The 55252-nt window shown below is 68.7% G+C and carries 58 protein-coding genes (1 of these 58 cut by a window edge); 29 read left to right on the forward strand and 29 right to left on the reverse strand.

What is annotated here, in order from left to right:
* The 6 genes from FHD67_RS01125 to FHD67_RS01150 form a co-directional block, all read left to right on the forward strand.
* On the forward strand, window positions 1–117 hold a 117-nt coding region (locus FHD67_RS01125; protein WP_139597553.1), incomplete at its 5' end, for a DUF4212 domain-containing protein.
* A 10-nt stretch (window positions 118–127) separates the two neighbouring features.
* Window positions 128–2035 carry a sodium:solute symporter family protein gene (locus FHD67_RS01130; RefSeq protein ID WP_045999331.1) on the forward strand — a complete coding sequence of 636 codons (1908 nt, stop codon included), beginning with the start codon at window positions 128–130 and terminating at the stop codon, window positions 2033–2035.
* 60 nt (window positions 2036–2095) lie between these two features.
* Window positions 2096–3910, forward strand: coding sequence for a DUF294 nucleotidyltransferase-like domain-containing protein (locus tag FHD67_RS01135; RefSeq protein WP_139597554.1), 1815 nt, complete (start codon window positions 2096–2098; stop codon window positions 3908–3910).
* Window positions 3907–4410: a hypothetical protein gene (locus tag FHD67_RS01140; RefSeq protein WP_139597555.1), complete on the forward strand. Its 504-nt coding sequence runs from the start codon at window positions 3907–3909 to the stop codon at window positions 4408–4410. Before FHD67_RS01135 ends, FHD67_RS01140 begins: the two co-directional genes overlap by 4 nt.
* Complete coding sequence (locus FHD67_RS01145) at window positions 4403–4765, forward strand: response regulator transcription factor (protein WP_042244394.1); 363 nt, start codon at window positions 4403–4405, stop codon at window positions 4763–4765. The genes FHD67_RS01140 and FHD67_RS01145 overlap by 8 nt, the downstream gene beginning before the upstream one ends.
* Window positions 4765–6639 (forward strand): 3'-5' exonuclease, encoded by a 1875-nt coding sequence (locus FHD67_RS01150; protein ID WP_139597556.1) that lies wholly within the window; start codon window positions 4765–4767, stop codon window positions 6637–6639. The genes FHD67_RS01145 and FHD67_RS01150 overlap by 1 nt, the downstream gene beginning before the upstream one ends.
* Here the strand turns inward: FHD67_RS01150 and FHD67_RS01155 are convergent.
* From FHD67_RS01155 to trpA, 5 genes are all read right to left on the reverse strand, one after another.
* Complete coding sequence (locus FHD67_RS01155) at window positions 6636–7016, reverse strand: AAA+ family ATPase (protein WP_139597557.1); 381 nt, start codon at window positions 7014–7016, stop codon at window positions 6636–6638. The genes FHD67_RS01150 and FHD67_RS01155 overlap by 4 nt on opposite strands.
* Window positions 7017–7054: 38 nt before the next feature.
* A complete protein-coding gene (locus tag FHD67_RS01160; protein WP_045999326.1) occupies window positions 7055–7720 on the reverse strand; it encodes a molecular chaperone DjiA in 666 nt (221 codons plus the stop codon).
* 140 nt (window positions 7721–7860) lie between these two features.
* Window positions 7861–8355 carry a GNAT family N-acetyltransferase gene (locus FHD67_RS01165; protein WP_342775252.1) on the reverse strand — a complete coding sequence of 165 codons (495 nt, stop codon included), beginning with the start codon at window positions 8353–8355 and terminating at the stop codon, window positions 7861–7863.
* On the reverse strand, window positions 8352–8912 hold the full coding sequence (locus FHD67_RS01170; protein WP_139597558.1) for a VOC family protein: 561 nt from the start codon (window positions 8910–8912) through the stop codon (window positions 8352–8354). Before FHD67_RS01170 ends, FHD67_RS01165 begins: the two co-directional genes overlap by 4 nt.
* Window positions 8909–9706, reverse strand: a complete 798-nt coding sequence (gene trpA, locus FHD67_RS01175) for a tryptophan synthase subunit alpha (protein WP_045983790.1) — start codon at window positions 9704–9706, stop codon at window positions 8909–8911. Before trpA ends, FHD67_RS01170 begins: the two co-directional genes overlap by 4 nt.
* A 154-nt stretch (window positions 9707–9860) precedes the next feature.
* Between trpA and ychF the strand changes: the two genes are divergently transcribed.
* A complete protein-coding gene (gene ychF / locus FHD67_RS01180; RefSeq protein WP_045999324.1) occupies window positions 9861–10958 on the forward strand; it encodes a redox-regulated ATPase YchF in 1098 nt (365 codons plus the stop codon).
* Between the two features lie 36 nt (window positions 10959–10994).
* Here the strand turns inward: ychF and FHD67_RS01185 are convergent, their stop codons facing one another.
* From FHD67_RS01185 to FHD67_RS01200, 4 genes are all read right to left on the reverse strand, one after another.
* Window positions 10995–12005 (reverse strand): cytochrome d ubiquinol oxidase subunit II, encoded by a 1011-nt coding sequence (locus FHD67_RS01185; RefSeq protein WP_139597559.1) that lies wholly within the window; start codon window positions 12003–12005, stop codon window positions 10995–10997.
* A gap of 3 nt (window positions 12006–12008) precedes the next feature.
* The gene (locus FHD67_RS01190) at window positions 12009–13394 is read right to left on the reverse strand and encodes a cytochrome ubiquinol oxidase subunit I (RefSeq protein WP_139597560.1); all 1386 of its coding nucleotides are present in this window, start codon (window positions 13392–13394) and stop codon (window positions 12009–12011) included.
* A 4-nt stretch (window positions 13395–13398) separates the two neighbouring features.
* Window positions 13399–13965, reverse strand: coding sequence for a GbsR/MarR family transcriptional regulator (locus FHD67_RS01195; protein ID WP_139597561.1), 567 nt, complete (start codon window positions 13963–13965; stop codon window positions 13399–13401).
* Window positions 13966–14108: 143 nt separating this feature from the next.
* A complete protein-coding gene (locus tag FHD67_RS01200) occupies window positions 14109–15791 on the reverse strand; it encodes a D-alanyl-D-alanine carboxypeptidase family protein (RefSeq protein ID WP_246071182.1) in 1683 nt (560 codons plus the stop codon).
* A gap of 271 nt (window positions 15792–16062) precedes the next feature.
* Between FHD67_RS01200 and clpS the strand changes: the two genes are divergently transcribed.
* The 3 genes from clpS to FHD67_RS01215 are packed head-to-tail and all read left to right on the forward strand — an operon-like array spanning window position 16063 to window position 18201.
* Window positions 16063–16380: an ATP-dependent Clp protease adapter ClpS gene (gene clpS / locus FHD67_RS01205; RefSeq protein WP_045980873.1), complete on the forward strand. Its 318-nt coding sequence runs from the start codon at window positions 16063–16065 to the stop codon at window positions 16378–16380.
* Window positions 16381–16384: 4 nt separating this feature from the next.
* Complete coding sequence (locus FHD67_RS01210; protein ID WP_139597562.1) at window positions 16385–17398, forward strand: class I SAM-dependent methyltransferase; 1014 nt, start codon at window positions 16385–16387, stop codon at window positions 17396–17398.
* The gene (locus tag FHD67_RS01215; protein ID WP_045999319.1) at window positions 17395–18201 is read left to right on the forward strand and encodes an SDR family NAD(P)-dependent oxidoreductase; all 807 of its coding nucleotides are present in this window, start codon (window positions 17395–17397) and stop codon (window positions 18199–18201) included. Before FHD67_RS01210 ends, FHD67_RS01215 begins: the two co-directional genes overlap by 4 nt.
* Here FHD67_RS01215 and FHD67_RS01220 read toward each other — a convergent pair.
* Entirely contained in the window at window positions 18198–18614 is a 417-nt protein-coding gene (locus FHD67_RS01220; RefSeq protein WP_139597563.1) for a hypothetical protein, read from the reverse strand. The two genes, FHD67_RS01215 and FHD67_RS01220, sit on opposite strands and share 4 nt — an antisense overlap.
* 62 nt (window positions 18615–18676) lie before the next feature.
* On the opposite strand from FHD67_RS01220, the gene hemF reads away from it, so the two are divergent.
* Window positions 18677–19543, forward strand: a complete 867-nt coding sequence (hemF, locus tag FHD67_RS01225; RefSeq protein ID WP_139597564.1) for an oxygen-dependent coproporphyrinogen oxidase — start codon at window positions 18677–18679, stop codon at window positions 19541–19543.
* 10 nt (window positions 19544–19553) lie between these two features.
* Here hemF and FHD67_RS01230 read toward each other — a convergent pair whose 3' ends face one another.
* The 4 genes from FHD67_RS01230 to FHD67_RS01245 all read right to left on the reverse strand — a co-directional run bounded on the left by FHD67_RS01230 (window position 19554) and on the right by FHD67_RS01245 (window position 23620).
* On the reverse strand, window positions 19554–19880 hold the full coding sequence (locus FHD67_RS01230) for a YnfA family protein (protein ID WP_369799393.1): 327 nt from the start codon (window positions 19878–19880) through the stop codon (window positions 19554–19556).
* Window positions 19877–21838, reverse strand: a complete 1962-nt coding sequence (gene parE, locus FHD67_RS01235; protein WP_127898368.1) for a DNA topoisomerase IV subunit B — start codon at window positions 21836–21838, stop codon at window positions 19877–19879. Before parE ends, FHD67_RS01230 begins: the two co-directional genes overlap by 4 nt.
* 100 nt (window positions 21839–21938) lie before the next feature.
* On the reverse strand, window positions 21939–22598 hold the full coding sequence (locus FHD67_RS01240; RefSeq protein WP_139085723.1) for a glutathione S-transferase family protein: 660 nt from the start codon (window positions 22596–22598) through the stop codon (window positions 21939–21941).
* 62 nt (window positions 22599–22660) lie between these two features.
* Entirely contained in the window at window positions 22661–23620 is a 960-nt protein-coding gene (locus FHD67_RS01245; RefSeq protein WP_139597565.1) for an alpha/beta fold hydrolase, read from the reverse strand.
* A 154-nt stretch (window positions 23621–23774) separates the two neighbouring features.
* On the opposite strand from FHD67_RS01245, the gene FHD67_RS01250 reads away from it, so the two are divergent.
* Together FHD67_RS01250 and FHD67_RS01255 are read left to right on the forward strand one after the other, a co-directional pair.
* On the forward strand, window positions 23775–24440 hold the full coding sequence (locus tag FHD67_RS01250) for a DUF1007 family protein (RefSeq protein WP_246071185.1): 666 nt from the start codon (window positions 23775–23777) through the stop codon (window positions 24438–24440).
* The gene (locus FHD67_RS01255) at window positions 24437–25345 is read left to right on the forward strand and encodes a nickel/cobalt transporter (RefSeq protein ID WP_139597566.1); all 909 of its coding nucleotides are present in this window, start codon (window positions 24437–24439) and stop codon (window positions 25343–25345) included. Before FHD67_RS01250 ends, FHD67_RS01255 begins: the two co-directional genes overlap by 4 nt.
* A 16-nt stretch (window positions 25346–25361) precedes the next feature.
* Here the strand turns inward: FHD67_RS01255 and hisG are convergent, their stop codons facing one another.
* The 3 genes from hisG to hisS are packed head-to-tail and all read right to left on the reverse strand — an operon-like array spanning window position 25362 to window position 28593.
* Entirely contained in the window at window positions 25362–26057 is a 696-nt protein-coding gene (gene hisG / locus FHD67_RS01260) for an ATP phosphoribosyltransferase (RefSeq protein ID WP_139597567.1), read from the reverse strand.
* Window positions 26054–27115, reverse strand: a complete 1062-nt coding sequence (locus tag FHD67_RS01265) for an ATP phosphoribosyltransferase regulatory subunit (protein ID WP_425467235.1) — start codon at window positions 27113–27115, stop codon at window positions 26054–26056. Before FHD67_RS01265 ends, hisG begins: the two co-directional genes overlap by 4 nt.
* Window positions 27112–28593, reverse strand: coding sequence for a histidine--tRNA ligase (gene hisS, locus FHD67_RS01270; protein ID WP_139597568.1), 1482 nt, complete (start codon window positions 28591–28593; stop codon window positions 27112–27114). The genes FHD67_RS01265 and hisS overlap by 4 nt, the downstream gene beginning before the upstream one ends.
* A 58-nt stretch (window positions 28594–28651) precedes the next feature.
* Here hisS and FHD67_RS01275 point away from each other — a divergent pair, with 58 nt between their 5' ends.
* From FHD67_RS01275 to ispG, 5 genes are all read left to right on the forward strand, one after another.
* Window positions 28652–28867: a SlyX family protein gene (locus FHD67_RS01275; protein ID WP_045980808.1), complete on the forward strand. Its 216-nt coding sequence runs from the start codon at window positions 28652–28654 to the stop codon at window positions 28865–28867.
* A 165-nt stretch (window positions 28868–29032) separates the two neighbouring features.
* Window positions 29033–30325, forward strand: a complete 1293-nt coding sequence (locus FHD67_RS01280) for an adenylosuccinate synthase (RefSeq protein WP_139597569.1) — start codon at window positions 29033–29035, stop codon at window positions 30323–30325.
* Between the two features lie 87 nt (window positions 30326–30412).
* On the forward strand, window positions 30413–30622 hold the full coding sequence (locus tag FHD67_RS01285) for a DUF2842 domain-containing protein (protein WP_045980810.1): 210 nt from the start codon (window positions 30413–30415) through the stop codon (window positions 30620–30622).
* Window positions 30623–30630: 8 nt separating this feature from the next.
* Window positions 30631–31293 (forward strand): thiamine diphosphokinase, encoded by a 663-nt coding sequence (locus FHD67_RS01290; RefSeq protein ID WP_045980811.1) that lies wholly within the window; start codon window positions 30631–30633, stop codon window positions 31291–31293.
* Between the two features lie 62 nt (window positions 31294–31355).
* On the forward strand, window positions 31356–32489 hold the full coding sequence (gene ispG, locus FHD67_RS01295; RefSeq protein WP_045999309.1) for a flavodoxin-dependent (E)-4-hydroxy-3-methylbut-2-enyl-diphosphate synthase: 1134 nt from the start codon (window positions 31356–31358) through the stop codon (window positions 32487–32489).
* 62 nt (window positions 32490–32551) lie between these two features.
* On the opposite strand, the gene moaA is transcribed toward ispG, so the two are convergent.
* Entirely contained in the window at window positions 32552–33559 is a 1008-nt protein-coding gene (gene moaA, locus FHD67_RS01300) for a GTP 3',8-cyclase MoaA (RefSeq protein WP_045999308.1), read from the reverse strand.
* A 117-nt stretch (window positions 33560–33676) separates the two neighbouring features.
* Between moaA and FHD67_RS01305 the strand changes: the two genes are divergently transcribed.
* Complete coding sequence (locus FHD67_RS01305; RefSeq protein ID WP_139597570.1) at window positions 33677–34156, forward strand: hypothetical protein; 480 nt, start codon at window positions 33677–33679, stop codon at window positions 34154–34156.
* Here the strand turns inward: FHD67_RS01305 and FHD67_RS01310 are convergent.
* Window positions 34144–34857 carry a DNA alkylation repair protein gene (locus FHD67_RS01310; protein WP_139597571.1) on the reverse strand — a complete coding sequence of 238 codons (714 nt, stop codon included), beginning with the start codon at window positions 34855–34857 and terminating at the stop codon, window positions 34144–34146. The two genes, FHD67_RS01305 and FHD67_RS01310, sit on opposite strands and share 13 nt — an antisense overlap.
* 119 nt (window positions 34858–34976) lie before the next feature.
* Between FHD67_RS01310 and aroA the strand changes: the two genes are divergently transcribed.
* Complete coding sequence (aroA, locus tag FHD67_RS01315) at window positions 34977–36308, forward strand: 3-phosphoshikimate 1-carboxyvinyltransferase (protein WP_139597572.1); 1332 nt, start codon at window positions 34977–34979, stop codon at window positions 36306–36308.
* Here the strand turns inward: aroA and FHD67_RS01320 are convergent.
* Window positions 36305–38191 carry a propionyl-CoA synthetase gene (locus tag FHD67_RS01320; RefSeq protein ID WP_139597573.1) on the reverse strand — a complete coding sequence of 629 codons (1887 nt, stop codon included), beginning with the start codon at window positions 38189–38191 and terminating at the stop codon, window positions 36305–36307. The two genes, aroA and FHD67_RS01320, sit on opposite strands and share 4 nt — an antisense overlap.
* 174 nt (window positions 38192–38365) lie before the next feature.
* Window positions 38366–40645, reverse strand: coding sequence for an NADP-dependent malic enzyme (locus FHD67_RS01325; RefSeq protein WP_139597574.1), 2280 nt, complete (start codon window positions 40643–40645; stop codon window positions 38366–38368).
* A 142-nt stretch (window positions 40646–40787) separates the two neighbouring features.
* On the opposite strand from FHD67_RS01325, the gene FHD67_RS01330 reads away from it, so the two are divergent.
* The 6 genes from FHD67_RS01330 to FHD67_RS01355 all read left to right on the forward strand — a co-directional run bounded on the left by FHD67_RS01330 (window position 40788) and on the right by FHD67_RS01355 (window position 46276).
* Window positions 40788–41186 carry a cytidine deaminase gene (locus FHD67_RS01330; protein ID WP_139597575.1) on the forward strand — a complete coding sequence of 133 codons (399 nt, stop codon included), beginning with the start codon at window positions 40788–40790 and terminating at the stop codon, window positions 41184–41186.
* Entirely contained in the window at window positions 41183–42466 is a 1284-nt protein-coding gene (locus FHD67_RS01335) for a thymidine phosphorylase (RefSeq protein ID WP_139597576.1), read from the forward strand. The genes FHD67_RS01330 and FHD67_RS01335 overlap by 4 nt, the downstream gene beginning before the upstream one ends.
* Entirely contained in the window at window positions 42463–43641 is a 1179-nt protein-coding gene (locus tag FHD67_RS01340; protein WP_139597577.1) for a phosphopentomutase, read from the forward strand. The genes FHD67_RS01335 and FHD67_RS01340 overlap by 4 nt, the downstream gene beginning before the upstream one ends.
* A complete protein-coding gene (locus tag FHD67_RS01345) occupies window positions 43632–44597 on the forward strand; it encodes an adenosine deaminase (protein ID WP_232303271.1) in 966 nt (321 codons plus the stop codon). Before FHD67_RS01340 ends, FHD67_RS01345 begins: the two co-directional genes overlap by 10 nt.
* The gene (gene upp / locus FHD67_RS01350; RefSeq protein WP_176695016.1) at window positions 44597–45226 is read left to right on the forward strand and encodes a uracil phosphoribosyltransferase; all 630 of its coding nucleotides are present in this window, start codon (window positions 44597–44599) and stop codon (window positions 45224–45226) included. The genes FHD67_RS01345 and upp overlap by 1 nt, the downstream gene beginning before the upstream one ends.
* 69 nt (window positions 45227–45295) lie before the next feature.
* On the forward strand, window positions 45296–46276 hold the full coding sequence (locus FHD67_RS01355; protein WP_045999300.1) for an SPOR domain-containing protein: 981 nt from the start codon (window positions 45296–45298) through the stop codon (window positions 46274–46276).
* Here FHD67_RS01355 and hemE read toward each other — a convergent pair.
* On the reverse strand, window positions 46273–47301 hold the full coding sequence (hemE, locus tag FHD67_RS01360) for a uroporphyrinogen decarboxylase (protein WP_045999299.1): 1029 nt from the start codon (window positions 47299–47301) through the stop codon (window positions 46273–46275). The genes FHD67_RS01355 and hemE overlap by 4 nt on opposite strands.
* Window positions 47302–47384: 83 nt before the next feature.
* Here hemE and hemC point away from each other — a divergent pair, with 83 nt between their 5' ends.
* Window positions 47385–48314 (forward strand): hydroxymethylbilane synthase, encoded by a 930-nt coding sequence (gene hemC, locus FHD67_RS01365; protein ID WP_045999655.1) that lies wholly within the window; start codon window positions 47385–47387, stop codon window positions 48312–48314.
* Window positions 48315–48346: 32 nt separating this feature from the next.
* On the opposite strand, the gene lexA is transcribed toward hemC, so the two are convergent.
* The 7 genes from lexA to FHD67_RS01400 all read right to left on the reverse strand — a co-directional run bounded on the left by lexA (window position 48347) and on the right by FHD67_RS01400 (window position 53879).
* Window positions 48347–49063, reverse strand: coding sequence for a transcriptional repressor LexA (gene lexA / locus FHD67_RS01370; protein ID WP_139597579.1), 717 nt, complete (start codon window positions 49061–49063; stop codon window positions 48347–48349).
* Window positions 49064–49152: 89 nt separating this feature from the next.
* A complete protein-coding gene (locus FHD67_RS01375) occupies window positions 49153–50334 on the reverse strand; it encodes a molybdopterin molybdotransferase MoeA (RefSeq protein WP_139597580.1) in 1182 nt (393 codons plus the stop codon).
* Window positions 50331–50804 (reverse strand): cyclic pyranopterin monophosphate synthase MoaC, encoded by a 474-nt coding sequence (moaC, locus tag FHD67_RS01380; RefSeq protein ID WP_045980825.1) that lies wholly within the window; start codon window positions 50802–50804, stop codon window positions 50331–50333. The genes FHD67_RS01375 and moaC overlap by 4 nt, the downstream gene beginning before the upstream one ends.
* Entirely contained in the window at window positions 50801–51592 is a 792-nt protein-coding gene (gene trpC, locus FHD67_RS01385; protein WP_139597581.1) for an indole-3-glycerol phosphate synthase TrpC, read from the reverse strand. The genes moaC and trpC overlap by 4 nt, the downstream gene beginning before the upstream one ends.
* Before the next feature lie 48 nt (window positions 51593–51640).
* Entirely contained in the window at window positions 51641–52276 is a 636-nt protein-coding gene (locus tag FHD67_RS01390) for a uracil-DNA glycosylase (protein WP_139597582.1), read from the reverse strand.
* The gene (gene trpD / locus FHD67_RS01395; protein WP_127898391.1) at window positions 52273–53292 is read right to left on the reverse strand and encodes an anthranilate phosphoribosyltransferase; all 1020 of its coding nucleotides are present in this window, start codon (window positions 53290–53292) and stop codon (window positions 52273–52275) included. The genes FHD67_RS01390 and trpD overlap by 4 nt, the downstream gene beginning before the upstream one ends.
* Complete coding sequence (locus tag FHD67_RS01400; RefSeq protein WP_045980829.1) at window positions 53289–53879, reverse strand: anthranilate synthase component II; 591 nt, start codon at window positions 53877–53879, stop codon at window positions 53289–53291. Before FHD67_RS01400 ends, trpD begins: the two co-directional genes overlap by 4 nt.
* A 122-nt stretch (window positions 53880–54001) precedes the next feature.
* Between FHD67_RS01400 and FHD67_RS01405 the strand changes: the two genes are divergently transcribed.
* Window positions 54002–54541, forward strand: a complete 540-nt coding sequence (locus FHD67_RS01405) for a hypothetical protein (RefSeq protein ID WP_139597583.1) — start codon at window positions 54002–54004, stop codon at window positions 54539–54541.
* A 1-nt stretch (window position 54542) separates the two neighbouring features.
* Window positions 54543–55252 carry the 5' portion of an aminotransferase gene (locus FHD67_RS01410; protein ID WP_139597584.1) on the forward strand. The gene runs 466 nt beyond the window's last position, so only the first 710 of its 1176 coding nucleotides appear in the window; its start codon is at window positions 54543–54545; its stop codon lies off the right edge, out of view.

Raw genomic sequence — 55252 nt, forward strand, 5'->3', positions numbered from 1 at the left:
ACGGATCTGGGATTCTGGTTCGCGCAGCAGGGGTCGATCCTGTGCTTCATCGCGCTGATCTTCTTCTACACCTGGCGCATGAACCGCCTGGACGCCGAACACGGCGTGGACGAGTGAGGACCCAGCCATGAGCCAATTTACCCTGAACCTGCTGGTCATCTGCGCCTCGTTCGCGCTGTATATCGGCATCGCCATCTATTGCCGGGCGAAATCCACGGCCGAATTCTATGCCGCCAACCGCGGCGTCGGACCGGTCATGAACGGCATGGCGACGGCTGCCGACTGGATGTCGGCCGCGTCCTTCATCTCGATGGCGGGCCTGATCGCCTTCACGGGTTATGACAACTCGACCTACCTGATGGGCTGGACGGGCGGTTACGTGCTGCTGGCCCTGCTGCTGGCGCCCTATCTGCGCAAATTCGGCAAGTTCACCGTGCCGGAATTCATCGGCGACCGCTTCTATTCGCGCACCGCGCGGATCATCGGCGTGATCTGCCTGCTGATCGTATCGATCACTTACGTGATCGGCCAGATGACCGGCGTGGGCGTCACCTTTTCGCGCTATCTTGAGGTGTCGAACGCGACCGGCCTGTGGATCGGCGCGGCGCTGGTGTTCTGCTATGCCGTTCTTGGCGGCATGAAGGGCATCACCTACACGCAGGTCGCGCAGTATGTCGTGCTGATCATCGCCTATACGATCCCGGCGGTGTTCATCTCGCTGCAGCTGACGGGCAACTTCCTGCCGCCCCTGGGCCTGTTCGGCACGCATGAGGGATCGGGCGTGGCGTTCCTGGCGCAGCTGGACGGTCTGGTTACCGACCTGGGCTTCCGCGCCTATACCGAACACCACAACTCGACCCTGGACATGGTCCTGTTCACGATGGCGCTGATGATCGGCACCGCGGGTCTGCCGCACGTGATCATCCGCTTCTTCACCGTGCCCAAGGTGTCCGATGCCCGCAAGTCGGCAGGCTGGGCGCTGGTCTTCATCGCGCTGCTCTATACCGTCGCTCCGGCGGTAGGTTCGATGGCGCGCTTCAACCTGACCGCGACCATGTGGCCGGGCGCCGCGCAGGGCGAGACCTTCAGCCAGCCCGCCGTGTCGCTGGCCGACATCGAGACCAGCGAGGATCTGGCCTGGATGCGCAACTGGCAGACCACCGGCCTGCTGAACTGGGAGGACAAGAACGGCGACGGCCTGATCCAGTACTACAACGACGGAGCCGCCGCACAGGCGACCGCGCTGGCCGCGGCCCGCACCAGCGGCGACCAGGCGGCGATCGACGCGGCCCAGGCCGCCTATGACGCCCGTCTGGCCGAGACCCATGCCGCCCTGCCGGGCGCCCCCGCGGTCGAGCAGAACTGGGTCGGGAACGAGCTGACCACCGTGAACAACGACATCATGGTGCTGGCCAACCCCGAAATCGCCAACCTGCCGGGCTGGGTCATCGCCATCGTCGCCGCCGGCGGCCTGGCCGCCGCCCTGTCGACCGCGGCGGGTCTGCTGCTGGCGATCTCGGGCGCCGTGTCCCACGACCTGATCAAGGGCACGCTGCGCCCGAACATCAGCGAAAAGGGCGAACTGATGGCCGCGCGCGTCTCGATGGCGCTGTCGATCCTGGTCGCGACCCTGCTGGGCCTGAACCCGCCGGGCTTTGCGGCCCAGACCGTGGCGCTGGCCTTCGGCCTTGCCGCCAGCTCGATCTTCCCTGTGCTGATGATGGGGATCTTCTCCAAGCGTGTCGGCAAGGAAGGCGCGATCGCCGGCATGATCGCGGGCATGCTGTCCACGATCCTCTACATCTTCGCCTACAAGGGCTGGTTCTTCATCGCGGGCACCAACATGTTCCCCGACACGCCCGACGCCTGGCTGTTCGGCATCTCGCCGGCATCCTTCGGCACCGTGGGCGCGGTGATCAACTTTGCGGTCGCCTTCGGCGTCTCGGCCGTCAGCAAGCGTCCCCCCGCCCATGTGCAGGAACTGGTCGAATCGATCCGTGTCCCGCGCGGTGCGGGCGGTGCCGTCGCGCACTGATCATCCTGCCGCGTCCCCGACCGGGGGCGCGGCACCCTCCTTCCCACAAGGTCACCCCGGATGCCCGACAGCATTGTCGATTTCATCGCCACCGTGCATCCCTATGACAGCCTGAAGCGGGACGAGCTGGCGCGCGTCGCCACCTCCTTCAGCCGCAGGACATTCGCCCCCGGCGACCTGATCTATCAGTTCGGAGACCGCCTGCCGGGCCTGTACCTGATCGAAAGCGGCCAGGTCGCGGTCACCGACCGCAACGGCGACAGCGTATCCCAGCTGGGACCGCGCAATTCCTTCGGCGAACGCGGCCTGCTGCGCGACGGGGTGGCGGTCACGTCGGCGCGGGTCATCGACCGGCCGGCGGTGATCCTGATGTTGCCCCGGGCAGAGGTGACGCGCCTGATCGCCGACCATCGCGCGGTCGCCCGGTTCTTCGACCGGGGAAGGGGACCCTCCGACCGCGGGGGCGACCTGGCCCGGCTCAAGGTGGGGGAACTGCTGTCGGGCAAACCGGTCAGCTGCGCCCCCGAAACCCCGATCATCGAGGCCGCCCGCCAGATGCGCGACGCCCGCGTCAGCAGCCTGGGCATCACCCAGGGCGGCCGCCTGATCGGGCTGGTCACCATCCGCGACATGTCGAACCGCGTCGTGGCCGAAGGGCGCGACATGCGTCAGCCGGTCAGCGCCGTGATGACGCCCGACCCGGTGACCTTGGCCCCCACGGCCTTGGGATATGACGTGCTGAACATCATGCTGGAACGGCGCATCGGGCATCTGCCGGTGGTCGATGACGGCCGTTTCGTAGGCATGATCAGCCAGACCGACCTGACGCGGGTCCAGGCAATTTCCGCCGCGGGGCTGATCCGACAGGTCGCCAAGGCGCGCGACACCGCACAGATGGCCGCCATCACGGCCCGCATCCCCGAACTGCTGACGCAGCTGGTTCAGGCCCGCCAGCGGCACGAGATCATCACCCGCATGATCACCGACATCGCCGACGCGGTCACGCGCCGCCTGCTGGACCTGACGGCCGCCGACCTTGGGCCTGCGCCCGCCGCCTGGTGCTGGGCCGCCTGCGGCAGCCAGGGCCGTCAGGAACAGACCGGCGCCAGCGATCAGGACAACTGCCTGATCCTGGCGCCCGGCGCCGATCCGAAGGACCCGTGGTTCCCCGCCTTGGCGCGGCGGGTCAGCGACGGGCTGCATGCCTGCGGCTATGTGCATTGCCCGGGCGACATGATGGCAACCAACCTGCGCTGGTGTCAGCCGCTGGACGTCTGGCAGGGCTATTTCCGCGACTGGATCACCCATCCCAGCCCCGAGGCGCAGATGCTGGCTTCGGTCATGTTCGACCTGCGCGCCATCGGCGGCGACGGCGCGTTGCTGGGCGACCTGCAGGACGGGACCCTGGACGCGGCCTCGAAGAATTCGATTTTCATTGCGCATATGGTTGGAAATTCACTGAAACATCGGCCTCCGCTTGGCCTGATCGGCGGCTTTGCCACGATCCGGACCGGAGAGCATCGCCACCATATCGACATGAAGCACAATGGCGTGGTCCCGGTGACCGATCTGGCGCGGGTCTATGCCCTGCAGGGGCGCATCGGCACGGTCAACACACGCGCCCGGCTGGAGGAGGCCGAGGCGCGGGGCGTGATCTCGGCCACGGGCGGGCGCGACCTGATCGCGGCCTATGACATGATCCAGACCGTGCGGCTTGAGAATCAGGCGCATCTGGTCAGGGCGGGGCGCAGGCCCGACAATTACCTCTCACCGGCGGATCTGTCGGATTTCGAACGCAGCCACCTGCGCGACGCCTTCGTCGTCGTGCGCGGAATGCAGTCGGCGGTGGGACATGGCAAGGGGATGCTGGGATGACAGGGATCGGAAGCGATCTGATCGGGGTGATCGCCGCGGCGGTCGGGGCGGCGGCGGTGCTGTATGCCGGGATGCATCTGGCGCGCAAGCTGGGCCTGTCGCCCGCCGCCTGGCTGCTGCCGGCGGGCATCGGGCTGTCGATGGTCGCCTATTCGGTGTGGAACGACTATGCGTGGTTCGACCGCGCGCAGGCCAGCCTGCCCGCCGGTTCGCAGGTGCTGGTCATAGGACATGACAGCCAGCCCTGGGCGCCCTGGACCTATCTGTTCCCGGTCGAGACGCGGTTTGCGGCCTTGGACCCCGCGCAGATTACGCAGGGGGCGGACGGCACGCGTCGTGCGCCGATCATGCTGGTGGAACGCCGCGGCCAGACCGTGATCGTGCCGCAGGACTTCGATTGCGCGGGCGCGCGGATCCGTCCGGGACGCGCCGACTGGATGCCCGCGGGCGATGATGCGGCCTTTGCCACCGTCTGCCCGGATGGAGGGACCAATGGCTGACATCTTGGTCATCGAGGATGAGGACAACATCGCCACCGCGCTGGATTTCCTGCTGACCCGCGACGGCCATCGCCATGACCGCATCGCCACCGGACGCGGCGCCGTCGACCGCATCCGCCAGACGCGGCCGGACCTGGTCCTGCTGGACGTGATGCTGCCCGAGGTATCGGGGTATCAGATCGTCCAGGACGTGCGTGCCGATCCCGACCTGGCGGGGGTGCGGGTGCTGATGATGACGGCGCGCGGTTCCGTGGTCGAACGGCGCAAGGGGCTGGCGCTTGGCGCCGACGGCTTTATCGCAAAGCCCTTCGAACTGGCCGAGTTGCGGGCCGAGATGGCCCGCCTGCTGTCCTGATGCGCCGGCGCCTCCTGATGCTGTTCCTGGCCGCGCTGGTCGCGGCTCTGGTCCTGGCGGGGTTGGCGCTGTGGCGGGTGGTGCAGGGCGGGCAGGATGCGGTGATCCAGGCCGCAATGATCGCGGGCCTTGGCCTGCTGGGGCTGATGACCGCGCTGTGGTTTCTGTTCGACCGGCACCTGGCCCGGCCGCTGGAATCGCTGGCCGGGGCGTTGCGGACCGGGCGCGTTCCCGACCTGGCGCAGGCCCGTCACCTTGCCGATCTGGGCCCGGCCGCCCGCGACGCGGCCCTGGCGCGCGAACGGTCCGATCAGGCGTTGGCGCAGGCGCTGCAGGATCACGCCGCCGAAACCCTGCGCGAAAAGGCCAGCCTGGAGGCGATCTTGGCCGATTTCGGCGCGGGCGCGGTCATGGCCGACGCACGAGGGCGGGTGGTCTTCTATAACGCCAGCGCGGCGCGGCTGCTGCCGGGGCTGGCGTTGGACCGGGCGCTGGACACGCTTTTGACGTCGGGCGCATTGCGGGCGGCACAGATGCGGCTGTCGGCGGGGGCCGCCGCGACGGACCTGACCTGCCTGACGGTCGGTGGTGTGCGGCTGTCGGGTCGGTTGCGCGTGATCGACGATGGGCTGCTGCTGATCCTGCGCGATGGCGTGGCCCAACGCCCCGCACCCCGCGACACGCTGGAGGCGCTGCGCCGCCATGCCTCCACCCTGGTTCCGATGCTGGACGCGCTGGACGGGCCGATCCCGCCCGCGTTGGCTCAGGCGATCCGCGCCGAGGGGCAGGGCTTGGCCAACGCCACGCGCAGCCTGTCCCAGATCATGGCCAGCGATGCGCCCGGCACGGTGGCTGCGCTGACGGAACTGGCCGCGGGGCTGGAGGCCGCGGATCTGCCGCCGCTGGCGTTCCGTGCAGAGGCGGCCAGCCTGAACGCGCTGCTGCTGCTGCTGGATGCCCGGTTGCGCGCTCTGGGGCACACCCCGGTGCTGTCGGTCCGGCCGGACCCCGACGACCAGATGCGGCTGGTGCTGGACTGGCGCGGGTCGCCGGTGCCTATCGACCTGCTGGAGGGTTGGCTGACCGCCGCCCCCGATCCCGGCCAGCCCGATGTGACGGGGGCGGAGATCCTGGCCCGCCACGGCACCGGCATCTGGCCGGAACCCGACGGCGCAAGGGCGCGGCTGGTCATGCCGCTGGCCTTGGCGCAGGGCGTCGCGGACGGGTCGGGGGTGACCTATGATTTCGCCTTGGCGACGCGGGGGGCGGCGTCGTCGCGGCTGGCGGACCTGACCTGCGTGGTCTTCGACACCGAAACCACGGGGCTGACCGATCGCGACCGGATCGTCCAGATCGCCGGTCTGCGCCTGGCGCGCGGCCGCCTGACCGGGGAACGGTTCGAGACGCTGGTGAACCCCGGCTGTCTCATTCCCCCTTCCTCGACCGCGATCCATCACATCACCGACGCAAATGTGGCCGACGCACCGGATCTGACCGCGGCGCTGACGGCGTTCCGGCATTTCTGCGACGACAGCGTGCTGATCGCGCATAACGCGCCTTTCGACATGGGCTTTCTGCGGCGCGCCGAGGCGCAGACCGGCACGCGGTTCGACAACCGAGTGCTGGACACGGTGCTGCTGTCGGCGATGGTCTGGGGCCAGTCGGAGGTTCATACGCTCGATGCGCTGACCGAGCGTCTTGGCATCGGCATCCCGCCCGAAGCCCGGCACACCGCGATGGGCGACACCATCGCCACCGCGCAGGCCTATCTGGCGCTGATCCCCGCGCTGGAGGCCAAGGGCATCACCCGGTTCGAGGAGGTCGTGGCCAAGGCCCGCGACCACCGCGCGCTGATCGCCGACGCCAACCGCTAAAGCGCGATCTGCGGCTGGTCGGTGGCGGGGTCTTCGTCCGGGCGCAGCGTGTCGCCCAAGGGGGGCGGCGCGGGCGCGTCCTCGCGACGGCGGATCAGGATGTCGCCGTTGGGCAGGCGTTCCGGCGCCTGATAGTTGCGGATGTCATCGACCTGCGCCGCCAGATCCTGCAGGACGGGGCCCATCTGGCGCAGAGCGCCGGCCAGGTCCTGTGCCAGGGGCGACGTGGCGCCGGGCTCCTCCTCGCCCCACAACTGCCCCATGATCGCGTCCAGGCCGCGTTCCAGGAACCCCGGTTCCTCCGGCGCCTCCTGTGCAAAGGCGGGGGCGGACATCAGGGCAAGGCACAGGGCGGCGGGGGTCAGGATGCGTGTCATGGGCCAAAGATGGGCAATGCCGGCCCGCCGCGCAAGGTTCAGGCGGCCCCGGCCTGCAGATTGCCGCGATAGAGGTTGCGATAGCTGTCCCAGGCCTCGTTGAGGCGACGGGTGCGGGCCTCGGCCAGGCGGATGGCTTCGGGGGGCAGGCCGCGGCCGATGGCGTGGTCGGGGTGGTTCTCGCGCAGCAGCTGGCGCCAGCGGCGCTTGACCTCGGGCAGGGGGGTGTCGGGGGCGACGCCCAGAACCTCGCAGGGCGGGCAGCCGGCGCCCTTGTCATGCCGCCGCCGGATCGCTGCGATCTGCGCGGGCGCCAGCCCGAAGATGCGACCGACCTCGTCCAGGAACGCGATCTCGGCGGGCTGCAGCGCGCCGTCGGCAACGGCGATGACGAACAGCCCCTCCATCACGTCCAGAAGGACCGGGTCGCCAGGCTGGAACATCGACGCCATCTTGCGCGCCCAGGCATCGAATCCGGCCACGTCCTTGCGGGCCAGATCGAAGACGCGGGCGGCGTTCTTTTCCTCGGACCTGGGGATGATGAACACCCGGCGAAAGGCCGCGACCTCGGAACGTTCGACGGTGCCGTCGACCTTGGCCAGCTTCGCCCCAAGCGCGATCACCGCAATGGTGAAGGCGACCGACCGTTCCGGCGGCGTCGCCGGACGATTCGTCCACAGGAACACGGTGATGCGGTCGGCCATCCGCTGCCAGAAGCTGCGGGGCCTTGGCAGGTCAGGGCAGGGGCCCGTGCAAGTCTCGGGGGTGGTGCAGCAATCCATGCCCCAAGGTTAGCGCCGAAACCGGCCAAGCGATAGGGGCGCATTGCCGCCGTGGCGGCATGCTAGGCCGAAAGATCGCGCCCCATCAGCACAAGGTCGTGAAACCGCCCGAATTTCCATCCCGCCGCCGGGATGCGGCCCCACTCGGCATAGCCCATGGCCCGGTGAAAGGCGATCGAGCCGTCGTTCGACCCGGTGATCCCGCCGATCAGGATGCGGTGGCCGCGCTGGCGGGCGTGGTCCTGAACGGCGGTCAGCATGGCCCGGCCGACCCCGCGTCCCCGCGCATCCGGAGCCGCGTGGATCGTGTGTTCCATGCTGCGAGCATAGCCCGCCCCGCCGCGAAACTGGGAATAGGTGGAAAAGCCCAGAAGACGGTCACCATCGGCCGCCACGATGAAGGCCTGTCCGGCCGCCTGCCGCTCTGCGATCAGAGCCGCGATCTGGTCATGGCTGCGCTCATCGGGCCAGAAGGTGATGGCGGTGTCGCGGACGATGGGGTTCCAGATGGCCGCGATGGCGGGCACATCGGCGGCGGTCGCGTCGCGCAGGATCACAGCGTCACCTCTCCGTCCGGGGTTGCCAGGGTCGCGGTCAGGGGCGTACCCGCCCCGGTCAGTATCAACCGACGGTCGTCCAGCTCAAGCCGGTTCAGCGGCAGGGTCAGCCGCGTCAGGCGCACCCCGCGATCGGGCAGGCGGTCGGACGGGTGCGGCCCGTCACCCCAGTCGATCAGCATGGGCTGCGCCCCGTCGCGCGGCATCTGGCCGGCCAGCGGCAGGGTGATCTGCCAGGACAGGTCGCCGCGCCGCGCCTGCACGACGCGCGTGCCGGCGGGTGCGCGCAGCGGCGTCGCGCGCATCACCCAGCCCGCCACCCGCGGCGGGCCGTCGAACCCGTCCAGGCCGAACCAGCAGGGCCGGACATCGGCCTCCGGATCGGGCGCGATCAGTTCCAGGTATTCCCCCGGCCCAAGCGACATCAGGCGGTTGTGCGTGCCCATGCCCGGATGGCGCCCGCCCGGTTCCAGCGTCAGGCCGTGGCCGGCCAGCCACGCCGCCCCTTCGTCCAGGGTGCGGGCGGCGATGGCCACGTGATCGAAGGCCAGGCTCACCCGCGATGGGCGCCCGCGGCCAGGTCGCGGACGAAGGCCAGGATTTCCGGGACGGGACGCCCCTCGCCGATCTGCTTGACGATGGCGCTGCCGACGACGCAGCCGTCGGCGACGGACGCGATCGCCTCGGCGGCCTCGGGGGTCGAGATGCCAAAGCCCACGACGACCGGCAGGCCGGCGGCGGCGCGGATGCGCGCGACCTCGGGGGCGACGTCGGCGGCATTGGCTGCGGCCGCGCCGGTGATCCCCGTGACGCTGACGTAATAGACGAAGCCCGTGATGTTCCTGACCACCGCAGGCAGACGGCGGTCGTCGGTCGTCGGCGTCGCCAGGCGGATGAAGTTCAGCCCCGCGGCCGTGGCGGGCACGCAGAGTTCGGAATCCTCCTCGGGGGGCAGGTCGACGACGATCAGGCCGTCGATCCCCGCCTCGACCGCATCCGTCAGGAACTGGGTCACGCCGCCCTTTCGGGCATAGATCGGATTGTAATAGCCCATCAGCACGATGGGCGTCGTGGTGTCGTCGCGCCGGAATTCGCGCACGATGTCCAGCGTGCGGCTGACGCTGCCGCCCTGGGCCAGGGCGCGCTGGCCCGCCGCCTGGATCGTGCTGCCATCGGCCATCGGGTCGGTGAAGGGCATGCCCAGTTCGATGATGTCCACCCCCGCGTCGGGCAGGCCGCGCATGATCTGCAGCGCGGTCGCATCGTCGGGGTCTGATGCCATCATGTAGGCCACGAAGGCCTTCTTGCCCTGGGCCTTGAGCGCCGCAAACCTGTCGTCGATTCTGGTCATGTCCGTCCCTGCATTCTTTGGCACAATCCCTAGCGCGCATGGGGGGTGGGTGCAATCTCCGGGCGCGGGTCGGGCGCGGGCCGGGCCGAGGCTGGACTTGGCCGCGCGGGGCGCGTAACAGGCGCGGGATATTCAGACGGGAAAGGGTGCTGTCATGGGCTTTCGCATGGGGATCGTGGGCTTGCCGAACGTGGGCAAGTCGACGCTGTTCAACGCATTGACGAAAACCGCCGCCGCACAGGCCGCGAACTTCCCGTTCTGCACCATCGAGCCAAACGTGGGCGAGGTCGCGGTCCCCGACCCGCGGCTGGACACCCTGGCCGCCATCGCGGGCAGCAAGCAGATCATCCCGACGCGCATCACCTTCGTGGACATCGCGGGCCTGGTGAAGGGCGCCAGCAAGGGCGAAGGCCTGGGCAACCAGTTCCTGGCCAACATCCGCGAGACGGACGCCATCGCCCATGTGCTGCGCTGCTTCGAGGATGGCGACATCACCCATGTCGAGGGCCGGGTCGACCCGCTGGCCGATGCCGACGTGATCGAGACTGAGCTGATGATCGCCGACATGGAATCGATCGAGCGTCGCCTGGCCAACCTGTCGCGCAAGCTGAAGGGCGGGGACAAGGACGCGCTGGATCAGGACCGCCTGCTGCGCCAGGCTCTGGCCGTGCTGAACGAGGGCCGCCCGGCGCGCACCATCGCCGTGTCCGACGACGACCGCCGCGCGTGGGACATGCTGCAGCTGCTGACAGCAAAGCCCGTGCTGTTCGTCTGCAACGTGGCCGAGGACGAGGCCGCCAACGGCAATGCCCTGTCCGAGAAGGTCCGCGAGATGGCCGAGGCGCAGGGCGCGGGCCATGTCGTGATCTCGGCCCGGATCGAGGAGGAGATCAGCCAGCTGGACGCCGAGGAGGCGCAGATGTTCCTGGGCGAGATGGGCCTGGAGGAGCCGGGCCTGGATCGTCTGATCCGCGCCGGATACAGCCTGCTGGGCCTGCAGACCTATTTCACCGTGGGCCCCAAGGAGGCCCGCGCCTGGACCATCACCAAGGGCACCCTGGCCCCGCAGGCGGCGGGCGTGATCCATGGCGATTTCGAAAAGGGCTTCATCCGGTCGGAAACCATCGCCTATGACGACTATGTCGCCGGCAAGGGCGAGGCCGGGGCACGTGAGGCGGGCAAGCTGCGCGTCGAGGGCAAGACGTATGAGGTCAAGGACGGCGACGTCCTGCACTTCCTGTTCAGCGGCTGATGAGGAAAGGCGGGCCAGGCGGCCCGCCTTGTTCGTTCAGGAATAGGTCAGTTCGGTCGCCTTGCCGCGGAAGACCGTGTAGGCCAGCACCGAATAGGCGATGATGACCGGCAGGACGATCAGCGCGCCCACCAGGATGATGATCAGCGCCTCGGGCGCGGCGGCGGCCTGATAGATCGTCATCTGTTCGGGGACGACATAGGGGTAGAAGCTGTAGGCCAGCCCCCCGAAGGCCAGGACGAACAGCGCCGTGGTCAGGGCGAAGGGCGTCCAGGCCATGCGATCGTTCTCCATCGGCAGCACGTGCAGCACCCGCCACAGGGTCGCGATCAGCACCACCGACAGGATCGGCAGGGGGGCCAGGATCGCGAATTCGGGCCAGCTGAACCACTTGTCCCAGATGCGGGCACTGACCAGGGGCGATGCGGCCGAGATCGCGGTGATGCCCGCCACCAGCCCCCAGATGCCGCGCCGTGCCCACAGGATCGCCTTGGCCTGCAGGACGCCCTCGGCCTTGCCGATCAGCCAGGTCGCACCGATGACGCTGAACCCCACCGTCAGGAACACCGCCGTCAGCAGCGCAAACGCGATGTTGGTCCAGCTGAGCTGCAGCCCGGTGACATAGAGGCCCAGCATGAACCCCTGCGCCAGGGTCGAGGCCAGGCTGCCCGCGAAGAACGCCCGGTTCCACGCGGCGCGGTGACGGGTCGGGGCCTTGGCGCGGAACTCGAACGCGACGCCGCGCAGGATCAGGCCGATCAGCATGACCGTCACCGGCAGGTAAAGCGCGGTCAGGATCACCCCGTGCGCCACCGGGAAGGCCACCAAGAGCAGGCCGATGGCCAGGACCAGCCAGGTCTCGTTCGCGTCCCAGAAGGGACCGATCGAGGCGACCATGCGGTCGCGTTCGGACGGGGTGGCAAAGGGGAACAGCAGTCCCACCCCCAGGTCGAAGCCGTCCAGGACGACATAGACCAGGATGGAAATGCCCATCAGCATCGCGAAGACGAAGGGCAGCCAGATGAACGGATCACCGAAGAGGTGCATGATCTACTCCGCAGGTTGCAGGGCGCGCACGCCCGCGTCGGGGGTGGGCAGGTCGGGGGTCAGCGGGTCGTGGCGTGCGGCGCGGCGCGCCAGATAGGTCAGCGTGCCCAGATAGGCCGCCATCAGGACCGCATAGACCAGAAGGTAGGCGACCAGGCTGGAGGCGACCATGCCGCCGGTGACCGGGCCGACCGCCTCCTTGGTGGTCAGGACGCCCGTGACCAGCCAGGGCTGACGCCCGATCTCGGTCACGTACCAGCCCGCCAGCGTGGCGATCCAGCCCGAGAAGCCCATCGCGGCAAAGGCATAGATCCAGGGGCGCGGCAGGCCTTCGACCCCGCGGCCGCGGCGCATGAACCACAAGGCCGACCAGGACAGCGCCAGCATCGCCATGCCCATGCCCACCATGATCCGGAAGCTGAAGAAGACCGGGGCCACGGGCGGGTGTTCGGGGGTGCCGTCGACGGCCACGAAATCGTTCAGGCCCGGCACCTCGCCGTCCAGGCTGTGCGTCAGGATCAAAGATGCGACGTTGGGGATGGCGATCTCCATCCGGTTCTCGCGCGCTTCCTGATCGGGCAGGGCGAAGAGGACCAGCGGCACGTTGCCCTGCGTCTCCCAGTTGCCCTCCATCGCGGCGACCTTGGCGGGCTGGTGTTCCAGCGTGTTCAGGCCGTGCATGTCGCCGGCATAGATCTGCAACGGGATCAGCACCGCGCCAAGCGTCGCGCCAAAGCGCAGCGTGGCTCGCACCTCGGTCCCCCGGTCGCCCCAGATCCAGCGCAGCGCCGAGATGCCCGCGATGAGGAAGGCCACCGTCAGCCCCGAGGCCAGCAGCATGTGCGTCAGGCGGTAAGGCAGCGACGGGTTGAAGATGATCGCCATCCAGTCGGTCGCGTGGACCACGCCGTCGATCACCTCATAGCCCGCGGGCGTGTGCATCCAGCTGTTCAGGACCAGGATCCAGAAGGCCGACAGGGTGGTGCCGAACGCCACCAGAAAGGTCGCGGTCGTGTGCAGCCAGCCCGGCACGCGGCGAAAGCCGAACAGCATGATGCCCAGGAAGGCGGCCTCGAGGAAGAAGGCGGTCAGCACCTCATAGGCCAGAAGCGGACCGGCGATGTTGCCGACGCTTTCCATGAAACCGGGCCAGTTGGTGCCGAACTGGAACGACATGGTGATGCCCGACACGACGCCAAGCGCGAAGGACAGGGCAAACACCTTCACCCAGAAGCGATAGGCGTCCATCCATTTTTCGTCGCCCGTGCGGTTGAAGCGCAGCTTGAAGAACAGCAGCACCCAGCCAAGCGCGATCGTGATGGTCGGGAACAGGATGTGGAACGAGATGTTCGCGGCAAATTGAATCCGCGACAGAATCAGCGGGTCCATGGGTTCAGCCTTTCGATTGAGGTTTGCTGCGGCGGATCGGGATCAGCTTGCCCGCGCCGTCGACAAGGCGGCCAAGACGGGCGCCCATGTTCATCAGCGCGACCAGGCGCTCGGTCTCGAACCGGGCAAGGTCATCGTGGAACCGCGTCATCTGTTCGATCAGCTGGCGCAGTTCGGCGATGCGGGCGTGGGCTGCGCGGTCAGACGGGTCAGGTTCGGCCATCGACAGTTCGCGCAGCTTGGTCAGCGTCGGGTCGATCTCGCGCTTGCGCCGTTCGTTGACCAGCGTGCGCACGATCTCCCACAGGTCGTCGGGCGTGGTGAAGAATTCGCGCCGGTCGTCCTGCTGATGGCGCAGGCGCACCAGATTCCAGCTTTGCAGCTCCTTGAGCGCCATCGACACGTTCGAACGGGAGAAGCCCAAGGCGGCGACGATGTCGTCCGCACACAGCGGCTCGTCCGCCAGGAACAGCAGGGCATAGACCTGACCGACGGTGCGGTTGATGCCCCACCGCGATCCCATTTCACCGAAATGCAGGATGAATTCCTGCCGCAAGGCCGATACTGACATTCGCTTGTTCCCGTCATTTCAGAAATTACTGAAAATAACATAGAGCAAGCGACGTGCCGGCATAGCGGGCAGGTTGTCGCATCCGCATATGAAAAAGCCCCCGCCTTTTCGGGCGGGGGCGTCAAGTCAGTCTGAACGGATCGTCAGTTGGCGATGACCTGGCAGGGCTGCGACCGGCTTTGCATCCGTTCGCAGGCCAGTTCGGCATGGCCCTTGGAGAGGTTTCCGAACTGCGGCTCGAACCCGCGATTGGTGTTGGCGACGTGCCGGCGCGCCGCGCCGAACAGGTTGCCGTCCTGCAGTGCCAGGCGCAGCAGCAGACGGTCAGCCTCGGCCTGAGAGGTGTAGCGGCCCAGGCTGACGCCCCAGTTGCGGCCGCTGTCGGTGGGACGGCGCACGACCTCCAGTGCCTCGGGTGCGCTCAGGTCGCCTTCGCCCATTGCGGCCAGGATCACGGTTTCGGACCGCGGCTTGGGCGCCCTGGAACTGTCCAGCGACAGGGTGCCGGGGGCCGCCTGCATCTGCGGTTCCGGGGCGGGCGCGGCTGCAGGCTCGGGCTGGGCGACGGCGGCGATGCTGGCCGTGCGCCGGGGCGAGGGTGCAGGGCGCGCCGATCCGGCCAGCACGGGGGCCGCAAGGCTGGCCTGCTGCGCCGGCGCGTCGTCCGATGCGACGGCGGTGGCAAGTGCCTGCTGGATCGCGTCGGCCGCGGGGGCTGCTGATCCGGGGCGGGCGCGCGGACGCTGGCTGCTGGCCAAGGCGACGCCCGGCGGTGCGGCGGGCGCCGCGGTCGCGCCGGCAAGGCGCAACGCCTCGGTCAGGTCGACCTTGGGCGCTGCGGCGACAAGGGTCGACGCGGCGGCGGCAGGGCGGGTCGCGGGGGGCGGCGATGCCTGCAGCACCAGGCGCTGCGGCTCTGCCTGGGTCGCGGCAGGGCTGGCGGCGACCTGCGCGCGGCGCGTCGTGGCCTGCACCAGCAGGCGCGGCGGCTGCGGACGGACCTCGCGCACGCGGTCGGGGATGCGGGTGAAACTGCTGTCCAGCAGTTCGGTCATCACCTGGTTGCGATGCGCCGTGGACGTGCCGCCGAAGACGGTGGCGATCAGGCGACGGTTGCCGCGCTGTGCCGAGGCCGTCAGGTTGAAGCCCGCAGCCCGCGTATACCCCGTCTTGATCCCGTCGGCACCGGCATAGGCATCCAGGAAGCGGCGGTTCGTCGACGCGACCTGCGCGATGCCCGCATCGGCCGACCGGCGCGAGAACAGGTTGTAGTACTGGGGGAAGTCGTAGAACAGGTGGCGTCCCAGAACGCTCATGTCATGAGCGGTCGAATAATGCCCCTCGGTCGTCAGGCCATGGGCGTTGCGGAACTGGCTGTTGTTCATGCCGAGCGCCCGCGCCATCTGGGTCATCTGCTGGGTGAAGGCCTGTTCGGAGCCTGCCAGCCCCTCGCCGATGGTGGTCGCGGCATCGTTGGCCGACTTGATCGCGGCCGCGCGCAGAAGATAGCGCAGCTCGATCTGCTGACCGGCGCGCAGGCCAAGCTTGGAGGGGGGCTCGTTCGCGGCCTTGGAGGACACGGTGAATTTCGAATCCAGCCGCACCTGACCGCGTTCGATTGCCGAGAACGCCATGTAGAGCGTCATCATCTTGGTCAGCGAGGCAGGATGCAGTCGCGTATCCGAATTCTGGCGATAGATGGGCTGCCCGGTCCGGGCGTCCATCACATAGGCCGCGAAAGGTGCCGCGGCAGCCGGAAGCCCCAACAGGGCAACGGCCAGGACGGCATGACAAAGCAGCCGGAAGGCATGGGTAAATCGGGTCACTGTCGCTGTCTCTCTGCCTCAAGCGGGCGCGTCGTTTGTCGCACGTCCGTCGTTAATCAACCTATAATAGCACGGCTCTTTTCACCTTGAAACCGGGCAATCACGCTAATTTTGTCTGCACTGTAGGCGACGCCGTCCGGACCCGGATCGCGGCGCATCCGCGCGGGGGGCTTTCATCCGGGCGCGATTGCGCTATATTTCCGGGGATGGCGACAGCGCCCACCCCCTCGCCTCAGCATTCAGGAACGACCGCAGCCCGATGACGCACTGGATGACCGCACCCGACAATCCCGACGACCAATCCGATCTGGCAGTCAAGCCACGCGCGAAATCGCAGCGACCGCCGATGTACAAGGTCCTGTTGCTGAACGACGACTTCACCCCAATGGAGTTCGTCGTCCACGTGCTGGAGCGGCTGTTCCACATGACCCATGCCCAGGCGATCGAGATCATGTTGACCGTGCACCGCCGCGGTCTGGCCGTCGTCGGCGTCTTTTCACACGAGGTGGCCGAGACGAAGGTCGCCCAGGTGATGGAGCTGGCCCGCCGCCAGCAGCATCCCCTGCAATGCACCATGGAAAAAGAGTAATCGCGTGACCCAATCACGACTGGACCTGGCCTTTCCGGACGGCCATCCCGGGGGCCGGGTGCTGTTCATCGGCGCCACTGCCGCCGATGACCTGTCCCCCCTCGACCCCGCACAGCTGACCATCGTCCAGGGGAACTTTCCCGACCATGACGGACTGACCGCCCGCGGATTCGATGTCCGGACGGAGCCGGAGGGCCGTTTCGACGCGGCCGTCGTCCGCCTGCCGCGCGCCAAGGCCGCCGCACGCGCGCGCCTTGCGCTGGCCGCGGCGCATCTGGCGCCTGGCGCGGCCCTTTGGGTCGATGGGCAGAAGACCGACGGCGTCGATTCCCTGCTGAAGGAACTGCGCGGCCATGCCGAGGTGCGCGATGTCATCAGCAAGGCTCATGGCAAGATCTTTCAGGTGACACTGCCCGAAGCAGGCCTGCCCGCCGACTGGACCGCGACCGAGCGTCAGGTCGAGCCGGGTTTCGTGACCCTTCCGGGCGTCTTCTCGGCCGACGGGATCGACCCGGGGTCGCGGATGCTGGCCGACAACCTGCCGCCCAAGATGCCCACTCGCGTGGTCGACCTGGGCGCGGGATGGGGCTGGCTGTCCGCGCAGGCGCTGGCCCGACCGGGCATCGCCGAGCTGCACCTGGTCGAGGCCGACCACGCCGCCCTGACCTCGGCCAAGCGCAACGTCACCGATCCGCGGGCACAGTTCCACTGGGCGGACGCGCGCAATTTCACCCTGCGGGAGCCGGTCAACGGCGTCATCATGAACCCCCCGTTCCACGAGGGCCGACAGGCCGACCCCCGGCTTGGGGCCGACTTCATCGCTACCGCGGCGCGCATCCTGACCGGCGCGGGTCGGCTGTGGATGGTCGCCAACCGGCATCTGCCCTACGAATCGGTCTTGGCGCAGCATTTCGGCCAGGTCCATGAGATCGCGGGCGACACGCGCTTCAAGGTGATCGAGGCGACCGCGGCGGGCAAGGGTACCGCCACGGTCCGGGCCCGGGGGGCACGGCGGTGACGCTGTCGATCCAGGGCAAGACGGCCATCGTCACCGGGGCGGGGCGCGGCGTGGGCCTGGCCATCGCGCGGCACCTGGCCGAACGCGGCGCATCGGTCATGTTCGCGGATGGCGACGAACAGGCGCTGCAGTCGGCAGTGTCGGATTATGCCGACGACGAAAGCCAGGTGCGCCATTTCGTCGGGAACATGTCGGAAAAGCTGGCGATGGCGAACCTGCTGTCGGCCACGCTGGATGCGTTCGACCGCGTCGACATCCTGGTGAACGCCCATCGCTTCGTTCGGGGCAGCGATCCGCTGGACACCGACATGGACGCGCTGGAGGAGATGCTGCGCCAGAACATGCTGGCCAGCCTGCGTCTGTCGCAGATGGTCGCAAAGCGCATGATCCGTCAGGCCGAAGGCGAAGGGCCAAGCGCTCAGACCGGGGCGATCGTCAATATCTCGACCCTGGCGGCGCGGCGGCCGATTCCGTCGATGCTGGGCTATTCCATCGCCTGTGCGGCGCAGGAACAGGCCACGCGCGGGCTGGCGCTGGCCTTGGCGCCGCACCGCATCCGCGTGAACGGCGTCAGCTTCAGCAGCGTCATGTCGCACGAGCTGCAATGCGCGCTGAAGGACAATCCTGACCAGCGGGCACAGATCATCGCTGGCACACCCCTGGGCCGCATCGCCCCGGCCGAAGAACTGGCCGAGACGGTGCATTACCTGGTCAGCGACGGCGCGCGCTTTGTCACCGGCCAGATCGTCACCGTCGACGGCGGACGCAGCCTGGCCGACCCGGTGACGTCACAGGTGCTCTAGGTTTCCTCGGGATAGGCGGCGCGGCAGGCGGCCACGGCGGCATTCGCACCGCGCGTCAGAGCCGCCTGACGCTCTACCAGGCCGTCGCGCTTGCGCGTCTCGGCCGCGGGGTCGATGGGCACGCGGAACCGTTCCACATCGACATAATCGCGCCAGCAGCCATAGGTGCTGATCTGCGCCTTGCCCTCGTGGTCGCGGATCACGCGTTCGCATTGCGCGAACCGCGTCCGCACGACCTGGCGTTCGTCCCAGGCATAGCCCCGCGACAGATTGCCCTCGACCTCGGCCAGCAGGCTGCTGACGGTGCGGTATTCGCTGGTGTTGCGGCTGATGCAGCGTTCCTGCGGCGTGCCGCAGGCGGCAAGGGCCAGGACCGGTGCAAGGCAAAGGGCAAGGGCGGTGTTGCGGCGCATGGCGGCTCTCTTTATGGACGCAGGCAATGCTAGTCGCGATGCCTGGGGCTGGCAAATCACGAATGAGGCCCGCCATGGATGAACAACGCCACCGCGCCGCGCTTTGGTTCCGCGAGCTGCGCGACCGCATCACCGCCGCCTTCGAGGCGCTGGAGGACCGCGCGCCGGGCGACGCCCCCGCGGGCCGGTTCGAAGTGACGCCCACGGAACGCGCCGACAACGGCGGCGGCGGCATCATGTCGGTGATGCGCGGCGGCCGCGCCTTTGAGAAGGTCGGCGTGAACTGGTCCGAGGTGCATGGCACCCTGGCCCCCCGCGCCCAAGCCGCGATGGCCGCCCGCGGCGTGCCGGGCATGGAGGATGATCCGCGGTTCTGGGCATCGGGCATCAGCCTGGTCGCGCATATGCGGAACCCGCACGCGCCGGCCGTGCACATGAACACGCGCATGTTCTGGACCCCGCGGGCATGGTGGTTCGGCGGCGGGTCAGACCTGAACCCCTGCATCGAATACGCCGATGACACCGCGCATTTCCACAACACGCTGCGCGATGCCTGCCTGCCGCACGGGGCGGAATACTATGACCGCTTCAAGGCCTGGGCGGACGAGTATTTCTTCATTCCCCATCGCGGGCGGGCGCGGGGCGTCGGCGGCATCTTCTACGACGACCTGAACACCGGGGACTGGGAGGCGGATTTCGCCTTCACCCGTGACGTGGGCGCGGCGTTCCTGCCGGCGTTCCTGCCGCTGGCAGAGGCGCGGATGACGCAGGCGTTCGACGATACCGACCGCGACACGCAGCTGATCCACCGGGGTCTCTATGCGGAATACAACCTGGTCTATGACCGCGGCACGAAATTCGGGCTGGAAACCGGCCACAACGCCGACGCCGTCCTGATGAGCCTGCCACCGCTGGCCAAGTGGGTCTAGGCCCGACGGCCTACGGGCGGGCGCCCGCCAGGATCACCGCGGCCCCGACGATGCACAGCCCGGCCCCCAGCAGGTCCAGCCTGCCGGGGGTCTGACCCTCGACCAGCCACAGCCATGCCAGCGACGTGGCTATATAGATGCCGCCATAGGCCGCATAAGCGCGCCCCGCGAAATCGACCTGAACACGCGTCAACGCCCAAGCGAACAGCGCCAGCGCGACCACGCCCGGCACCAGCCACAGCGCCGACCGATCCAACCGAAGCCAGGCCCAGAAGGCGAAACAGCCCGCGATCTCGGCCATGGCGGCCGTGACATACAGGCCGATCGTGGGGATCACACGTCCAGTTCCTCGACGAAGCGGGCGTTTTCCTGGATGTATTCGAACCGCAGCTCTGGCTTCTTGCCCATCAGGCGTTCGACCAGATCGCCGGTCTCGCCGCCTTCGTCGTCGTCGATGCTGACGCGGATCAGCTTGCGGGTGGCGGGGTTCATGGTCGTGTCCTTGAGGTCCTTGGCGTCCATTTCTCCCAGACCCTTGAAGCGCTGGACGTCGATCTTGCCACGGCCGCCCAGGCCCTTGGCCATCATCCGATCCTTTTCGGCGTCGTCGGCCACGTACAGGCGGTGCGCGCCCTGGGTCAGGCGGTACAGCGGCGGGCAGGCCAGATACAGGTGCCCCTTGTCGATCATCGGCCGCATCTGCGTGAAGAAGAACGTCATCAGCAGCGATGCGATATGCGCGCCGTCGACATCGGCGTCGGTCATGATGATGACCTTGTCGTAGCGCAGGTCGTCGACGTTGAAACGCGTGCCCATGTTGACGCCAAGCGCCTGGCACAGATCGTTGATCTCCTGGTTGGCACCCATCTTGGACGATGCCGCGCCCAGCACGTTCAGGATCTTGCCGCGCAGGGGCAGCAGGGCCTGCTTGGTGCGGTCGCGGGCCATCTTGGCGGAACCGCCGGCGCTGTCGCCCTCGACGATGAACAGTTCCGTCCCGTCGCGGTTGGTGGCACTGCAATCGACCAGCTTGCCGGGCAGGCGCAGCTTTTTCGTGGCCGTCTTGCGCGCGGTCTCCTTTTCCTGGCGGCGACGCAGACGCTCCTCGGCGCGTAGCACCAGGAAATCCAGGATCGCGCCCGCGGATTTGGTGTCCGACGCCAACCAGGTGTCGAAATGGTCGCGCACCGCGCCCTCGACCAGGCGCGCAGCCTCGGTCGTGGCCAAGCGGTCCTTGGTCTGGCCCACGAATTCCGGTTCACGGATGAAGCAGCTGACCAGCGCGCAACCGCCGATGATCAGATCCTCACGCGTGATCTGGGCCGCCTTCTTGTTGCTGACGCGTTCGCCATAGCTGCGGATGCCCTTCAGGATCGCAGCCCAGAAGCCCATCTCGTGGGTGCCGCCCTCGGGGGTGGGGACGGTGTTGCAATAGGACTGGATGAAGCCGTCGCGCGCGGGCGTCCAGTTGATCGCCCAGTCCACCTTGCCCGGTACGCCGAACTTGGCGTTGAAGTCGATGCTGCCGGAAAACGGGCGGTCGGCATAGGTGCTGGTCCCGGTCAGGGTCTCGGTCAGGTAATCGGCCAGGCCGCCGGGGAAATGGAACGTGGCCTCGCGCGGGGTCTCTCCGTCGTCGATCTCGGTCTTCCAGCGGATCTCGACGCCGCTGAACAGGTAGGCCTTGGATTTCACCATCTTCATCAGCCGCGCGGGCTTGAAGCGGTGATGGCCGAAGATCTCCTCGTCGGCATGGAAGGTCACGGTGGTGCCGCGCCGGTTCGGGGCCGCCCCGATCTTGGCGACCGGTCCCTGCGGGATGCCGCGGGAAAAGCGCTGCTCGAACAGCTCCTTGTTGCGCGCGACCTGCACGACCATCAGGTCGGACAGCGCGTTCACGACCGACGCACCCACGCCGTGCAGACCACCCGAGGTCTGATAGGTGTCGCCCGAGAACTTGCCCCCCGCATGCAGCGTGCACAGGATCACTTCCAGCGCGGACTTGCCGGGGAACTTGGGGTGCGGATCGATGGGAATGCCGCGGCCGTTGTCGCGCACGATGACGCTGAAATCTGCCAGCAGCTCGACCTCGATGCGCGTGGCGTGGCCTGCCACGGCCTCGTCCATCGAGTTGTCCAGGATTTCCGCGACCAGGTGATGCAGCGCGCGTTCGTCGGTGCCGCCGATATACATGCCGGGACGCTTGCGCACCGGCTCCAGCCCCTCCAGCACCTCGATCGAGGATGCGGAATAGGCGTCGCTGGCGGCGTTGCCGGAGAGAAGGTCGTCGGCCATGGGGTCGCTCACTGATTTGGATCGCGGCGCTTATCTCATGGCGCGGGGGCGGGCGGCAAGGGGTTGTGTCCCCTGCGCAGCCCGCCCCAAAAGATTGCGCCTATTCCGGCTCCGCCATGCGGGCGGCCCACATCGCCTGGAACGCCGGGCGGTCCTGGCAGGCCGACAGCCAGGCGCGGATCGCGGGAAACCCCTCCATCAGCGCGCCGTGCCCCTGGGCATAGCGGACGATCTCGGCCAGGTTCAGGTCGGCCACGGTGAAACGGCCGCCCACCAGATAGGCATGCGTTGCCAGATGGTCCTCCAGCACCTTCAGCGGCCGGACCAGCCGTTCGGCCGCGTCCGCCACGATCCCCACGTCATCGGCCGATTGCAGCGTGCCGCGGTTGTGCAGCATCAGGATGGTCAGTGCGTCGGGCTCGATCGCCGTTGCGCCATAGATCGACCACTGGGTCATCAGCGCGTCTTCGGCGTAATCCTGCGGGCCTGCGGGGCCGCCATGCTTGCGCGCCAGATGCAGCGTGATCGCCAGCGATTCGGACAGGACCAGCCCTTCGTCCTCAATCACCGGGATGGCGCCTGCGGGGGACAGGGCCAGGAAATCGGGGCTGCGGGTGTTGGGCGGTGCATCGGGCGCGTCGGCATTGCCGATGCGATAGGCCTGGATGACGGGCACCTGCCGGAAGGGCAGGTCCAGTTCGTGACAAAGCCACACGACACGCGATGCACGCGAGCGGGTGACGCCGTGGATGGTCAGCATGATGGCCCCCGGTTTGGTTTGGCGGCCACCTTGGGACGCGGGCGCGGGCGCTGCAAGCCCCGTCAGCGGAGGCCCGCGCGGACGCTGGCGCGGTCGACGGCTGCGATGATCGCCTGCGGATCGCCATGCTGGGGCATGTGGCCCTGATCGGGCAGGATCGTCAGCGCGGCGTTGGGCAGCGCCTCTGCCAGGGGCAGGGCGTGGATCTCGGCGGGCACGATGCTGTCTTGACCGCCATGGATGACCTCGACCGGCATCGTCAGGCGCGGATACTGCGGCGCCATGACGCGAAGATAGGCGCGCAACCCGTTGATCTGCGACGCATTCGCACGATAGTTGCCGCGTCGTGCGGCCAGCCCCACGCCGATATAGTCGGCATATCCCGGGGGTACGGGCTGGGGCGCGAAGATGCCCGCCATGATCCGGTTGCCCAGGGACACCGGCGCCAGGGCGGTCAGCAGCGGTGGCCCGACACGGTCGCCCAGGGGCGTCTCCAGGAATGCGTACCATCCGGTCAGCGTGCCGGGCCAAGGCATCGTCGCCCCGGACACGATCACCAGCGCCGCCGTGTCGCCCGGTGCGCGCAGGCCCCAGGCCATCGCAACCGCGCCACCATAGCTGTGGCCCAGCACCACGGGTCGGCGCACGCCCAACTGGTCGGCGGCGGCGCGCAGCAGTTCGGCCTGGGCGATGGGGTTGTCGGTCTGGGCGCCGATCGCGTCCGTCCAGCCCAGCCCCGGCCTGTCGAAGGCCAGGACGCGGTACCGGGTCGCCAGGCGGTCGGCCAGGGAAAAGGTGAAATCGCGGCTGTTCCCGCTGGCCCCGTGCAGCAGGATCAGGTCGGGACCGCTGCCGCGGATGTCGACATGCACGGTGCGGCCCTGCACCTGGATCAGTTGCCCGGTGGGAGGGAATTCGGCCTCGAACGCGGTTTCTCGCGCGGTGGCGCGGGCATCGACGATCCGCCCGCAACCGGTCAGCGCCAAGGCCAGCCCCGCCATCGTGAATGCCCGTCGTTTCATGCCGTCCCCTGTTCCTCTGCATCCAGACACGTCCGAACCCGCCCCGGGGTTGCGGCGCCCGCGTGGTTTTCCGCCGGGCTGGCAAAGCGGTGATTTGCAAGCCGCGCCGCACGCGGGTAACTGGAACCGCCGTCCTTGCCAAGGTGTCCTGCCGATGTCGCCGCGCGTGTCCTGCCTGTCCGCCCTGCTGATCGTCGCGCCGCTTTGCGCGTCGGCCCATCCGCATGTGTTCATCGACGCGGGCCTGTCCTTGCGTCACGACGCGGCGGGGGCGCTGACCCATGTGGGGGTCGAATGGGCCTATGACGAATTCTATTCCCTGCTGATCATTGAGGATCTGGGCCTGGACCCCGATGGCGACGGCGTCCTGACCACCGACGAACAGGCGGCCCTGCAGGGCTTCGACGCGGACTGGGAGCCGGGCTTTGACGGGCGGCTGTTTCTGGATGCGGACGGCCGCAGGCTGGCGCTGAACGGCCCGCAGGATTTCGCCGCGCGCTATGAGGACGGGCGGGTGATCTCGGCCCATGTGCGCCCGCTAGCCGAGCCGCTGGACGGGGACCGGCCGCTGACGATCCAGGTCTATGACCCCGAATACTATGTCCAGTTCAGCATCCCCGAACCCCCGGCCATCGCGCGGGACGATTGCGCTGTCGATCTGCGCATGGGCGATCCCTATGCCGCCGCCGATGCCTATGCCCGGGCGGTGGGCGAGGCCTTGGGCGACGGCCAAAGCGCCGAGGAGGCGGACCTGATCACCGTGGACATCGGCGCCACCGGCGCGGATTCGGTGCAGGTCCGCTGCGGCCCAGGGTCATGAGGCGCGCCGTCGCCCTGACGGGGCTGGTTGTCGCCCTGACGCTGGTGGCGCTGTGGCTTGGCGGCGGTCTGTCCGGGATCGAGCGGTGGGCCACCGACCAGCAGCGGGCCGTCCAGAACGCGATGGCCGGGGCCTTGCGGGCGCTGCGGTCGGGCCAGCCGGGGGCGGTCGCATCGCTGCTGGCGCTGTGTTTTGCCTATGGCGTCGCCCATGCGGTCGGGCCGGGGCATGGCAAGGTGATCATCGGCAGCTATGGGTTCGGCGCCCAGGTGCCGTTGGCGCGGCTGGCCGGACTGTCGGTCGCATCGTCGCTGGCGCAGGCAGGCACGGCCATAGCCCTAGTCTGGGGCGGCATCACCATCCTGGACCTGGGACGCCAGACCCTGACCGACCTGTCGGAGGTCGCGATGGTGCAGGCCAGCACGGTCCTGGTCGCGTCGGTCGGCCTGTGGCTGGCATGGCGCGGCCTGTCGATGCTGCGCGCGCAGGCGCGGGCGGATCGCCACCACCATCACCACCACGGCGACGCCTGCGGCTGTGGCCATGCGCATGGCCCCACGCCGCAGCAGGTGGCACAGACGCGGTCGCTGCGCGACGGGGTGCTGGTCGTGGCGGGCATCGCGCTGCGACCCTGCACCGGAGCGCTGTTCCTGCTGATCCTGACCTGGCGGATGGGCATCTTCGGGATGGGCATCGTGGGGACGCTGGCGATGGGCCTGGGCACCGCGGTGGTGACGGTCGCGGTCGCCGGCCTGGCGGTCTGGGCGCGGCGCGGCAGCTTTGCCCTGTTGCACGAGCATGGTGCTTGGGCGGGTGCCGCGCGCTGGCTGCCCGGAACGCTGCAACTGGGCGCAGGGGTGCTGATCGCGGCGATCTCGGTCGCGGTGCTGCTACCGTGGCTTTGACGCGGATTCTGCGGGGTTAGGCTGACCGGTCTGCCTGCGGCGGCACCAACCGGGCGATCAGCGCGTCCATTGTCGGGCCCATCGCCGCGCGGCTGGCGAACAGCGTCGCCTGCGACCGCAGGATCGGCGCCTCGTCCAGGATGCGCAGGTTGTTGGCGCGCAGCGTCTCGCCCGACGAGGTGATGTCGGCGATCGCTTCGGCGGTCAGGTTGGCGACCGTGCCCTCGGTCGCGCCCTGGCTGTCGACCAGTTGGTAATCCGCGACCTCGTGGGCGGACAGCCAGGCGCGGACCAGGCGGTGATATTTCGTGGCGATGCGCAAACGGAATCCATGCTCGGCCCGGAAATCGCGCGCGATGGCGGCGAAATCGTCCAGGTCCGTGCAGTCGCGCCAGCAATCCGGCACGGCCAGGATCAGGTCGGCATGTCCAAACCCCATCGGCGCGACCTCGACCAGGTCACTTGACCATCCGGCCAGCTTTTCGCGCACCAGGTCGGTGCCTGTCACACCCAGTTCGATCCGGCCGGCGGCCAGTTCGCGCGGAATCTCTCCGGCCGACAACAGGACCAGCGACACGCCCTCGACTCCCTCGACCCGGCCCGCATATTCGCGGTCGGACCCGGCCCGCGACAGACGCACGCCGCGGTCGGCGAACCAGTCGAAGGTCTGTTCCATCAGCCGCCCCTTGGACGGCACGCCAAGACGGATCATGCCTGCGCCTCCAGTTCGGCAACAAGGCCGGGGCGGATGATGCCACCCACGGCGGGGATCTCGCGGCCGCGGCCAAGCACGCGGGTCAGTGCGTCATAGCGCCCGCCCGATGCGACCGGCGGCCATCCGACGCGGTCGGCCTGGAACGTGAAGGTGAAGCCGTCGTAATATTCCATCGTGGTGCGCCCGTGGCTGGCGTCAAAGATCACCGTCTGCAGGTCGATGCCGCGAGCGGCGATGGCTTCCAGGCGGTCGCGGATGCGGGCCACCGCCGGCGCGATGGCGGGCATGTCGCGGGCCAGGTCGGCCAGCGTCGACAGCGCCTGCGGCGCCGGGGCGCGCAGGGCGAACAGACGCTCCAGCCGGTCGGTCCAGACCGGGGCTAGGGGCGGCACCGCCACGTCCGACTGCAGGCGGGCGATGCGGCGGATCATCTCGTCCTCGGTCCGCATCCCGGCCCAGGACGTGGTGACGTCGGGAAACTCCCGCGCGATCGACGGGGCCGAGAACCGCGCCAGCAGGCGCGCAAAGCGGCCCGGCCGCCAGATGTGGTGCAGCAGCGCCACCGAACGCGCCTTGGTCAGGGGCAGGCCGCGCACCGCATCCAGCAGCAGGCCCATGTCGCCCATGCGCGCCTGCAGGCCCAGGGGCGCCAGCGCGTCGTGGAACAGCGCAAAGACCTCTGCATCGGCCTGGGGGTCGCGGGTGAACAGCTCAAACCCACATTGCAGGTATTCGTGGTCGCGCGGCGTGGCGGGGCGGGTGTCGCCCGTGTCCTGCTTGCGGAACACCTCTCCTAGATAGCAGTAGCGGGCCGGATCGGCGCCGTTCTGCATATGCGCCTGGACCACCGGCACGGTGAAGTCGGGGCGCAGCATCATCTCTCCACGGATCGGGTCCTGGGTGACATAGGCGCGGGCGCGGATGTCCTCTCCGTACAGGTCCAGAAGGTCGCCCGCGGGCAGCAGGATGTCGGGCGCGATCTCGGTCGCACCGGCGTCGCGGAACCGCGACAGCAGCCGCTGTCCGACCGCCTGCTTGGCCTGCTTCGGGATCATCCGATGATCCTGCGGACTTCGGCGACCAGGTCGGCGCGCGCGACCTCGGTCTGGGCGGGCTGGGATTTCCATTCCTCGACAGAGGCTTCTGCGGCGATCTTCGCGCCCAAGATCAGGTCCTTGACCTGTACCACGCCGCGTTCCGCCTCATCCCCGCCCTGGATGATCGCGACGGGTGCGCCGCGTTTGTCCGCGTATTTCAGCTGGTTGCCAAAGTTCTTGGGGTTGCCCAGATAGACCTCGGCACGGATGCCGGCGGCGCGCAGGTCGGCGGCCATGGCCTGGTAATCCGACATCCGGTCGCGGTCCATCACGGTCACGACCACGGGACCGGCGACCTGGGCCCCGGCCAGACCCTTGGCGCGCAAAGCGGCCAGCAGACGGTCTACGCCGATGCTGACCCCGGTGGCCGGGACCTTCTGCCCGGTGAAACGCTCCACCAGCCCGTCATAGCGGCCTCCGCCCGCGACCGATCCGAACTGCCGCTTGCGGCCCTTTTCGTCAAGAATCTCGAAGGTCAGTTCGGCCTCGAAGACAGGACCGGTGTAATAGCCAAGGCCCCGGACCACGGCCGGATCGATCACGGCGCGATCCTCGGCCACGCCCATCGCGGCCAGCATCGCGGCGATCTGGCGCAGCTCGTCCACGCCCTCGGCGCCGATGGCCGATCCGCCGACGGCGGCCGACAGGTTGTCCAGCGTCGCGGCGTTGTCCGCGCCCTTGGCCTCCAGGAAGGCCAGCACCGGCCCCGCCTGCGCCTCGGACAGGCCCACGCCATCGATGCGCGCGCCGCTGTCGTCCAGGCGGCCCGTGGTCAGCAGGGCCAGCACGCCCTCGCGACCGACCTTGTCGAACTTGTCGATCTGGCGCAGCACATCCTCGGCCTGATCCTCGCGGACCTGGGCCGCCTCCAGGACGCCGTTCAGAACCTTGCGGTTGTTGATCCGCACCAGATAATCGCCGCGGTCGATGCCCACGGCCTCCAGCGCATCGGCCAGCATGCCGCAGATCTCGGCATCCGCCGCCACCGAGGCCGACCCGACCGTGTCGGCATCGCACTGATAGAATTGGCGGAACCGACCCGGCCCCGGTTTCTCGTTGCGCCAGACGGGTCCCATCGCAAAGCGGCGGTACGGGCTGGGCAGGTCGTTGCGGTACTGCGCCGCGACGCGCGCCAAGGGCGCCGTCAGGTCATAGCGCAGCGCCAGCCAGTCGCCCGCCGTGCCGCCGCCGGGCACCGCCTCCTCCTGCCAGGCAAAGACGCCGGCATTGGGCCGATCCACGTCGGGCAGGAACTTGCCCAAGGCCTCGACCGTCTCGACGGCGCTCGTCTCCAGCGGATCGAAGCCATGGCGGTGATAGACCTGCGCGATGCGGTCCAGCATGTCGCGCCGTTCGGTCACGTCCTGCCCGAAATAGTCGCGGAACCCCTTGGGCGTCTCGGCCTTGGGACGGGGCTGATTCTTGTCTTTTGCCATGGTATCAGTCGCCTTTTCGGGCCCATATTCAGGCGCCGCTGTAACGGAAGGTGACGACATGGACAAGCAGCAGGACCGCCTGCATCAGCTGGAGGAGGCCTTGGCCCATCTGACGCGGCTGACGGACGAGCTGTCCGAGGTCATCGCCCGACAGGACCGCGACCTTGCCCGCGTCACCCGGCGCCTGGATCAACTGCTGCTGGCCGAGGCCGAGCGTCAGGCAGATGCGGCGGGCAGCGTCGCGCTGGCCGACCAGCGCCCACCGCATTACTGAGACCGCCCGCTTCTTCTTTGACCAAATACCCTCCGGGGGGTCCGGGGGGCGAAGCGCCCGCGGTTGCCGCCTTCCGGCAGGGTCCCGACAAAGCGGCTTTCCCCGCCGTGCCCGATGCGCTAATGCCGGGCTGAAAAGAACTTCGGACAACGAAAAGGATCGCTCATGGCCAATGTTGTGGTTGTCGGAGCCCAGTGGGGCGACGAGGGCAAGGGCAAGATCGTCGACTGGCTTTCGGAACGCGCCGATGTCATCGCGCGCTTTCAGGGCGGTCACAATGCCGGCCACACGCTGGTCATCGGCGAGAAGGTCTTTAAGCTGTCGCTGCTGCCCTCGGGGATCGTGCGCGAGAACAAGCTGGCCGTGATCGGCAACGGTGTCGTGCTGGACCCTTGGGCGCTTTTCTCGGAGATCGACAAGCTGGCGGGGCAGGGCGTCGCCATCTCGACCGAGAACCTGATGATCGCAGAGAACACGCCGCTGATCCTGCCGTTGCACCAGGACCTGGACAAGCTGCGCGAGGAGGCCGCCGGCAAGGCCAAGATCGGCACGACCGGCCGCGGCATCGGCCCCGCCTATGAGGACAAGGTCGGCCGCCGCACGATCCGCGTCGCCGACCTGGCCGACGAGGAGACGCTGGACAGCCGCCTGGACCGCCTGCTGGCCCACCACGACGCGCTGCGCGCGGGTCTTGGCGCCACGCCTATCGACCGCGCCGAGCTGAAGGCCAAGCTGATGGAGGTGGCGCCCAAGCTGCTGCCCTATGCCCAGCCCGTCTGGAAGATCATGGGCGACGCCCGCAAGGCCGGAAAACGGATCCTGTTCGAGGGCGCGCAGGGATCGCTGCTGGACATCGATTTCGGCACCTATCCCTATGTGACCTCGTCCACGACGACCTCGGGGGCGGCGGCAAGTGGCACGGGCGTGGGGCCGGGCGCGATCGGCTTTGTCCTTGGCATCGTCAAGGCATACACCACCCGCGTGGGCGAAGGTCCGTTCCCGTCGGAACTGGACGACGCCGACGGCCAGCGCCTTGGCGAGCGGGGCCACGAGTTCGGCACCGTCACGGGCCGCAAGCGCCGCTGCGGCTGGTTCGATGCGGTGCTGGTGCGCCAGACCTGCGCGATCAGCGGCGTGAACGGGATCGCGCTGACCAAGCTGGACGTGCTGGACGGGTTCGACACGCTGAAGATCTGCACCGGCTACGAGATCGACGGCGTGACGTATGACTATCTGCCGACGGCGGCCGCGCTGCAGGCCAAGGTGCGCCCGATCTACGAGGAGATGGAAGGCTGGCACGAATCGACCGCCGGGGCGCGCAGCTGGGCCGACCTGCCGGCCGCCGCGATCAAGTACGTGCGCCGCGTCGAGGAGCTGATCCAGTGCCCCGTGGCGATGCTGTCGACCAGCCCGGAGCGTGACGACACGATCCTGGTGACCGATCCCTTCGCCGACTGATTGCGTCCCGCGACGTGCCGGGGGACATCCTGTCCCCCGGACCCCCTTGGGGCGCGTTCGGGGATACCGAGGAAAGAGCCAGACGACATGGAACTGAAGACCCGCAAGCGGCTGTCCATCCTGATCCTGGTGATCGGCATGCCCGCCTATGTCGTCGCGGCGGTGTCGCTGATGAACTGGCTGGACGGGCGGTTCGGACGCCAGCCGATCTGGATCGAGCTGCTGATCTACGTCGCGCTTGGCGTGCTGTGGGCGCTGCCGTTCAAGCGCGTCTTCAGCGGCGTCGGCAAGGGCTGAGGGCGGGAATGGTGGACCAGCCCCGACCGGTCCGCCACCTGCGCGGGGTCACCGTGATCGGCGGCGGCATGGTGACGCCCGCCGATCTGTCGGTGGCGCTGTCTGTCGCGCCCCTGCTGGTTGCGGCGGATGGGGGTGCGGACCGGGCGCTGGCCCTGGGGCACGCGCCGGACTGGGTGATCGGGGACCTGGACAGCATCTCGGACCCGGCGCGGCGGTCGGTTCCGGCGGCCCGCGTGCTGGAGGTGGCGGAGCAGGACAGCACGGATTTCGCCAAATGCCTAGGACGAATCGACGCGCCGCTGGTCATGGCGGTTGGTTTTGCGGGGCTGCGCTTGGACCATACGCTGGCCGCGCTGACGGTGATGGTCCAGCCCGGCGTCCCGCGCGTCGTCATGCTGGCCAGCGATGACGTGATCGTGCTGTGCCCGCCGCGCCTGACCCTGCCGCTGATGCCCGGGACGCGGGTGTCCCTGTACCCGATGGGACCGGCGCGCGGCAGCAGCCAGGGCCTGGAATGGCCCATCGACGGGATCGATTTCGCACCGGGCCAGCGGGTCGGCACCTCGAACCGGGCGACGGGGCTGGTCAGCCTGCGGGTGCAGGGGCCGATGCTGCTGATGCTGCCCCGAGACTGTCTTGGAACGGTGCTGACGGCGATGCAGCGCTGAGGGGGCGGTTGTCGTTGCGGCCTGCATGGCTTATCTGAGGGGCGAACCCCCGGAGGCTTGCCATGTCGCTGAACCCGATCCGTCCCTGGCGCAACATCGAGCGCCGCAAGTCGCGCCAGATCATGGTGGGCAAGGTCCCCGTCGGTGGCGATGCCCCGATCAGCGTGCAGACCATGACCAACACCAACGGCCACGACGTCAAGGCGACCTTGGCCCAGGTCATCGCCGCGGCGGATGCCGGCGCCGATATCGTGCGCATCAGCGCCCCGGACCAGGAGACGACGCGCGCGCTGCGCGAGATCTGCCGCGAGAGCCCTGTGCCGATCGTGGCCGACATCCATTTCCACTACAAGCGCGCCATCGAGGCTGCCGAGGCGGGCGCCGCCTGTCTGCGCATCAACCCCGGCAACATCGGGGACGAAAGCCGCGTGCGCGAGGTCATCAAGGCGGCCAAGGACCACGGCTGTTCGATCCGCATCGGCGTGAATGCAGGCAGCCTGGAGAAGCACCTGCTGGAGAAATATGGCGAGCCCTGTCCCGACGCGATGGTCGAGAGCGGGCTGGATCATATCAAGATCCTGCAGGACAACGATTTCCATGAGTTCAAGATCAGCGTGAAGGCCAGCGACGTGTTCCTGTCGGCGGCGGCCTATCAGCAGCTGTCCGAGGCGACAGATGCACCCATCCATCTGGGCATCACCGAGGCGGGCGGTTTCGTCGGCGGCACCGTCAAGTCGGCGGTGGGCCTGGGCAACCTTCTGTGGATGGGGATCGGCGACACGATCCGCGTCAGCCTGTCGGCCGATCCGGTCGAGGAGGTCAAGGTCGGCTTTGAGATCCTGAAATCGCTTGGCCTGCGGACGCGCGGGGTGCAGATCATCAGCTGTCCCAGCTGCGCACGGCAGGGCTTTGACGTGATCCGCACGGTCGAGGCGCTGGAAAAGCGGCTGGAGCACATCAAGACCCCGATGAGCCTGTCGATCATCGGTTGCGTGGTGAACGGACCGGGCGAGGCGCTGATGACCGATCTGGGATTCACCGGCGGCGGGGCCGGGTCGGGCATGGTCTACATGGCCGGCAAGCAAAGCCACAAGCTGTCGAACAACCAGATGGTCGATCACATCGTCCGGCTGGTCGAGGAACGGGCCGAGGTCCTGGACGCCGAGGCGCGCGCCGCGGAAGCCGCCGCCGAGTAGGGTTGCGTCCCGCGAGGGCCGGGGGCGCTGGCGCCCCCCGGACCCACCGCAGGCGCGCCCTGTCAGCCGCCGGTATGGCTCATGTGGCGGGTCATCTGGCCTACGACGCCTTGGCGGGAATAGTCGAAGTCGTGACCCTTGGGTTTGCGCGCGATGGCCGCGCGGATCGTCTGGCGCAGGGCCTCGTCGTCGGCGCTGGCGCGCAGGGGCGCGCGCAGGTCGGCGTTGTCCTCCTGGCCCAGGCACATGAACAGCTCTCCGGTGCAGGTGACGCGCACGCGATTGCAGCTTTCGCAGAAATTGTGGGTCAGGGGCGTGATGAAGCCGATCTTCTGTCCGGTCTGGGCCAGCCTGACGTAACGGGCCGGGCCGCCCGTGCGTTCGGCAAGATCCAGCAGCGTAAAGCGTTCGGCCAGCCGGGCGCGCAGGTCGGACAGGGGCCAGTACTGGTCCAGCCGGTCCTCCTCTCCCATCTCGCCCATGGGCATCACCTCGATGAAGGTCAGGTCGTGACCCTCGTCGCCGCACCATTGCACCAGATCGAACAGCTCGCTGTCGTTGACGCCCTTGAGGGCCACGGCGTTGATCTTGACGCGCAGGCCGGCAGCGGTCGCGGCGCGGATCCCCTCCAGCACCTGGGGCAGGCGGCCCCACCGGGTGATCGCCGCGAACTTGTCGGCGTCCAGCGTGTCCAGCGACACGTTTACGCGCCGCACGCCGATATCGGCCAGTTCCGCCGCGTGTCGGGCCAGCTGGCTGCCGTTGGTGGTCAGGGTCAGCTCGTCCAGGCCGTTCCCCAGGTGACGTGACACGTTGCGGAAAAAGCCCATGATGCCGCGACGGACCAGTGGCTCTCCTCCGGTGATGCGCAGCTTGCGCACGCCCAGGCCGATGAAGGCGGTGGACAGGCGGTCCAGCTCCTCCAGCGTCAGGAGGTCGGCCTTGGGCAGGAACTGCATGTGTTCCGCCATGCAATAGACGCATCGGAAATCGCAGCGGTCGGTGACCGACACCCGCAGATAGGTGATGGGGCGGGCAAACGGGTCGATCAGGGGCGGGTGCATGTCCATCCCCCATATCTAGGCGCGCAGGACTGCGGTCACAAGGCGGGGATTCGTGGGTCGGGTGGTGGACCTTGCCACGCTGGCGTGACTAATCTGCGGCAACGATGATCGAAGGAGACGCCGATGCGCCTGATCCCCCTTGCCGTCCTGGGCCTGTCGCTGGCCGGATGCACCCAGATGGCCGCGACGATGAACCGGTCCGAAGCACCCAAGGCGACGGCGGCCCAGACCGCGGCCGCGACGGCCGTGACGCGCGCGCCCAGCCCCCGGCCCGCAGCACGCGCGACACCCGCACAGCTGGACACCACAACGCCCGAACAGCGCGAAGCCGCCGCCCAGGCCCCGGCGACGGCCGAGACGCGGCTTGGCACGACCGTCGGATCGCTAGGCAACCCGTCCGAGGGTGGGTTCTGGATGAAGACGCCCCTGGTCGATGCGCCCGTGCAGGGGCGCATCGTGAACCCCGCCACGGGCAAGTCGGCGCAGGTCGAGTTGCGGCCCCTGTCGGGATCGGGCACGGGCAGCCAGGTGTCGCTGCCGGCACTGCAGCTGCTGGGCGTGCCGCTGACCGACCTGCCCACGCTGGAAGTCTACCGCTCCTGATCGCCGTCGGGGCGGGGCGCGTCGTCGGATGGCGGCGCGTCCTCGGCCAGGGGTTCAGGCTGCGGTTCGGGCGCGGCCATCGCCTCGTGGGCCCTGTGCCAGACGGCGACGCGATCCGGGTCGCGCTTTTCCAGGTTGCGCAGCCACAGCTTGGCCGCCTGACGCACGCCGCCGTGACGGTCGGACGCCAGGCGCAGCATCAGCTGCAGAACCTTTTCCCGAATCTCCAGGTCCTCGGGTTTGGGGTTGTTCATCTTGGCCCAGGGCAGCGTGGCCAGCATCACGCCCCTGCGCAGCCACGGGTTCCGGCTGCCGGCCCATGCCGTGATCTGATCCAGGCGGGTCGGATCGGCGACCACGCGACGCGCGGCGGCGGTCATCACCGCATCGTCGATCTCGGCCCCGTCGATCTGTGGCGCCCAGTCCATGATCGCGGCCCAGGCCGCGTCGTCGGGCCGCATCCGGGCCTGGACCAGCAGGCGGGCGGCGGCCAGGCGGGCCTCGTGGACGTCACTGTCCCACAGCGCCTCGGCCAGCGCGATGCGCGCGTCCAGATCGCGTTCCGCGCGCCATTCGGCGACGACCTCCTCCAGGCCAGCGGGGGTGATGCCCAGGGTCTCTCGATCACGCTTGTGGCGTGCACTGGCGCGGGCGGCGCGTTCGGGGTCGGCCAGGTCGCGCAGCCGGTCCAGTTCCTGCATGGGATTCTCCAATCCGTGATTGGCTCCCTTCTAGGGCGCGGGGGCGCCGGCCTCAAGATGATGGTGGCAGGGGCGCGCCGGGCGGGCTAAAAGGCGCGGCAAAACCACGAGGTAGGCCCATGTCGCATTCCGCAGACCCCCGTCCGATGACCGCCCGCCGCTCCGGCCCCCTGTCGGGCGAGGCGCTGGTGCCGGGGGACAAGTCGATCAGCCACCGTGCCCTGATCCTGGGCGCGATGGCCGTCGGAGAGACGCGCATCACCGGCCTGCTGGAAGGCCAGGACGTGCTGGACACCGCCCGCGCCATGCAGGCGCTTGGTGCGCAGGTGACGCAGCACGGGCCGGGGGACTGGTCGGTGCATGGTGTGGGCGTGGGCGGCTTCTCCAGCCCGGCCGAGGTGATCGATTGCGGCAATTCGGGCACCGGTGTGCGTCTGATCATGGGCGCGGTCGCGACCACGCCGATCAGCGTGACATTCACCGGCGACGCCAGCCTGTCGCGTCGTCCGATGGCGCGGGTGACGGACCCGCTGTCGCAGTTCGGCACCCAGATCACCGCGCGCGAGGGGGGGCGTCTGCCCATCACCATCCAGGGCGCGGCCGATCCGGTGCCCGTCACCTATCGCACGCCCGTGGCCAGCGCCCAGATCAAGTCGGCGATCCTGCTGGCCGGGCTGAACGCGCCGGGGGACACGGTGGTGATCGAATCCGAACCGACGCGCGATCATTCCGAACGCATGCTGGCCGGGTTCGGCACGCAGATCCGGACCGAGACCACGCCTGACGGCCACAAGATCACCCTGACCGGCCGTCCGGAACTGCGCCCGCAGCCCGTGGCCGTGCCGCGCGATCCGTCCAGTGCGGCCTTTCCGGTGGCTGCGGCGCTGATCGTGCCGGGGTCCGAAATTCGCGTGCCGGGCGTCAGCCGCAACCCGACGCGGGACGGCCTGTACGTGACCCTGCTGGAGATGGGCGCCGACATCACCTTCGAGAACCCGCGCGAGGAGGGCGGAGAGCCCGTGGCCGACCTGCTGGTGCGCCACGGCCCGCTGAAGGGCGTGACCGTGCCTGCCGATCGTGCGGCCAGCATGATCGACGAATTCCCGATCCTGTCGGTGATCGCCGCGTTCGCCGAAGGCACCACGGTGATGAACGGCGTCGCGGAACTGCGCGTCAAGGAAAGCGACCGGATCGACGCGATGGCCGTGGGCCTGCGCGCGAACGGCGTCACGGTCGAGGACACGCGCGACACCATGACCGTTCACGGCGCGGCGCAGGTGGCGGGCGGCGGCCATGCGGTGACCCATCTGGACCACCGCATCGCCATGAGCTTCCTGATCCTGGGCCTTGCGACCCAGCAGCCCGTCACCATCGACGACGCGGGGCCGATCACCACGTCCTTCCCCGACTTCGTGCCGCTGATGACCCGCTTGGGCGCGACGCTGGACTAGGCGGGATAGCCGATCCCGGCCAGGGATCGGCGGATCTCGTCCAGGATGGCGGGGTCGTCGATGGTGGCGGGCGCCTTGACCGTCTCGCCGTCGGCGATCTTGGCCATGGTCGCGCGCAGGATCTTGCCCGACCGCGTCTTGGGCAGGCGGTCGACGACGCAGGCGGTCTTGAAGGCCGCGACGGGCCCGATGCGGTCGCGGACCATGCGCACCACCTCGGCCACGACCTGGGCATGCTCGGTCTCGACCCCCTTCTTCAGGCACAGAAGGCCCAGGGGTGCCTGTCCCTTCAGCGGATCGGCGACCCCGATCACCGCGCATTCCGCTACGGCGGGATGGCTGGACAGGACCTCCTCCATGCTGCCCGTGGACAGGCGGTGGCCCGCGACGTTGATGACGTCGTCGGTGCGCGCCATGATCCAGACATAGCCGTCATCGTCGACGTAACCCGCATCGCCTGTCTCGTAGAAGCCGGGGAAATGCTGCAGATAGGCGCGGTTGAAGCGATCCTCGGCGTTCCACAGCGTGGGCAGAGTGCCGGGCGGCAGGGGCAGCTTGATCGCGATCGCGCCCAGGGTGCCGGGGGCGACCGGGTGCCCGGCCTCGTCCAGGACCTGCACGTCGTATCCGGGCATGGGCAGGGTCGGGCTGCCCTTCTTCACGGGCATCAGCCCCGCACCGAAGGGGTTCGCGGCGATGGGCCAGCCGGTCTCCGTCTGCCACCAGTGGTCGATCACCGGCACCTTGACCCGATCCTCGGCCCAGGTGACGGTGTCGGGGTCGGCGCGTTCGCCCGCCAGGAACAGGGCCTGCAGGCCGGACAGGTCGTACTTGCCGATCAACCGGCCCTCCGGGTCGTCGCGCTTGACCGCACGGATGGCGGTGGGCGCGGTGAAGAAGGACTTGACCTTGTGATCCGCGATCACCCGCCAGAACGTGCCCGCGTCGGGGGTGCCGACGGGCTTGCCCTCGAACACCACGGTCGTCGCGCCCGCGATCAGCGGTCCATAGACGATATAGCTGTGCCCCACGACCCAGCCCACGTCGGACGCGACCCAGAACACGTCGCCCGGCCCGATGCCATAGATATTCGGCACGCTCCACGCCAGGGCGACCAGATGCCCCGCGGTATGGCGCACGACGCCCTTGGGCTGGCCCGTCGTCCCCGAGGTGTAGAGGATATAGGCCGGGTGGTTCCCCTCGACCGGGACGCAGTCGGCGGGCTGCGCGTCCGCCACCGCTTGGCGCCAGTCCAGATCGCGGCCCGCCACCATGTCGGCCGTGCATTCGGGGCGCTGGAACACGATGGTGAAGTCCGGCTTGTGGGCGGCCTCGTCGATGGCGCGGTCCATCAGCGGCTTGTAGGGGACAACGCGACCCGGCTCCAGCCCGCAGCTTGCGGCGATGATCGCGCGGGGCTTGGCGTCGTCGATGCGCACCGCCAGTTCGTGCGCGGCGAACCCGCCGAAGACGACCGAATGGATGGCCCCGATCCGGGCGCAGGCCAGCATCGCCTGCAGCGCCTCGGGGATCATCGGCATGTAGATGATGACCCGGTCGCCCTTGCCGATGCCGCGCGCGGCCAGCACACCCGCCAGCCGGGCCACCTGGTCTTGCAGTTGGGCATAGGTCAGGCGACTGACGCTGCCGGTCATCGGGCTGTCATGGATCACCGCCAGGCGGTCGCCGTGACCGCCCGCGACATGGCGGTCGATGGCGTTCCAGCAGGTGTTCACCATGCCATCGGCGAACCATTCCCCGGCGGGACCCTGTTCGAAATGCGCGCGGCTTGGGGGCTGGGTCCAGTCGATGGCATCGGCGGCCTGCATCCAGAACGCCTCGGGATCGGCCTTCCATCGCGCGTAGAGATCTTGATAGGACATGGACTCCCCTCCCTGAACCTAGGTTTTGTTACGCAGGAAGGGGGGCGTCGCGCAACCTTGTTAGCGGCGTGACAATGCGCTGATTAGCAGAAATCCGGCGATCGGGTTTGCAAACAGAACGGCGCAGCAAAGCCTCCTTTGCCGCGCCGCAGTATTTGCAAAAATGTCGGCGAATCAGCCGTAATGCGTGACCGGCGTGCCGGCCAGCACCGACATGTTCAGCAGGCCGCGCGTGGTGATCGAGGGTGTCACGATATGGGCGCGGTTGCCCATGCCCATCAGGATCGGCCCGACCTCCAGGCCGCCCGCGCGCATCTTCAGCGCGTTGCGGACGCCCGATGCGGCATCGGTGCCCGCAAAGACCAGCACGTTCGCCACACCCTGCAGCCGCGAGGTCGGGAAGATGCGTTCGCGCAATTCGGGGTCCAGCGCCGCGTCCACATGCATCTCTCCGTCATACATGAAGTCGGGCTCGCGTGCGTCCAGCAGCGTCAGGGCGTCGCGCATCTTGCGCCCGGAATAGCTGTCGGTGTTGCCGAACTGCGAATGGCTGCACAGGGCGATCTTGGGCGTCAGGCCGAACCGGCGGACGTGACGCGCGGCACCCATCACCGTCTCCATGACCTGCTGGGGCGTGGGGTCGTTGTGGCACTGGGTGTCCGCGATGAACAGCGGCCCGTCTTCCAGGATGATCATCGACAGTGCGCCGACCGGGTGCAGCCCGTCGCGGGCCAGGATCTGGCGCACGTATTGCAGGTGCCAGCTGTACTGTCCGAACGTACCGCAGATCAGGCTGTCGGCCTCGGCCCGGTGCACCATGACGGCGCCAATGGCGGTGGTGTTGGTGCGCATGATCGCGCGGGCGATGTCGGGGCTGACCCCGCGCCGCGCCATGATGCCGTGATACGTTTCCCAATAGTCGCGATAGCGGGGGTCGTTTTCGGGGTTCACGATCTCGAAGTCGACATCCGGGCGGATCGGCAGGCCCGCGCGTTCGGCGCGGGTGGCGATAACGTCGGGGCGGCCGATCAGGATCGGGACGTCGGTCGTCTCCTCCAGCATGGCATTGGCGGCGCGCAGGACACGTTCGTCCTCGCCCTCGGCAAAGACGATGCGGCGCGTGGCGGTGGCCGCGGCCTCGAAGACCGGGCGCATGATCAGCGCCGATCGGAAGACCGACCCGTCAAGCTTCTGCTTGTAGGCGGCCATGTCGTCCAGGGGCCGGGTCGCCACACCCGTCTCCATCGCGGCGCGGGCCACGGCGGATGACACGACGCCCATCAGGCGCGGATCGAAGGGCTTGGGGATCAGATAGTCGGCGCCGAAGGTCAGCGTCTCGCCGCGATAGGCGGCGGCGGCCTCGGCCGCGGTGGTCGCGCGGGCCAGGGCGGCGATGCCCTCGATGCAGGCGATCTTCATCTCGTCGTTGATCGTGGTCGCGCCGACGTCCAGCGCGCCGCGGAAGATGAAGGGGAAGCACAGGACGTTGTTGACCTGGTTCGGGAAATCGCTGCGTCCGGTGGCGATGATCGCGTCGGGGGCGACGGCGCGGGCCGCGTCGGGGTCGATTTCCGGGTTCGGGTTCGCCAGCGCGAAGATGATCGGGCGCGGGGCCATGCGGCCGACCATCTCGGGCGTCAGAACGCCCGGACCGGACAGGCCCAGGAACAGGTCGGCGCCGTCGATCACCTCGGTCAGGCTGCGCTTGTCCGAGGCTTGGGCATAGGCGGCCTTCTGCGGGTTCATGTCCAGCTCGCGGCCGTCATGGACCAGGCCGTGGATGTCGCACAGCCAGACGTTCTCGCGCTTGACGCCCAGTTTCAGCAGCATGTTCAGGCAGGCGATGCCCGCCGCCCCGCCGCCGGTCGAGACGATCTTGATGTCCTCGAACCGCTTGCCGGCGATGCGCAGCGCGTTGGTCGCGGCCGCGCCCACCACGATGGCGGTGCCGTGCTGGTCGTCGTGAAAGACCGGGATGTTCATCCGCTCGCGGCAGATCTGTTCGACGATGAAGCAGTCGGGGGCCTTGATGTCCTCAAGGTTCACCGCGCCGAAGGTCGGTTCCAGCGCGCAGACGATCTCGGCCAGCTTGACCGGATCGGGCTCGTTCACCTCGATGTCGAAGCAGTCGATGTTGGCGAATTTCTTGAACAGGACCGCCTTGCCCTCCATCACCGGCTTGGAGGCCAGCGCGCCGATGTTGCCAAGGCCCAGGACGGCCGTGCCGTTCGAGATGACGGCCACCAGGTTGCCCTTGGTGGTATAGCGTGCAGCGGTCGAGGGATCGGCCTTGATCTCCAGGCAGGCTTCGGCGACGCCGGGGGAATAGGCGCGGGCCAGGTCGCGGCCATTTGCCATCGGCTTGGTCGCGCGGATCTCCAGTTTGCCCGGTCGCGGGAACTCGTGATAATCCAGCGCGGCCTGTCTTGCGCTGTCCTGCCTGCGGTCTTCCATCTTTCGCCCCTCCGGTTTCGGAATTGGTTTACCGTTAAACCATTCTGACGTCGGGGAACAGCGGGGTTCTGCGCGCCCGCGCGCGTCTTGCACAACCCCGCCCGCGGGCGCAGATTGGCGGCCAGATCGAACGGGGTGAACCATGACGACGTCATTGCTGGATGCGGCGCGCGACGTGCGCGAACGGGCCTATGTGCCCTATTCTAAATTCAAGGTCGGCGCGGCCATCCGCGGCGCGTCGGGCACCGTCTATCGCGGCTGCAACGTCGAGAATGTGGCCTATCCCGAAGGCACCTGCGCCGAGGCCGGGGCCATCGCCGCGATGGTCGCCGCCGGAGAGACCGAGTTAATCGAGGTCGCCGTAATCGCCGACAGCCCGACCCCCGTGCCGCCCTGCGGCGGCTGTCGGCAGAAGCTGGCGGAATTCGCGTCCGCAGAGGTGCCGGTCCTGCTGGCCACGACCGACGGCGCGCAGATGCACACGACCGTGGGCGACCTGCTGCCCGGCCGGTTCGACGCGGGCCACATGGCGCGCACATGACGGATCCGCGTCCTGTCATATCGGCGATCCGCGACGGGCGGGGCCTGGACGGGCCGGGCGCGGCGCTGATCGCGCAGGGGCTGGCCGACGGGTCGGTCAGCGACGCGCAGGCGGGTGCCTTCGCGATGGCGGTGCTGACCAAGAGCGTCGGACCGGCGGGCCGCGTGGCGCTGACGCGCGCCATGCGCGATTCGGGGCATGTCCTGCAATGGGACCTGTCGGGCCCGGTGGTGGACAAGCATTCGACCGGCGGCATCGGCGATACGGTGTCGCTGGTGCTGGCGCCGCTTTTGGCCGCGCGCGGGGTGTTCGTGCCGATGATCTCGGGTCGCGGCCTGGGCCATACGGGTGGCACGCTGGACAAGCTGGAGGCGATCCCGGGCTATCTGTGCGACCAGCCTGAGGATGACTTCCGCCGCATCGTGCGCACCGTCGGCTGCGCGATCGTGGCGGCCACGGGCGACGTGGCCCCTGCGGACCGTCGCCTGTACGCGATCCGCGACGAATCGGGGACGGTGGAATCGATCGACCTGATCACCGCGTCGATCCTGTCGAAGAAGCTGGCAGCGGGGCTGGATGCGCTGGTCCTGGACGTCAAGGCGGGGTCGGGCGCCATCCTGAAGAAGGCCGACAGCGCCGGCCGCCTGGCCCAGGCCCTGGTCGAGACGGCGAACGGGGCGGGCTGCCGCACCTCTGCCTTCATCACCGACATGGATCAGCCGCTGGCCCGCAGCGCCGGCAATGCGCTGGAGATCCACGAGGCGATCTGCGCCCTGCGGGGCCAGGCCGGGGCGCTGCGCGACCTGACGCTGGCGCTGGCGGCGGAATGCCTGACGCTGGCGGGACGGTCCGCGGACGGTCTGGCCGACACGCTGGACAGCGGCGCCGCGGCCGAGGTGTTCGGCCGCATGGTCGCGGCCCAGGGCGGACCGCGCGACCTGCTGGACCGCCCCGAGGCGCATCTGGCCCGTGCGCCGCTGATCCTGCCCATCCCCGCGCCCGCCGCGGGGCGCGTGGGCCGTATCGACGTGACCGCGCTTGGCCACGCGGTGCTGGCGCTTGGCGGCGGGCGCGTGCGCGCGGCCGAGGCGATCGACCACCGCGTGGGCCTGAACCGCCTGGCCAAGCTGGGAGAGGAGGTCGGCCCCGACCGCCCCCTGGGCATGGTCCACGCCGCCGACGACACGGCGGCACAGGTGGCCATCGCCGCCGTGCAGGCCGCCTATGTCCTGGGCGACGGCCAGCCCGGCCCACTGATCCGCGACCGGATCGGCGCATGAGCCGGGCGTTCCTGATCGTCATGGACAGCGTGGGCATCGGCGGCGCGCCCGATGCCCACGCCTTCTTCAACGACGGTCGCCCCGATACCGGCGCGAACACCGTCGGGCATATCGCGCAGGCGCGACCGCTGCGGATGCCGGTGCTGGACGGGCTGGGGCTTGGGGCGGCGGTGCGGCTGGCCTCGGGTATCGATGCACCGGGTCTGGGCGCCGAACCCCGCGGCCTGTGGGGCGCGGCATCCGAGGTGTCGCGCGGCAAGGACACCCCCTCTGGCCACTGGGAGATCGCGGGCGTCCACGTGCCGTGGGATTGGACTTATTTCCCCGACGCGGACCCCGCCTTTCCTGCCGACGTGACCGCGCGGATCTGCCAGCTGGCAGGGACCGACGGCATCCTGGGCAATTGCCACGCATCTGGCACGCAGGTCATCGACGACTTCGGCGCCCGGCATCTGCAGACCGGCTGGCCGATCTGCTACACCTCGGCCGACAGCGTGCTGCAGATCGCGGCGCATGAGGAGGCGTTCGGCCTCGACCGCCTGATCGCGCTGTGTCGCGATCTGTCACCGATGCTGCATGCGATGCGCGTGGGCCGGGTCATCGCGCGCCCCTTTGGCGGCCAGCCCGGCGCGTTCCGTCGCACCGGCAACCGCCGCGATTTCGCGATCGCGCCGCCTGGCGACACCATCCTGGACATCGCGCAGGGTGCGGGGCGGGTCACTTATGCCATCGGCAAGATCGGCGACATCTTCAGCCATCGCGGCATCACCCGCCTGCACAAGGGCGAAAATGACGCGGCCTTGGCCGAACACCTGGTCAGGCTTGGCACCCAGGCCGAACCCGGCAGCCTGACATTCGCGAACTTTGTCGAATTCGACACCAATTTTGGCCACAGGCGGGACATTCCCGGCTATGCCACGCAACTGGAATGGTTCGACGGCGTCGCGGGCCGGTTCCTGGCGACGCTGTCGCCTGGCGATCTGGCGATCTTCACCGCCGATCACGGCAATGACCCGTCCTGGTCCGGCACCGACCACACCCGCGAGCGCGCCCCCGTGCTGGGCTGGGGTGCGGGCGTGCGCGGCGTGGGGCAGGTGGGCTTTGCCGATATCGGCGCCTCTATCCTTGCGCATCTGGGGCTGCCCGCCCCCCGACACGGGACATCATTCCTATGAAGAAGATCGAACTGCATCTGCATCTGGAGGGTGCCGCGCCACCCGATTTCATCCGCGGCCTGGCCAAGGAAAAACGCGCCGACCTGTCCGGCGTCTTCGACGAGCGCGGGCATTACGCCTATGACGACTTTCCGGGCTTCCTGCGCTGCTACGAGGCCGCGACCAGCGTCATCAACGGCCCGCGCGACTATGCCCGCCTGCTGGCCGAGGTGCTTGACCGCTGCGCCGAGGAGGGCGTGGTCTATGCGGAACTGTTCGTCTCGCCGGAGTTCTGCGGAGGTGCGGACCTTTCGGCCTGGCGCGATCATCTGGCCGCGATGACCGAGGTCGCGGACCGCGCCCGGGCGGACGGCATCGACAGCCGCGGCATCGTCACCGCGATCCGTCACTTCGGCGCGGATCGTGCGCGCAAAACCGCGCGCTGTGCTGCCGAGACCGCGGGCGGCTGGATCACCGGCTTTGGCATGGGTGGGGCCGAACAGGTCGGCCGGGCCACCGATTACGCCTGGAGCTTTGACTGCGCGGCAGAGGCCGGGTTGGGCCTGACCTGCCATGCAGGCGAATGGGGCGGCCCCGACAGCGTCCGGCAGGCGCTGGACCTGGGCTGCACTCGCATCGGGCATGGCGTGCAGGCGATCGACGACCCTGCGCTGGTGCGCGACCTGGTCGAGCGCGGCGTGACGCTGGAGGTGTGTCCGGGATCGAACATCGCGCTTGGGGTCTATCCGTCCTGGGCCGCCCATCCCATCGCGCGGCTGGCCGATGCCGGGGTGCGGGTCACCGTGTCCACCGACGATCCGCCGTTCTTCCACACGACGATGCGCCATGAATACGATCGACTTGCGTCGACCTTTGGCTGGGGCGATACCGAGTTCCGACAGATCAACCAGTGGGCTGCCGACGCCGCGTTCTGCGACGCGTCCACCCGCGACCGCCTGAAAAAGGAATTCGCCTGATGCAACACCTGACCGTCGTCGACCACCCGCTGGTTCAGCACAAGCTGTCGATCATGCGCCAGAAAGAGGTGTCCACCGCCGGTTTCCGCCGCCTTCTGCGCGAGATCAGCCTGCTTCTGGCCTATGAGGTCACGCGAGAGCTGGAGCTGACCACCATGCACATCGAGACGCCCATGTGCGAGATGGAGGCCCCCACGCTGGAGGGCAAGAAGCTGGCCCTGATCTCGATCCTGCGGGCCGGAAACGGGCTGATGGACGGTATCCTGGAGCTGATCCCCGGCGCGCGCGTGGGCTTCGTCGGCCTCTATCGCGACCCCGAGACGCTGAAGCCGGTCGAATACTACTGCAAGGTGCCGCGCGAACTGGACGCGCGGATGACCATCGTGGTGGACCCCATGCTGGCCACGGGCAACTCGTCGGTCGCGGCCATCGACATGCTGAAAGAGCGCGGCGCCAAGAACATGCGCTTCCTGTGCCTGTTGGCTGCGCCCGAAGGCGTCGAACGCATGCGCGAGGCGCATCCGGACGTGCCGATCTTCACGGCGGCGCTGGACGAACGACTGGACGATCACGGCTATATCGTCCCGGGCCTGGGCGATGCCGGCGACCGGATGTTCGGCACGAAATAAGGCCTCCCGTTAACCGCCGTTTCACGGTTCTGCGCTAGGTCTGGGGCAGGACAACGGAATGGATGGCAGATGATCGGGCACTTGCGGGTCTTGGCGATGCTTTTGCTGGGCGGGGCGGCGCAAGCCGCGCCGACGCCACCGCCCCCCGCCGATTTCGCGGGGACGCAGTATATCGACGGCAACGGCTGCGTCTTCACCCGCAGCGGCGCCGACTGGACTGCGCGTCAGGATGGGCAAGGGCAGGCGCTGTGCGGCTTTCCCCCCAGCCTGGACGTCCGGCGCACGGACCCGCTGACGGAAAGGGCGCTGCCGCTGACCCAAGCACCGCCGCCGGATGTCGAAACCCTGCTGCTTGAACAGCTGTCGCGCGACCTGCGCCCCGGCGAATGGACCGCGGACCCGGCCCCGGCCGAAACCCGCGCGGAACCGGCCGCGTCGCGGGCGCCCGATCCGATCCACACCGCACTGCAGGATGCCCTGACCATGGCACCGACACTGCGCGAGGCCACCGGCCTGTCGGGCAGCCCGGAGCTGTGCGCGCGTCTTGGCTACAAGCCGGACCCGTCGGCATCCGCGCAGGGCTCTACCTTGGGGTTGTGTCCCGGCATGCGCGCGGCCACCGCGACGGCGTCGTTGACCACGGGAGTGACCGCGGCACCGCCACGGCCAGAGCCGGCAGCCGTCAGGACGGCCCCCGCGGCGCGGCCGACCGTTGCCGCGACCCCGCGTGCCACGACCCGTCGTGCGGCCTCACCAACCCCTGCGGCGCCCGTCGCCTCCGCGCCCAAGCCGGTGGCGGTGCCTGGACCCGAGATGATCCCGGCATCGGCGCGGTATGTTCAGGTTGGCGCCTATGGCGACGAGGGGAACGCGATGATCGTGCTGCGGGCGCTGGCCGCGCGCGGCTATCCGACGGGGCAGGGGCGGACAACGGATGGGACGAAACCGCTGCGGCTGATCATGGCGGGACCCTTTACCGACCGGCAGGCCCTGATCGCCGCGCTGAACGATCTGCGGGCGAACGGCTATCCCAAGGCGGTGGCGCGCTAGGCACTGCGCACCGCCTCGATCATCCGGGCGACGTTGTCGGGATCGGCGTCAGGGGTGATCCCGTGACCCAGGTTGAAGACATGCGGACCGCCGCGCAGGGCGCGGGTGATCCGCTGCGCCTCGGCGACCAGTTCGGGCCCGCCCGTGACCATGTGCCGCGGGTCCATGTTGCCTTGGACGCAGCCCTCGGTCTGGACGTGGCGCGCGGCCCAATCGGTCGATACCGAATTGTCCAGCGCAACGCAGTCTGCTCCGACCGCCGCCCGAAACCCGACATAACGCTCGCCCGCCTCACGGGGGAAGGCGATGACAGGCACGCCGGGATGGCGCGCCTTCAGCGCGGCGATGATCCGCTTGGCCGGGGCAATCGCGAAGTCGTCGAAATCCTGGCCCTTCAGGCTGCCGGCCCAGCTGTCGAACAGCTTGACGACTTCGGCCCCGGCCTCGATCTGGCGTGACAGGTAATGGATCGTGGCATCCGTGATCAGGTCGATCAATGCGGCGAATGTCGCGCGGTCCTGATCCTTCAGCAGATGCGCCGGTCCCTGATCCTTGGTGCCGCGGCCCGCGACCATGTAGGTCGCGACCGTCCATGGCGCGCCGGCAAAGCCGATCAGGGCGGTTTCCCGCGGCAGTTCGCGTGACAGGATCTGCAGCGTCTCATAGACGGGTGCCAGCTGCGCATCGACCTGATCCGCCGGTTTCAGCCGCGCCAAATCCGACGCGCTGGTCACGGTGGACAGCCGCGGTCCCTCTCCGGTGACGAACCACAGGTCGGCGCCCAAGGCCTGGGGGATCAGCAGGATGTCGGCAAAAAGGATCGCGGCATCAAAGCCAAAGCGGCGGATCGGCTGCAGGGTGACCTCGGCGGCAAGGTCGGGATTGTAGCACAGCGACAGGAAATCGCCCGCCTGCGCGCGCGTCGCACGGTACTCCGGCAGATAACGCCCGGCTTGACGCATCATCCAGATCGGCGGGGTGGGCAGGGTCTCGCCGGCCAGGGCACGCAGCAGAAGTTTGGTCATGGGGCCTCCTGCGCCCCTTGAAGGTCAGGCGACAGGCGTTGTCAAGCGCAGCCCCGGCGGCTATGCCGTGGCGCATGAAACAGATGCCCACTCCCACCCGACCGCTTCGGATCGGCACGCGCGGATCGGTCCTGGCCTTGGCGCAGGCCCATGAGACGCGCGATCGCCTGATGGCTGCCCATGGCCTGCCGCAGGACGCGTTCCAGATCATTCCGATCAAGACCACCGGCGACCGCGTCCTGGACCGCCCCCTGTCGCAGATCGGCGGCAAGGGCCTGTTCACCCGCGAGATCGAGGAGGCCTTGACCGAGGGCGCGATCGACATCGCCGTGCATTCGATGAAGGACATGCCCACGCTGCAACCGGACGGCTTGGTGATCGACTGCCTGCTGCCGCGAGAGGATGTCCGGGACGCCTTTGTCAGCCCGCACGTAGCCTCGATCACCGCGCTGCCGCAGGGCGCGGTCGTGGGCTCCTCCAGCCTGCGCCGCCGCGCCCAATTGGCACACCGTCGTCCCGATCTGCAGTTGGTGGAATTTCGGGGGAATGTGCAGACGCGCCTGCAGAAGCTTGCGGACGGGGTTGCCGTGGCGACCTTCCTGGCAATGGCGGGACTGTCGCGGCTGGACATGCGTCACGTCGCCCAAAGTGCCATCGATCCGGACGAGATGCTGCCCGCTGTCGCACAGGGCGCCATCGGCATCGAGCGCCGTGCCGACGATCAGGGCTGTGCGATGCTGCTGTCGTCGATCAACGATCCGCTGACGGCGCTGCGGATTGAGGCAGAGCGTGCCTTCCTGCGCCGCTTGGACGGGTCCTGCCAGACGCCCATCGCGGGGCTTGCTACGCTGGATGGCGACCGCATGACGCTGCGGGGCGAAATCCTGCGCCCGGATGGCAGCGAGGTCGTCGCCGGTGTCCGTGATGGTCTTGCGTCGGATGGTGCGGCCATGGGGACGGATCTGGCGGAGGAGCTGCTGTCCCGCGCCGGACCCGGCTTTCTGATGGCCTGAGGATATGCTGGGGCACAGCCCCGGCAAGCGCGTCAATAGCTGCGGATCAGTCCGACCAGCCGACCCTGGATGCGCACGCGGTCTTCGGGAAGAAGCCGCGTCTCGTAGGCCGGATTGGCGGCCTCCAGCGCGATCATCGATCCTTTGCGGCGATAGCGCTTCAGAGTGGCTTCCTGATTGTCCACCAAGGCCACGATGATGTCGCCCGTCTCTGCGGTGTCCTGTTCGCGGATCACCACGACATCGCCATCGTTGATGCCGGCCTCGATCATCGAATCGCCGGTCACCTCAAGCGCGTAATGATGTTCACGGCCCGAAAGCATCGTTCCCGGCACCGCGACGTGGTGCGACACTTCGGAAATCGCCTCGATCGGCACGCCGGCGGCGATACGGCCCATCAGGGGCAACTGAACCGCAGGGCTGTCGACGACCGTCATGGCACCGCGCGGTCGAGCGGGGCGCGTGTTCGAGATGACGCGCGGCGTGAAAGCCGGACGCGTCTCCGCGGGGGCGGCGTCGGTCAGGTGGGACAGGGCGTCGGGCAGGCGAAGCACCTCGAGCGCGCGGGCGCGGTGCGGCAGGCGCCGGATGAAGCCTCGCTCTTCCAGCGCGGTCACCAGCCTATGAATCCCGGACTTGGACCGCAGGTCCAAAGCATCCTTCATCTCGTCGAAGGAAGGCGGCACGCCGTCCCGCGCCATCCGCCTCTGGATGAACTCAAGCAGTTGGATCTGCTTTTTCGTCAACATGGCCCGCCCTTTTCTTCGTGTTCCGCGTCTGTTCTAGCTTATCCACAGAATCGCGTCAATCAGTTGACCGTGAAAGGGTGAAAAAACAGTTAACTAGCGGCAAGGGGAATGTAATCGACCAGATCGCCCGCCGGCATGGCCGGATCATGCGGCGGACGAACCAGCAGCGCATTCGCCTGCGCCATCAGCGCCAGCCGTGCCGAATCCTGATCCGCAAAGGGCGCGATCAGGGGTAGGTCCTCGCCCGCAGCCAATGTCGCCCGCAGGTAGTGCTGACGGGGTCCTTCAGCCGGCAAGTCGTGGGCCAGCCTTGCCTTGCGCAACGGCGCATCCGCCAGAAGCCCCTGCATCGCGCGGATCAGAGGTTGCATGAACAGAACCGCGCAAACCATTGCCGAAACGGGATTTCCTGGTAGGCCCAGCATGGCGCCTTCCGCCATCCGGCCCGCCATCAGCGGCTTTCCGGGACGCAGCGCAACCTTGTAGAAGGCCTGTTCGATACCGTGTTCCTGCGCGATCTTGCCGATCAGGTCATGGTCGCCGACCGAGGCGCCGCCGATGGTGACCAGCAGATCCGCGTCCGCCGCCGCGCGAAAACTGTCACGCAGGCTGTCCTCGGTGTCGCGGGCGATCGGCAGGATGTGCGGCTTGCCGCCAGCATCACGGACCATGGCCGCAATGGCCAGGTCGTTCGAGCTGATGATCTGACCCTCCGCAGGGTCCGTGCCGGGGGGAACCAATTCATCGCCGCCCGCCAGGATGGCGACGCGGGGGCGCGCGGCGACCGTGACATTGTCAACGTTCATCGCGGCCAGCAGACCGATATGGGCCGCGCCCAAGATGATCCCCGGCGCGACGGTATCGCCTTGTGCAAAGTCGTTGCCGCGCGCCCGGATGTTGCTGCCCCCGGATCGGGTCACAACGCGGATCACGTCGCCGTCGCGGTCTACGTTCTCTTGCAGTTCGACATGGTCAAAGCCTTGCGGCACGGGTGCGCCGGTGAAGATGCGGATGGCGGTGCCCGGGCGGGCAGTGCCGCCCCACGGATGGCCTGCCGCGCTGGTGCCGATCACGGTCAGGGCGTCGTCCAGATCGACCGCCCGCATCGCATAGCCGTCCATCGCGGATGCGTCGAAGGGTGGCTGGGTCAGCCGGGACACGGCGGGCTGCAACAGAGCGCGGCCATGGGCGTCGGCCAGGGACACAATCTCGGGGCGCGGCGGGTTGGCAAGGGCCAGAACGCGTTCAAGGGCCTCGGCGACCGAGATCATCGCGGCGCCTCGTAGGGGCCGGACTTGCCGCCATCCTTGCGCAGCAGGCGGATGTCCTGAATTTCCATCGACTTCTGCGCCGCCTTCAGCATGTCGTATACGGTCAGGCAGGCGGTGGTGACGGCGGTCAGCGCCTCCATCTCGACCCCGGTGCGGCCGGTGGTGCGGACGGTCGCGGTGACGCGGATACCGGGCAGGTCTGGATCGGCCACAAGGTCGACCGCGACCTTGGCCAGCGCCAGCGGATGGCACAGCGGGATCAGATCGGCAGTACGCTTTGCGCCCATGATGCCCGCCAGGCGCGCCACGCCCAGCACGTCGCCCTTGGCCGCGCCCCCCTGCGCCAGGGATAGCGTTTCCGGTGTCATGATCACGCAGCCCGTGGCCACGGCTTCACGCGCTGTTTCGGACTTGGCCGAGATGTCGACCATATGCGCCTGACCGGCGGCGTCGAAATGGGTCAGGGTCATGCGGCGACGTCCAGGATGGCGCGGGTGGCGGCGGTCACGTCGGCCTGACGCATCAGGCTTTCCCCGATCAGGAAGCGCCGCGCGCCGGTCTGCATCATCGCGCCCAGGTCCGCCTGGGTGAACAGTCCGCTTTCGCAGACCAACTGGCGGTCGTCGGGGATGCGCGGTGCAAGGTCGCGCGTCACATCAAGTGTGACGTCGAAGGTCTTGAGATTACGGTTGTTCACGCCGATCAACGGCGATTTCAGGCGCAGGGCGCGGTCCAGTTCGGGCGCGTCATGCACCTCGATCAGGACATCCATGCCCCAGCCCATCGCCGCATCCTCCAGATCGCGGGCCTGGGTGTCGTCGACCGAGGCCATGATGATCAGGATGCAATCCGCGCCCCAGGCCCTGGCCTCTGTCACCTGATAGGTGTCGTAGAGGAAATCCTTGCGCAGCGCCGGCAGGTCGCATGCGGCGCGCGCGGCCGTCAGAAACGCGGGCGCGCCCTGAAAGCTGGGGCCGTCGGTCAGCACCGACAGGCAGGCCGCGCCGCCCGCCTGATAGGCACGGGCCAGCGACGGCGGATCGAAATCGGGCCGGATCAGGCCCTTGGACGGGCTGGCCTTCTTGATCTCGGCGATCAGGGCGGGGCCGCTAGCTGCGGCCCGGTCCAGCGCGCGGGCAAAGCCGCGGGGGGCGTCGGCCGCACGGGCCTGCGCGTCGAGGTCGGCCAGCGGACGCGCGGCCTTGGCGGCGGCGATCTCTTCCAGCTTGTAGGCCTTGATCTTGTCCAGAATATCCATGCCCCCGTTCTATCCCCACCGCGCGGGCGGGGAAAGGGGGCGCGGCGGTCAGCCGGTCCAGTCGATGGGCGCACGCCCCTGGTCCGTCAACCAGTCGTTGATGCGGCTGAAGGGCCGCGATCCAAAGAACCCGCGCCGGGCCGACAGGGGCGAGGGATGGGCCGTGGCGATCACCAGATCCTGCGCGCGCGGCAGGCCTGCCACCGCTTTGCGCGCATGATTGCCCCACAGCAGGAAGGCCAGCGGACCGTGCGACTGCGCCTCGGCAACGGCCTGTCGGGCCAGCCGTTCCCAACCCCAGCCCGCATGGGCTCCTGCCTGTCCCGGCATGACCGACAGTGCGGTGTTCAGCAGCAGCACGCCCTGACGCGCCCAATGCGACAGATCACCCGTGGCGGGCGCATCGCCCAGATCGTCGCGCAGTTCGGCAAAGATATTGCGCAGAGACCGGGGCAGCGGCGTGTCGGGCGTGACCGAGAATGCCAACCCGTTCGCATGGCCCGGTGTCGGATAGGGATCCTGACCCAGGATCACGACGCGCACATCCCGCGGCGATGTCGCCTGCAGGGCCGCGAAGATCCGATCAGGCCCGGGCAGGAACGCCGTGTCCGCCAGCCGGTCGCGGATCGCCGGCCAGTCGTCCCGAAAGAACGGCAGATGCGCCCAGTCCGACGGGGGCGTCACGATTCGGGTGCGCCGGTGACCTGCGCCAGCGCCACCAGCCGCGCCTTTGCCGCGCCGCTGTCCAGCGATTCGGCGGCCATCCGGGCCCCGTCGCGCAGGTCGGAAACCCGCCCCGCGATCAGCAGCGCAGCGGCCGCGTTCAGCAGGACCGCGTCGCGATAGGCGCCCCGTTCGCCGTCCAGCAGGGCCCGGAAGGCCGCGGCATTGTGCGACGGCTCTCCGCCCACGATCGCGGCGAAGGGGTGACGGGAAAGGCCCGCATCCTCGGGGGCGATGGTGAATTCGGTGATCTGGCCGTCCTGCAGCGCGGCCACGTGGCTGTCCTCGGCGATCGACAATTCGTCCGTGCCGTCGCCGCCATGCACCAGCCAAGCCGATGTCGACCCCAGGTCGCGCAGCACCTCGGCCATGGGTCGCAGCCAGTCGGCACTGAACGCACCGGTCAGCTGGCGGCGGACCCCGGCCGGATTGGTCAGCGGTCCCAATAGGTTGAAGACGGTGCGCGTGCCCAGTTCGGTCCGGGGCGGGCCGACATGGCGCATCGCCGGGTGGTGCATCGGCGCCATCATGAAGCAGATGCCCGCCTGGTCCAGCGCGCGCTGCGCCACGGCGGGGCCGCCCAGCACGTTGATGCCCATCTGGGTCAGCGCATCGGCCGCCCCGGATTTCGACGACAGGTTGCGGTTGCCGTGCTTGGCCACGGGCACACCGGCCCCCGCCACGACAAAGGCCGTCGCGGTCGAGATGTTCAGCGTCCCCTTGCCGTCGCCGCCGGTGCCCACGATGTCCATCGCGCCGTCAGGTGCGGTGACGCGGTTCATGCGGGCGCGCATGGCGCGGGCGGCGGCTGCGATCTCGTCCACGGTTTCGCCGCGCACGCGCAAGGCCATCAGCAGGCCGCCGATCTGGGCGGGGGTCGCCGCACCGTCGAACAGCGCAGAGAACGCGGCCTCGGCCTCGGATCCCGTCAGGGGGCGTTCGGCGGCAAGGCCGATCAGGGGTCGGATGTCCGTCATGCGGCGTCCTTGCGGACGGTGCAGCGGTCCAGGAAGTTGCGGATCATCTCGTGTCCGAACTGCGAGGCGATGGATTCGGGATGGAACTGCACGCCCTCGATCGGCAGGTCGGAATGGATCAGGCCCATGATCGTGCCGTCGTCCGACGTCGCGGTGACGCGCAGGCAATTCGGCAGGGTCTCGGGCTCGACGGTCAGCGAATGATAGCGGGTGGCGTTCAGCGGCGATTGCAGCCCCGAAAAGACGCCTGTGCCGTCATGGCTGATCGCGTCGACCTTGCCATGTAGGATGCGGTTGGCGCGCACGACGCGACCGCCGAACGCCTCTCCGATCGCCTGGTGGCCCAGGCAGACCCCAAACAGCGGCACGGCGCGGTCCGCAGCCGCGCGGATCAGGTCCAGGCAGATCCCGGCCTGCGCCGGATCGCACGGCCCCGGAGAGATCACGATCCCGTCCGGCGCCATCGCCAGGGCCTCGTCCACGGTGATCTGGTCGTTGCGGCGCACGACGACCTCTGCCCCGGCCTCGCCCATGTAATGGACAAGGTTCCAGGTGAAGCTGTCGTAATTGTCGATCAGAAGGATCATCGATGCACCTTGCGGCCAGAAGAAGGGGGGCGGTTTCCCCCGGAAAAAGCGTCCGCTATAGATGGGCCAAAGCGCCACCGGGGGTCAAGACCGGGCGGACGCACAGCACGGACGGGGCAGGGATGGCACGGGGATTTCTGGCGGGGGCGGCGACGGGCGGGCTGGTTGGGGTCCTGGCGCTGGCCGGGCTGTCGCTGGCGGTGCCGCTGGCGCCGCCGGGGCGCGGCGCGCTGTCGATCGGCATGCCGATCGGGTCCGAATTCGGAAGCGGGGGCGACGTCTCGCCGACCTTGCCCGCGCCCAGTGCGGCCAGCCTGCGCGATGCGGCCACGCCCGCCGCGGTGCCCGCACCCCAGGATGAACCGGCCCCCGTGACGAATGATACGATGCGCCCCAGCCTGCAGCCCACGGACCGGATGCCTGCGCAACCCGCGCCCGACATGGCCGCCGATGCGCCAGGCCTGACCCTGCGCGGCGATACGCCGGTGACGGTAACCGGCCCCGCGCCTCAGCCCGCGATCCGCGCGGCGCAGGACGGGTTGCCGCGGATCGCGCCGTCCGACGACGCGCCCATGGACCGGGCGCCCGCGATGCCCGCGCCGGCGCTGGACCTGTCGCTGCCGCCGGACCTGACCGACCTTCGCAGAATGGAACGAGACTGACATGCGCCCGCTGAACCCCGCCCTTGCCGCGACCTTTGCCCCCCCGGTGATGGAGGCGCGCCGCTGGCTGAGCGGCGTCAGCTTCTCCGTCGACCGACCCCTGATCAATGTCAGCCAGGCCGCACCCGTCGATCCGCCGCCCGAAGGGCTGCGCCGGGCCATCGCCGAGGCGGCCCTGCACCGACCCGAGGCGCATCTGTACGGCCCCGTCCTGGGCAACAGCGATCTGCGCGATGCCGTGGCGGCGCAGTTTTCCGCCGCCTATGAGGGTGCGCTGACGGGGGCCAACGTCGCGATCACCCAAGGGTGCAACCAGGCGTTCTGCGCGGTCATGGCGACGCTGGCCGGGCCGGGCGATCAGGTGATCGTGCCGACGCCTTGGTACTTCAATCACAAGATGTGGCTGGACATGGCGGGCGTCGCCACAGTCCCGCTGCCCTGCGGGGCCGACATGCTGCCCGACCCCGATCACGCGGCCGCGTTGATCACGCCCGCCACGCGGGCGATCGTGCTGGTCACACCGAACAACCCGTCGGGCGCGGAATACCCGGCCGATCTGGTGGGGCGGTTCTTCGATCTGGCGCAGGCGCACGGGATCGCGCTGGTGGTCGACGAGACCTATCGCGATTTCGACAGCCGCGACGGGGCACCGCACGACCTGCTGACCCGGCCTGACTGGGACGGGACGCTGATCCAGCTCTACAGCTTTTC

The sequence above is a fragment of the Paracoccus haeundaensis genome (assembly GCF_006239215.1).
In the GTDB taxonomy this organism is placed as follows: domain Bacteria; phylum Pseudomonadota; class Alphaproteobacteria; order Rhodobacterales; family Rhodobacteraceae; genus Paracoccus; species Paracoccus marcusii.

What these genes read in the sequence shown, in the direction of transcription:
- ychF (WP_045999324.1), top strand. Translation starts at nt 9,861, where the DNA reads ATGGGCTTTCGCATGGGGATCGTGGGCTTGCCGAACGTGGGCAAGTCG.
- FHD67_RS01145 (WP_042244394.1), top strand. Translation starts at nt 4,403, where the DNA reads ATGGCTGACATCTTGGTCATCGAGGATGAGGACAACATCGCCACCGCG.
- FHD67_RS01130 (WP_045999331.1), top strand. Translation starts at nt 128, where the DNA reads ATGAGCCAATTTACCCTGAACCTGCTGGTCATCTGCGCCTCGTTCGCG.
- FHD67_RS01405 (WP_139597583.1), top strand. Translation starts at nt 54,002, where the DNA reads ATGGCACGGGGATTTCTGGCGGGGGCGGCGACGGGCGGGCTGGTTGGG.
- trpD (WP_127898391.1), bottom strand. Translation starts at nt 53,292, where the DNA reads ATGACGGACATCCGACCCCTGATCGGCCTTGCCGCCGAACGCCCCCTG.
- lexA (WP_139597579.1), bottom strand. Translation starts at nt 49,063, where the DNA reads ATGTTGACGAAAAAGCAGATCCAACTGCTTGAGTTCATCCAGAGGCGG.
- FHD67_RS01375 (WP_139597580.1), bottom strand. Translation starts at nt 50,334, where the DNA reads ATGATCTCGGTCGCCGAGGCCCTTGAACGCGTTCTGGCCCTTGCCAAC.
- FHD67_RS01160 (WP_045999326.1), bottom strand. Translation starts at nt 7,720, where the DNA reads ATGGCCGACCGCATCACCGTGTTCCTGTGGACGAATCGTCCGGCGACG.
- trpC (WP_139597581.1), bottom strand. Translation starts at nt 51,592, where the DNA reads ATGGATATTCTGGACAAGATCAAGGCCTACAAGCTGGAAGAGATCGCC.
- clpS (WP_045980873.1), top strand. Translation starts at nt 16,063, where the DNA reads ATGACCGCACCCGACAATCCCGACGACCAATCCGATCTGGCAGTCAAG.
- FHD67_RS01290 (WP_045980811.1), top strand. Translation starts at nt 30,631, where the DNA reads ATGGTGGACCAGCCCCGACCGGTCCGCCACCTGCGCGGGGTCACCGTG.
- FHD67_RS01340 (WP_139597577.1), top strand. Translation starts at nt 42,463, where the DNA reads ATGAGCCGGGCGTTCCTGATCGTCATGGACAGCGTGGGCATCGGCGGC.
- FHD67_RS01245 (WP_139597565.1), bottom strand. Translation starts at nt 23,620, where the DNA reads ATGAAACGACGGGCATTCACGATGGCGGGGCTGGCCTTGGCGCTGACC.
- moaC (WP_045980825.1), bottom strand. Translation starts at nt 50,804, where the DNA reads ATGACCCTGACCCATTTCGACGCCGCCGGTCAGGCGCATATGGTCGAC.
- FHD67_RS01250 (WP_246071185.1), top strand. Translation starts at nt 23,775, where the DNA reads ATGTCGCCGCGCGTGTCCTGCCTGTCCGCCCTGCTGATCGTCGCGCCG.
- FHD67_RS01400 (WP_045980829.1), bottom strand. Translation starts at nt 53,879, where the DNA reads ATGATCCTTCTGATCGACAATTACGACAGCTTCACCTGGAACCTTGTC.
- parE (WP_127898368.1), bottom strand. Translation starts at nt 21,838, where the DNA reads ATGGCCGACGACCTTCTCTCCGGCAACGCCGCCAGCGACGCCTATTCC.
- FHD67_RS01140 (WP_139597555.1), top strand. Translation starts at nt 3,907, where the DNA reads ATGACAGGGATCGGAAGCGATCTGATCGGGGTGATCGCCGCGGCGGTC.
- hisG (WP_139597567.1), bottom strand. Translation starts at nt 26,057, where the DNA reads ATGATCCGTCTTGGCGTGCCGTCCAAGGGGCGGCTGATGGAACAGACC.
- FHD67_RS01310 (WP_139597571.1), bottom strand. Translation starts at nt 34,857, where the DNA reads ATGCAGGAACTGGACCGGCTGCGCGACCTGGCCGACCCCGAACGCGCC.
- FHD67_RS01280 (WP_139597569.1), top strand. Translation starts at nt 29,033, where the DNA reads ATGGCCAATGTTGTGGTTGTCGGAGCCCAGTGGGGCGACGAGGGCAAG.
- FHD67_RS01155 (WP_139597557.1), bottom strand. Translation starts at nt 7,016, where the DNA reads ATGACACGCATCCTGACCCCCGCCGCCCTGTGCCTTGCCCTGATGTCC.
- FHD67_RS01305 (WP_139597570.1), top strand. Translation starts at nt 33,677, where the DNA reads ATGCGCCTGATCCCCCTTGCCGTCCTGGGCCTGTCGCTGGCCGGATGC.
- FHD67_RS01285 (WP_045980810.1), top strand. Translation starts at nt 30,413, where the DNA reads ATGGAACTGAAGACCCGCAAGCGGCTGTCCATCCTGATCCTGGTGATC.
- hisS (WP_139597568.1), bottom strand. Translation starts at nt 28,593, where the DNA reads ATGGCAAAAGACAAGAATCAGCCCCGTCCCAAGGCCGAGACGCCCAAG.
- FHD67_RS01190 (WP_139597560.1), bottom strand. Translation starts at nt 13,394, where the DNA reads ATGGACCCGCTGATTCTGTCGCGGATTCAATTTGCCGCGAACATCTCG.
- aroA (WP_139597572.1), top strand. Translation starts at nt 34,977, where the DNA reads ATGTCGCATTCCGCAGACCCCCGTCCGATGACCGCCCGCCGCTCCGGC.
- FHD67_RS01135 (WP_139597554.1), top strand. Translation starts at nt 2,096, where the DNA reads ATGCCCGACAGCATTGTCGATTTCATCGCCACCGTGCATCCCTATGAC.
- moaA (WP_045999308.1), bottom strand. Translation starts at nt 33,559, where the DNA reads ATGGACATGCACCCGCCCCTGATCGACCCGTTTGCCCGCCCCATCACC.
- FHD67_RS01275 (WP_045980808.1), top strand. Translation starts at nt 28,652, where the DNA reads ATGGACAAGCAGCAGGACCGCCTGCATCAGCTGGAGGAGGCCTTGGCC.
- hemF (WP_139597564.1), top strand. Translation starts at nt 18,677, where the DNA reads ATGAGGCCCGCCATGGATGAACAACGCCACCGCGCCGCGCTTTGGTTC.
- FHD67_RS01150 (WP_139597556.1), top strand. Translation starts at nt 4,765, where the DNA reads ATGCGCCGGCGCCTCCTGATGCTGTTCCTGGCCGCGCTGGTCGCGGCT.
- FHD67_RS01265 (WP_425467235.1), bottom strand. Translation starts at nt 27,115, where the DNA reads ATGATCCCGAAGCAGGCCAAGCAGGCGGTCGGACAGCGGCTGCTGTCG.
- FHD67_RS01195 (WP_139597561.1), bottom strand. Translation starts at nt 13,965, where the DNA reads ATGTCAGTATCGGCCTTGCGGCAGGAATTCATCCTGCATTTCGGTGAA.
- FHD67_RS01220 (WP_139597563.1), bottom strand. Translation starts at nt 18,614, where the DNA reads ATGCGCCGCAACACCGCCCTTGCCCTTTGCCTTGCACCGGTCCTGGCC.
- FHD67_RS01325 (WP_139597574.1), bottom strand. Translation starts at nt 40,645, where the DNA reads ATGGAAGACCGCAGGCAGGACAGCGCAAGACAGGCCGCGCTGGATTAT.
- hemC (WP_045999655.1), top strand. Translation starts at nt 47,385, where the DNA reads ATGCCCACTCCCACCCGACCGCTTCGGATCGGCACGCGCGGATCGGTC.
- FHD67_RS01335 (WP_139597576.1), top strand. Translation starts at nt 41,183, where the DNA reads ATGACGGATCCGCGTCCTGTCATATCGGCGATCCGCGACGGGCGGGGC.
- hemE (WP_045999299.1), bottom strand. Translation starts at nt 47,301, where the DNA reads ATGACCAAACTTCTGCTGCGTGCCCTGGCCGGCGAGACCCTGCCCACC.
- FHD67_RS01185 (WP_139597559.1), bottom strand. Translation starts at nt 12,005, where the DNA reads ATGCACCTCTTCGGTGATCCGTTCATCTGGCTGCCCTTCGTCTTCGCG.
- FHD67_RS01355 (WP_045999300.1), top strand. Translation starts at nt 45,296, where the DNA reads ATGATCGGGCACTTGCGGGTCTTGGCGATGCTTTTGCTGGGCGGGGCG.
- trpA (WP_045983790.1), bottom strand. Translation starts at nt 9,706, where the DNA reads ATGACCAGAATCGACGACAGGTTTGCGGCGCTCAAGGCCCAGGGCAAG.
- upp (WP_176695016.1), top strand. Translation starts at nt 44,597, where the DNA reads ATGCAACACCTGACCGTCGTCGACCACCCGCTGGTTCAGCACAAGCTG.
- FHD67_RS01320 (WP_139597573.1), bottom strand. Translation starts at nt 38,191, where the DNA reads ATGTCCTATCAAGATCTCTACGCGCGATGGAAGGCCGATCCCGAGGCG.
- FHD67_RS01240 (WP_139085723.1), bottom strand. Translation starts at nt 22,598, where the DNA reads ATGCTGACCATCCACGGCGTCACCCGCTCGCGTGCATCGCGTGTCGTG.
- FHD67_RS01330 (WP_139597575.1), top strand. Translation starts at nt 40,788, where the DNA reads ATGACGACGTCATTGCTGGATGCGGCGCGCGACGTGCGCGAACGGGCC.
- ispG (WP_045999309.1), top strand. Translation starts at nt 31,356, where the DNA reads ATGTCGCTGAACCCGATCCGTCCCTGGCGCAACATCGAGCGCCGCAAG.
- FHD67_RS01255 (WP_139597566.1), top strand. Translation starts at nt 24,437, where the DNA reads ATGAGGCGCGCCGTCGCCCTGACGGGGCTGGTTGTCGCCCTGACGCTG.